This is a genomic window from Streptococcus sanguinis SK355, assembly GCF_000212855.1.
GTDB classification, from domain to species: Bacteria; Bacillota; Bacilli; order Lactobacillales; family Streptococcaceae; genus Streptococcus; species Streptococcus sanguinis_A.
Genome location: NZ_GL890993.1, coordinates 1,467,514 through 1,520,906 on the forward strand (window position 1 = coordinate 1,467,514; position 53,393 = coordinate 1,520,906).

The 53,393-nt window shown below is 44.2% G+C and carries 32 protein-coding genes and 1 pseudogene; 28 read left to right on the forward strand and 5 right to left on the reverse strand.

Annotated features, from left to right (window positions below; genetic code table 11):
• The 5 genes from tnpA to mgtE all read left to right on the forward strand — a co-directional run.
• Positions 1-238 (forward strand): IS200/IS605 family transposase (tnpA, locus tag HMPREF9389_RS04205; RefSeq protein WP_002930061.1); only part of this gene is annotated, 238 nt, incomplete at its 5' end.
• Positions 239-841: 603 nt separating this feature from the next.
• Positions 842-1,438: a hypothetical protein gene (locus HMPREF9389_RS04200; RefSeq protein WP_032906484.1), complete on the forward strand. Its 597-nt coding sequence runs from the start codon at positions 842-844 to the stop codon at positions 1,436-1,438.
• 1 nt (position 1,439) lies between these two features.
• On the forward strand, positions 1,440-1,700 hold the full coding sequence (locus HMPREF9389_RS04195; protein WP_002930064.1) for a hypothetical protein: 261 nt from the start codon (positions 1,440-1,442) through the stop codon (positions 1,698-1,700).
• Entirely contained in the window at positions 1,700-2,191 is a 492-nt protein-coding gene (locus HMPREF9389_RS04190) for a protein-export chaperone SecB (protein ID WP_002930066.1), read from the forward strand. The genes HMPREF9389_RS04195 and HMPREF9389_RS04190 overlap by 1 nt, the downstream gene beginning before the upstream one ends.
• Positions 2,192-2,729: 538 nt before the next feature.
• Positions 2,730-4,070, forward strand: coding sequence for a magnesium transporter (gene mgtE, locus HMPREF9389_RS04185; protein WP_002930067.1), 1,341 nt, complete (start codon positions 2,730-2,732; stop codon positions 4,068-4,070).
• 52 nt (positions 4,071-4,122) lie between these two features.
• On the opposite strand, the gene HMPREF9389_RS04180 is transcribed toward mgtE, so the two are convergent.
• Both HMPREF9389_RS04180 and HMPREF9389_RS04175 read right to left on the reverse strand, forming a co-directional pair.
• Positions 4,123-4,308 carry a hypothetical protein gene (locus HMPREF9389_RS04180; protein ID WP_002895857.1) on the reverse strand — a complete coding sequence of 62 codons (186 nt, stop codon included), beginning with the start codon at positions 4,306-4,308 and terminating at the stop codon, positions 4,123-4,125.
• 68 nt (positions 4,309-4,376) lie between these two features.
• A complete protein-coding gene (locus HMPREF9389_RS04175) occupies positions 4,377-5,387 on the reverse strand; it encodes a lactonase family protein (protein ID WP_002930068.1) in 1,011 nt (336 codons plus the stop codon).
• 242 nt (positions 5,388-5,629) lie between these two features.
• On the opposite strand from HMPREF9389_RS04175, the gene HMPREF9389_RS04170 reads away from it, so the two are divergent.
• From HMPREF9389_RS04170 to HMPREF9389_RS0111320, 13 genes are all read left to right on the forward strand, one after another.
• The gene (locus HMPREF9389_RS04170) at positions 5,630-5,902 is read left to right on the forward strand and encodes a hypothetical protein (RefSeq protein WP_002895853.1); all 273 of its coding nucleotides are present in this window, start codon (positions 5,630-5,632) and stop codon (positions 5,900-5,902) included.
• A 28-nt stretch (positions 5,903-5,930) separates the two neighbouring features.
• Positions 5,931-7,196: an efflux RND transporter periplasmic adaptor subunit gene (locus HMPREF9389_RS04165; RefSeq protein WP_002930069.1), complete on the forward strand. Its 1,266-nt coding sequence runs from the start codon at positions 5,931-5,933 to the stop codon at positions 7,194-7,196.
• On the forward strand, positions 7,183-7,857 hold the full coding sequence (locus HMPREF9389_RS04160) for an ABC transporter ATP-binding protein (protein WP_002895848.1): 675 nt from the start codon (positions 7,183-7,185) through the stop codon (positions 7,855-7,857). The genes HMPREF9389_RS04165 and HMPREF9389_RS04160 overlap by 14 nt, the downstream gene beginning before the upstream one ends.
• Before the next feature lie 75 nt (positions 7,858-7,932).
• Entirely contained in the window at positions 7,933-9,087 is a 1,155-nt protein-coding gene (locus HMPREF9389_RS04155; protein WP_376739369.1) for an ABC transporter permease, read from the forward strand.
• A gap of 21 nt (positions 9,088-9,108) precedes the next feature.
• Complete coding sequence (locus HMPREF9389_RS04150; protein ID WP_002897805.1) at positions 9,109-9,765, forward strand: response regulator transcription factor; 657 nt, start codon at positions 9,109-9,111, stop codon at positions 9,763-9,765.
• Entirely contained in the window at positions 9,762-11,135 is a 1,374-nt protein-coding gene (locus tag HMPREF9389_RS04145; RefSeq protein ID WP_002930078.1) for a sensor histidine kinase, read from the forward strand. The genes HMPREF9389_RS04150 and HMPREF9389_RS04145 overlap by 4 nt, the downstream gene beginning before the upstream one ends.
• Before the next feature lie 170 nt (positions 11,136-11,305).
• Entirely contained in the window at positions 11,306-12,484 is a 1,179-nt protein-coding gene (locus HMPREF9389_RS04140; protein ID WP_002930081.1) for an AI-2E family transporter, read from the forward strand.
• A complete protein-coding gene (locus HMPREF9389_RS04135; protein WP_002930083.1) occupies positions 12,471-13,700 on the forward strand; it encodes a tetratricopeptide repeat protein in 1,230 nt (409 codons plus the stop codon). Before HMPREF9389_RS04140 ends, HMPREF9389_RS04135 begins: the two co-directional genes overlap by 14 nt.
• A 141-nt stretch (positions 13,701-13,841) precedes the next feature.
• Positions 13,842-14,561 carry an acetolactate decarboxylase gene (budA, locus tag HMPREF9389_RS04130; protein WP_002930084.1) on the forward strand — a complete coding sequence of 240 codons (720 nt, stop codon included), beginning with the start codon at positions 13,842-13,844 and terminating at the stop codon, positions 14,559-14,561.
• A gap of 74 nt (positions 14,562-14,635) precedes the next feature.
• On the forward strand, positions 14,636-15,130 hold the full coding sequence (locus tag HMPREF9389_RS04125; RefSeq protein WP_002930085.1) for a flavodoxin family protein: 495 nt from the start codon (positions 14,636-14,638) through the stop codon (positions 15,128-15,130).
• Positions 15,131-15,302: 172 nt separating this feature from the next.
• On the forward strand, positions 15,303-25,166 hold the full coding sequence (locus HMPREF9389_RS04120; protein ID WP_002930086.1) for a CshA/CshB family fibrillar adhesin-related protein: 9,864 nt from the start codon (positions 15,303-15,305) through the stop codon (positions 25,164-25,166).
• 203 nt (positions 25,167-25,369) lie between these two features.
• A complete protein-coding gene (locus HMPREF9389_RS04115) occupies positions 25,370-31,270 on the forward strand; it encodes a CshA/CshB family fibrillar adhesin-related protein (protein ID WP_002930087.1) in 5,901 nt (1,966 codons plus the stop codon).
• Positions 31,271-31,614: 344 nt separating this feature from the next.
• Positions 31,615-39,189 carry a CshA/CshB family fibrillar adhesin-related protein gene (locus tag HMPREF9389_RS0111320; protein ID WP_032906487.1) on the forward strand — a complete coding sequence of 2,525 codons (7,575 nt, stop codon included), beginning with the start codon at positions 31,615-31,617 and terminating at the stop codon, positions 39,187-39,189.
• Between the two features lie 184 nt (positions 39,190-39,373).
• On the opposite strand, the pseudogene fbpA reads toward HMPREF9389_RS0111320, so the two are convergent.
• Positions 39,374-41,022 (reverse strand): annotated as a pseudogene (gene fbpA / locus HMPREF9389_RS04110) (Rqc2 family fibronectin-binding protein FbpA).
• A gap of 529 nt (positions 41,023-41,551) precedes the next feature.
• Here fbpA and trpX point away from each other — a divergent pair.
• The 9 genes from trpX (at position 41,552) to HMPREF9389_RS04065 (ending at position 50,761) form a co-directional block, all read left to right on the forward strand.
• Positions 41,552-42,559: a tryptophan ABC transporter substrate-binding protein gene (gene trpX, locus HMPREF9389_RS04105; protein WP_002930090.1), complete on the forward strand. Its 1,008-nt coding sequence runs from the start codon at positions 41,552-41,554 to the stop codon at positions 42,557-42,559.
• 110 nt (positions 42,560-42,669) lie between these two features.
• Positions 42,670-42,969 (forward strand): AbrB/MazE/SpoVT family DNA-binding domain-containing protein, encoded by a 300-nt coding sequence (locus tag HMPREF9389_RS04100; RefSeq protein WP_002930091.1) that lies wholly within the window; start codon positions 42,670-42,672, stop codon positions 42,967-42,969.
• 220 nt (positions 42,970-43,189) lie between these two features.
• Positions 43,190-43,939, forward strand: a complete 750-nt coding sequence (locus HMPREF9389_RS04095; RefSeq protein WP_002930092.1) for an ABC transporter ATP-binding protein — start codon at positions 43,190-43,192, stop codon at positions 43,937-43,939.
• Positions 43,936-44,670, forward strand: a complete 735-nt coding sequence (locus HMPREF9389_RS04090; RefSeq protein ID WP_002930093.1) for an ABC transporter permease — start codon at positions 43,936-43,938, stop codon at positions 44,668-44,670. The genes HMPREF9389_RS04095 and HMPREF9389_RS04090 overlap by 4 nt, the downstream gene beginning before the upstream one ends.
• A gap of 281 nt (positions 44,671-44,951) precedes the next feature.
• Positions 44,952-46,001 (forward strand): phenylalanine--tRNA ligase subunit alpha, encoded by a 1,050-nt coding sequence (gene pheS / locus HMPREF9389_RS04085; protein ID WP_002900605.1) that lies wholly within the window; start codon positions 44,952-44,954, stop codon positions 45,999-46,001.
• A 45-nt stretch (positions 46,002-46,046) separates the two neighbouring features.
• On the forward strand, positions 46,047-46,556 hold the full coding sequence (locus HMPREF9389_RS04080) for a GNAT family N-acetyltransferase (RefSeq protein WP_002930094.1): 510 nt from the start codon (positions 46,047-46,049) through the stop codon (positions 46,554-46,556).
• 245 nt (positions 46,557-46,801) lie between these two features.
• Positions 46,802-49,207 carry a phenylalanine--tRNA ligase subunit beta gene (gene pheT / locus HMPREF9389_RS04075; protein WP_002930095.1) on the forward strand — a complete coding sequence of 802 codons (2,406 nt, stop codon included), beginning with the start codon at positions 46,802-46,804 and terminating at the stop codon, positions 49,205-49,207.
• Positions 49,208-49,391: 184 nt separating this feature from the next.
• Complete coding sequence (locus HMPREF9389_RS04070; protein WP_002930101.1) at positions 49,392-49,784, forward strand: YbgA family protein; 393 nt, start codon at positions 49,392-49,394, stop codon at positions 49,782-49,784.
• Positions 49,785-49,933: 149 nt separating this feature from the next.
• Positions 49,934-50,761: an alpha/beta fold hydrolase gene (locus tag HMPREF9389_RS04065; protein WP_002930103.1), complete on the forward strand. Its 828-nt coding sequence runs from the start codon at positions 49,934-49,936 to the stop codon at positions 50,759-50,761.
• A 124-nt stretch (positions 50,762-50,885) separates the two neighbouring features.
• On the opposite strand, the gene HMPREF9389_RS04060 is transcribed toward HMPREF9389_RS04065, so the two are convergent.
• Complete coding sequence (locus tag HMPREF9389_RS04060; RefSeq protein ID WP_032906717.1) at positions 50,886-52,031, reverse strand: cobalamin-independent methionine synthase II family protein; 1,146 nt, start codon at positions 52,029-52,031, stop codon at positions 50,886-50,888.
• 131 nt (positions 52,032-52,162) lie between these two features.
• Positions 52,163-52,630: a GNAT family N-acetyltransferase gene (locus HMPREF9389_RS04055; RefSeq protein WP_032906488.1), complete on the reverse strand. Its 468-nt coding sequence runs from the start codon at positions 52,628-52,630 to the stop codon at positions 52,163-52,165.
• Between the two features lie 234 nt (positions 52,631-52,864).
• Between HMPREF9389_RS04055 and HMPREF9389_RS04050 the strand changes: the two genes are divergently transcribed.
• Positions 52,865-53,335, forward strand: a complete 471-nt coding sequence (locus HMPREF9389_RS04050) for an SP_0198 family lipoprotein (RefSeq protein WP_002930108.1) — start codon at positions 52,865-52,867, stop codon at positions 53,333-53,335.
• Positions 53,336-53,393: the final 58 nt, after the last annotated feature.

Sequence of the window (53,393 nt, forward strand, 5' to 3'; positions counted from 1 at the left end):
TAGTTTTATGGGGTATTTAAAAGGTAAAAGTGCTCTCATGATGTTTGATAAGCACGCCAATCTAAAATATAAGTTTGGGAACCGACATTTTTGGGCGGAAGGCTATTACGTGAGTACAGTAGGACTTAATGAAGCCACAATTAAGAAATATATCCAAGAGCAGGAAAAGCATGATATAGCGTTGGATAAATTGAGTGTAAAAGAATATGAGGATCCCTTTAGGGATAGTGGTAAGTAATGCAAACACCTCTTTGAGAGGTTTGTGACGAGTCAAGAGCAATGAGGCTTGAACAAAGTGAAAGCCAACGTCTTTAGGCGCTGGCTGGTGATGTGGGCTTATAGCCCTGGGACAAACCACCCGTTAGACGGGTGGTTATGATTGGAGCTTGTCAACGTATATTGTTTGTTAGTCAGTCGTCGGCCTATAACAAGCTTAATAAGTGGTTTGAAACTTACTCAGATTTGTATTTTAGCATTATTACATCACTAAATATGGAAGCATATCATGAATTGCTAGGTATGTAACTGATTGTATGATATAATGAACTAAAGTACAATGAGTAGTATATAGTGCTTGTGCCTTGATTGAGGAGATTCCGGTTCGAATCCAGGCTATTGTGCTAGCATCTAGGGAACTAGGTGCTTTTATGATTTTTCCAAATTAGTATATAAGGTAATGTAGAGGAAAGAAAAACATCTAAAAAATCCTCAAAAAGTAGGAAAAAACGTAGTGAATTTGATAAAAAGTACAAAAAAATGCTTTTTTGAACTACTTCTTTTTCATTTTATGGTACAATATAGTCATTAGAGGAAATAAGAGTACTGAATTTTGGAGGGAATTTTGGAGGGATATCATGGAACAACCCCTACTGCTGCACAAAATATACTAAGTACTTGTTCAATAGATGTTATTCCTTTTGTTATAACCAATGATGCAGGGATAGTGCTTGGACAGAATCTCCCAAATGATTTGGGACAAGGGTTGTATTTATTTATTGACGAAGAAAGTAAGGGGTTTTCTGGAAAACAATCTGCAAAGAATTACTCTAAAACATATAAGCACGAAGAAAATAAAATAAAGATTTTAAAGTTTGTTTTTGATGATCAAAATTTAACTGTATTAAATTTAAATAATACTTCAACTGTAAAGATGCTAAATGAATTGAAGAATCAATTATATGATAGAATCTATACTCAGTTGTCTTCTGCAATTAAAAATAATCCTAGAAAAAAGAGAGCGAATTTAGATGGAATTTTTCTTGAATTTCTGATTAAGTTTAGATTCTGTGACAGTATAGATTGTGTAATTTGTGATACATATACACCTGTGTACAATGTTGGGGGTGTAAGAACAATATCTAATTTGCCAAATGGTAGGGAAATTTGTCTTAGAAATTTATCCTTAATCAATTGGGAAAAAGTCGAGGAGTGTGAGTGATATGGCCTATAATGAAATTATATTGGATGGATCAATTCTTGATATTGATTCATGGTTACCAAAAGATGCGTTGGATGAATTAGTCAAGCTTGTCATTAAAAAAGAAATTTATGATTTTAAATTGGCTCAGAATAATCCTGCAAGCTATTGTAAGGTAGCAATTGGTGATGAGTTTTACGAAATAAATAAAAAAATGAACTACTCTAATAATGTTTACAGTGATTCAATATTTCAAATTGGAAAAGGAGTTGAAGCTGCATAATGGCAATTATTTCATTTGAAGATTATGCAATTGATAATGTAAGCTTTCTAACAAACACTATGTTTGAGGGAGCTGATGATTCGGGCAAATTACATACTGAGGTAAGTTTTTCAGCTGAGATTGGAATTAGCTATGAGAATGCACGGTCATATGTAATAATTAAAACCCAAATAGGAAATTGTAAGTCTGAAATAGATTCAACTGAAGTTAAACATGTTCCCTTCCAATTGGAAGTTGATATCAGAGGTATTTATTCGTTAAATTTTAGCGATTTTAAAAGTGTAGATAATTTAAAAGATATATTGAGTACAAATGCAATCGCTATACTTTATCCTTATTTAAGATCTTTTGTGTCAACTTTAACTGCTCAGGTCAATAGTTTTCCAGCCTATGTTTTGCCAGTTGTAAATTTCGCTGAAACATTAAGAGAGAACAATCTAGTTGAATATTGGGGGTTTGATGAATTGCCTCTTAATATTTTTAATAATTAAAAGACACTCTTCAAGATGCCTTTTTTCTTGCCTGCTGAACTCATAAATTTAATACCTTTTTAACTACTCCTTTAGTACACTGTACTTGTTTGTACTTCACATTTTAGAATGGAAAAAGTAAAAAGTGGGTTAATAATTTAGTGTATTTTATTGAACGGCTTGATATTGGTACAACTTGAAAAAATAATCTAATAAGATACAAAAGGAGCTAGGACTTAGTACTAGCTTTTTTGATGTGTAAAGATATAACAATGGATATTTTTTGATTTAGGATCAAGCCTAATTGATGAGAGGGAGATTTATCATCTTTTCCTAGAAAATTGCCTAGAAGTAGTGTGTAGGGCTGATCATGCTCTTTCCCTTGAAAAATTGGAGGACAAGATGACAGTTTTTCTTTCGGAAAATATAATCAAGAGATGCCTGCATTTTCTTGTGACTACATGGTTGAAAAAGTGAGTGATTTACTAAAGATTTTATAGCTTTCTTGTATAAAAATCAGTCTTTTATGGTATACTAGCAAAGTGGAAGGAGGAGCACAATGGAAGAATTATTAAATCAGGTCTTACTATCACAGGATAGGGAAGTTTTCAATCAGATATTTGAGGATTACTATCCCATTGATATTGCTCTTTCTTTGGAAGCCTTGGAGGATGAGGAAGGGAATCTCCTCAAAACCTTTACGGAAATGGCTAGTGATGATCAATTGGTAGAGATTTTAAAAGAAGCCGAGCCGGAGTTGCAACGACAGATTATCCAATCAATTTCTTTCAAACGTACCAGCACTCTTTTTTATCTTATGCCAGATGATGATGTGGTAGATATTTTGGGTTACTTGAGTGTGGACTTGCGTAAGCAATACTTAAGTATGATGAAAAATACCAGTCAAGAGAATTTGAAAGCTATGTTGGCTTACGATCCTCAGACAGCTGGTGGTCTGATGACGACAGAATTCATTACCTTAAATGAAAATCTGACCGTTTCAGCAACTCTCAATAAATTGAGGGAGATTTCGCCCAATACGGAAGTTATTGATACCTTATTTATTAGAAATGCTCATCATTCGCTAGTTGGCTGGATTGATATCCGTGATTTATTTATTCATGATGCGGAGATGAAACTCAGCGAATTTATGAACACTCAGTTAGTGACTGTGACGCCAGAGGTTGACCAAGAAGAGGTGGCTCAGCTTTCTGCCAAATATAATTTATCTGTTGTACCGGTCGTCAATCATCGGCAGGTATTGCTAGGAATTATCACAATTGACGATATCGTCGATGTTTTGCAAGAAGAATATCAAGAAGATATCTTGCGGATGGGTGGTGTCCAAGAAAGTGAAGAAATTGGAGGACCTTTCAAAGAATCACTCAAAAAACGCTTACCTTGGTTGATGATTAACCTAGTGACAGCCTTTCTGGCTTCTGCGACAGTAGCACTTTTTGATGATACGATTTCAAAAGTTGTAGCATTAGCAGCGATTAGTCCTATTATCACAGGAATGGGCGGAAATTCTGCCTCTCAGACACTTGCTTTGGTTATCCAGGGAATTGCCTTGGGCAAACTAGATCTGAAAGAAGATCGGTATTTAGTATTCAAAGAAATCGTGCTAGCTTTGGTTAATGGTTTCTTTACTGGCTTGATTGCAGCGATTGTCATGTTTGTCTTCTATCAAAATTTCTATCTGTCTGTTATTGTGGTATTGGCAATGATGATCAATCTAGCATGTGGTGCTCTATTTGGTTACTTTGTACCGCTGATTATCAAGACACTGAATCAGGATCCAGCTCTAGCTTCGACCATTTTTATTACCACGGCAACAGATGTATTGGGTTATCTAGCTTTTCTAGGCTTAGCACAGGTTTTCTTGCCATTGATTATATAAAAAAGAGAACACAAAAAACGCTTGATTTTTCAAGCGTTTTTGTTATGTTTACTTAGAACAAACCTTTAATTTTATCAATAGCGCCGCTGGCCATTTCATTTCCAGCTACTAATTTTTTAGCTTGATCAAGGTATTCTCCGAGTTTGTCCTTGTTTTCTTCGATAAACTTTTTAGCGCCATCAAAGTCTTTCTTTTCAATCATTTCTTTTACTTGGTTAAATAAATCTACGGGGTTCATGGTGGTTGCTCCTTAGTAATTTTTTATACTATTTAATCAAATTTCTAATAGAAAGACAAGAATTCTGCTTATTTAAAGGTCACACAAACAGCTTCGGGAATATAGAAATCATGGGAGATTTCTGTTAATTTTCCACTTTCAGCATCGCGTTTGAAGATGGTTGCATTGCCAGAGTCTTGATGGACAGCAATGATATGGTTTTGATCCGGTGTGATGTTGAAATCCCGTGGATTTTGGCCATTGGTAGGTACAATCTGGATTAAGTCCAAGCTGCCGTCAGCTAAGATTTCGTAAACGGCAAGAGAGTCATGGCCGCGGTTGGAACCGTAGAGAAACTTGCCATCAGCAGACAGGTGGATAGCAGCTGTTCTGTTGGCTCCTTCAAAGTCCTCTGGTAAGGTGGAGATAGTTTGCAGGTGTTCAAAATGGCCGACTCCATCGTAAATCAAGACTTCAATAGTAGAATTAAGCTCACAGATTAAATAGGCGATTTTATAATGATGGTGGAAAACGATATGGCGGGCACCAGCTCCAGCGGCACACTTGTAGGTGTTCAGAGGAGCGATTTTTCCATCTTCAGCAACATCATAAGTGGTGACTTCATCAGTTCCCAAGTCGCAGGTGATCAGGTATTGATCTGGTGTAAGGTCAGCATAGTGGACGTGAGCAGAGGCTTGATTTGCGTGTGGTCCTTGACCTTGATGGCTAGCTGAGTCAGCCAGTTCCAGTCTGCCATCAGCCAGTCGTCTGTAGATCAGAACTTGCCCTTTATGATAATTGGCACCGTAAACCAAGTCACGTTCTTCGTCAACTGCCACATAGCAGAGCGGAGCCCCCTCTTCAACGACATGGTTGAGGAGCTGACCTGCCTGGTCAAAGGCTGCAATCCCCCCCTGTCCGTCCTTTGCTCCAACAGAATAGAGATGTCCAGCCTTATCAAAGGCTAGGTAGGTTGGACTGGGCTCTTCAGCAACCAAGGTTAAGTTTTCTAAAGTTCCTTTATTAGAATTAAAATCTGCCTTGTAAATTCCCTTGGAATCTCTGCGAGTATAGGTTCCAAAGTAAACTGTTTGTGTCATTCCATTACCTCGTATGTATTTAGATTGATTGCTACTATTATATCATAAAAGCAGATGATAGGTCTTAGAGCGGAGGATTTGTCTGATTTTCAAAAGAATAGTATTGATTTGAAAAAACAGATAAAAAACAGATAGCGGGTAGGAAGGGGATAGATGGCTTTGTTAGAATAGAATTGTTCAAAAAAACAATTACTGTCAGGAAACAACAAAGTTCCTGCTTGCTAAAACAAAGGAGAAATCAAATGAACGTTAAAAAAATTGCTATGCTCGTTGCCCTTATCGGAATGTCAGGATTCTTTTTAGCCGCATGCGGAAATAAAGAAGCTGATAACTCAGAAATTAAGGATGGGAAACAAGTAGACTTCCAGAAGGATGCTGTTGATAAGAAGACCAAGACAGTTGATGGCAAAGAAGTGACAGAATACACAATGCCTGATGGAAATGTTATCCAAATCCCAGCAGATGGTGAGGAAATTCCAGAAGATGGATCAGGATCTAGCTCAGAAGCTGAATAAAGATTAAAACATATAGGTTGGAGGCAATATGTTTCGAAGAAAAAAAATGAATCGTAAGACCATTCTATTGGGCAGCACGGTCATTCTTGCTTGTGCTGGACTGGGAGGCTATCTGTATTTTAGACAGATCAATCAACAACAGGCCATGAAAATGGTAGATAAGACGATTGATTCGCTGACAGTCCAAGAAGCTGTCAATAACAGTAAAAAAACAAGCCTGGTTTTATCTGGGGAAGTAGTTGCCAACAATAGCAGTAAGGTCAAGATTGACCCTTCTAAGGGGGAAGTCAAGGAAGTATTTGTCAAAAATGGTGATACCGTTACACAAGGGCAGCCGCTCTTTTCCTATGTGACAGAGCAGCAATTGACAGCCCAGTCGGCTCAATATGATGCCCAGTCCAAGGCTAATGGCATCACAGCCGCTCAAAACAGCGCTGCGATTAAATGGGAAACTTATAATCGCAAGTTGGCCAGTCTCAATGCTCTCAAGGACAAATACAATTCCAGTCAGGATGAGTCACTGCTAGAGCAGATAAAGTCAGCTGAAGATGAGCTGGCTCAGGCGTTGAGCGATGCCAAGACGGCGGATAATGAAGTAACGACAGCTCAGATTGAGGCTGAAAAGGCTCAGGTGACAGCTCAGACAGAATCAGACCGGATGAAGTATGATACTGTGACTGCCGATACAGCAGGAACAATTACCTCTATGAATGAAGATTTGCCCAATCAGTCCAAGGCTAAAAAGGAAGAAGAAAACTTTATTGAGATTATGGACAAGTCCAAAACTCTGGTCAAAGGGACTGTCAGTGAATTTGACCGTGAAAAGCTGAGTGTCGGCCAGAAAGTGGAAGTGGTGGATCGCAAGGATCCTAAGAAGCGATGGAGTGGTACGGTAACTCAGGTCGGCAGTCTGACAGCAGAAAATACTTCCAATAATAATGGTGGGAATAAGCAACAGGAAAACCCTAACCAAGGTAAGTATCCTTATACTGTTGAGCTGGATCAAGGTGGTGAAATGCCACTGGTGGGCTCCCATTCCTATGTCAACATCGTGGAGAATGCTCCCGAGGCAGGAAAGGTAGTTGTCAATAAGGCCTATACCTTCAGTAAAAATGGCAAGACCTATGTCTGGAAAGTAGAGGGCAAGACTCTGAAAATGCAGGAAGTCAAGACCAAGAAAGTTTCTGACCGTTTGGTGGAGATTACGGAAGGTTTGACTATGCAGGATGCTATTTCAACCCCGAGAGCAGGTATGGAAGAAGGGATGGAGGTAGGACAGCATGTTAAAGCTTAAGGATATCCACAAATCTTATCAGCAAGGCAGTCAGGAATTTCCAATTTTAAAAGGAATTGATCTGCATGTGAAAGAGGGGGATTTTCTGGCTATCATGGGACCGTCTGGATCTGGCAAGTCCACTCTGATGAACATTATCGGCTGTCTGGATAAGGCAAGTTCAGGGACTTATCATATTGAAGGGACCGATGTGTCTGAGCTGTCTGACAATCAGCTGTCCGATTTGCGCAATCAGAAGATTGGCTTTGTTTTTCAAAATTTTAATCTTATGCCCAAGCTAACGGCCTGCCAAAATGTGGAACTGCCTCTGACTTACATGAAAATTCCTAAAAAAGAGAGACGGGAGCGGGCTCTGGAAATGTTGCGATTGGTCGGACTGGAAGAAAGAAGTGATTTCAAGCCTATGGAGCTGTCCGGTGGTCAAAAGCAGCGGGTAGCCATTGCGCGAGCCTTGGTAACCAATCCCAGCTTCATCCTTGGTGACGAACCAACGGGGGCCCTGGATACCAAGACCAGTGTGCAGATTATGGACCTTTTCAAGCAGTTTAATGATGAGGGAAAGACCATTGTCATCATTACCCATGAGCCGGAAGTAGCCCAACTCTGCAAGCAGACGGTTATCCTGCGGGATGGTAATATAGAGAGCAAAGCGATAGGATAGAAAGGAAGCTGTATGGAAGATATTTTTGTAGCTCTGAATTCAATCTTGTCGCATAAAATGCGCTCTATGCTGACCATGTTGGGGATTATCATCGGGATAGGCGCTATCATTGCAATCTTTTCTATCATTGAGGGAAATACGGAAAATACCAAGCGTCAGCTCATTGGCGGTAACAATAACACAATCAAGGTTGTCTATGACAAGAAAAGCGCCATCGATCCAACTATTCCAGAGAAATCTCAAGCCCAGAAGCCTTCTTATATTCCCTTTATGGGAGAGGATGTTTTGAGTAAGATTAAGGAAATCTCTGGGGTCAAGAATGCTCTGCTGACCTATGGTACAGATGAGAAGATTTACTACCTGAGCCAAAAGTCATCTGGGAAGATTCAGGCGGTTTCGCAGACAGCCGCTGACATCAAGCAGCAACGCCTGCTAGAAGGTGAAGGATTTGACTCAGAAGCCTTTAAAAATCAAGAGCAGGTGACCTATCTGGAAAAGTCCCTTTATGATAGTCTTTTTCCAAAGGGGGATGGTATCGGCAAGTATGTGGAAGTCTTAGGCAATCCCTTTAAGGTTATTGGAGTATTTGAGTCAACTGAACAGAGTGGCTTAACAGCTGGTGCAGAAAAGGTGGCCTATATTCCCCTGCAGCAGTGGCATCGGATTTTTGATACCATTAATGTCAGTCCTGAAGTGACTGTCCAAACCCACAAGGCCGATGATTTGAAGAAGGTGGCCAAGAAAGTCAGCGATTATCTCAATCAGCAGATGCCACCATCAGACTATATGTTTGGTGTGCTCAACCTGCAGGAATTTGAACGGCAACTGGACAATCTCAATAAGTCTAACTTCGTCTTGCTAGCAGGTATTGCCAGCATCTCCCTCTTAGTAGGAGGTATCGGTGTTATGAATATCATGCTGGTTTCAGTGACAGAGCGGACTCGTGAAATCGGAATTAAAAAGGCTCTAGGAGCTCGGCGGAAGATTATTCTCAAGCAGTTTCTGATTGAGGCAGTTATACTGACCCTGATGGGAGGAATTATTGGCGTGGTGGCTGGTATCGCCTCGGGCTTTGCCATCACTCAGTCTCTAGCCTATCCGTATATTTTATCCCTCTTTTCTGTCTTTGTAAGTTTGATCTTTTGTTGTATAATAGGAGTAGTATTTGGGCTCCTGCCAGCTGTGAAAGCATCCAAGCTGGATCCAATTGAAGCCCTGCGATTTGAATAGGTAAAGGAGAAAAATCTAAGTATGCACAAGATTCTAGTGGTGGAAGATGATACGACGATTAATCAAGTGATTTGCGAGTTTTTAAAGGAAAGTCAGTATGAGGTGAGGCCAGTATTTGACGGAGGCGATGCTTTGCAGGCTTTTGAAGAAGAACCCTTTGATCTGGTCATCTTAGATATGATGCTGCCGACCAAGAGCGGTCTGGAAGTGCTGAAGGAAATCCGCAAGACTTCTCAGATTCCGGTCATGATTTTGACCGCTCTGGATGACGAGTATACCCAGCTGGTCAGCTTTAATCACCTCATCAGTGATTATGTAACCAAGCCTTTTTCACCGCTAATCTTGGTCAAACGGATTGAGAATATTCTGCGCAGAAATACAGTTGCTTCAGAGATTGCTGTTGGCGACCTGACGGTTTCGATTGATGACTGCACAGTTTACTGGCAGGGCGAGAAAATGCCTCTGACCAAGAAAGAATATGAAATCTTGCAGACTCTGGCTAAGAGGAAGGGACACCTGGTGACCCGTGATCAGCTCATGAATACCATTTGGGGTTACAGTGAGCTGGATAGCAGGGTACTGGATAATCATATCAAGAACATCCGTAAAAAGATTCCGGGTGTGCCGCTGAAAACCATTACGGGTATGGGTTATCAGCTTGGAGGAGAAGACAAGTGAAAATTGTCAAAAAGAACTTTCTCTTGACCTCGTCCATCATTTTCGTGGTGGTGACTATCGTTCTAGCCAGTCTTTACTTTGCCATGCCGGTGTATTATCAGCAGGTTAAGAGCGGAGAAGCTCAGAGAGAATTTGACCAAGTTTCCAAGCAAGTCAAGGGAAAGTCCAGTCAGGAAATCGGCGAGCTCTTGAGTGATTATAGTAAAAAGAGCAATCTGATTTGGTTTACCTTGCTGGCGAAAGACAATACGATTCTCTATCCCTCACTCGAAGCTGGCGATGAAAGTTCTCTGCAGCTGACTATCGTCCCAACGATTGCCAACAGCGACTATGAGAGCAAGAGTTTATCAGAAAGTTTTCGGACTTCAGATGGTAAAGAAGTTGTCCTGAGAGGGGAATATTCCTTACAGCCTGTTTCTGATGCTAGTCGGATTTTGCTCAATCTCTATCCATTTGTCTTGCTTGTATCTCTGAGTCTAGGTGGTCTGGCTGCCTATCTCTATAGCCGGACTTCCAGTCAGCGGATCAAAGCCATCTCTAAGAGCACCCGTCAAATGACGAGTCTGGCTCCAGATGTGACCTGTCAGGTCAAGGGGCGTGATGAGATTGCTGAACTGGCCCAAGACATCAATCATCTCTATGCTAATCTACTGACCAGTATTGAGGCTCTGCGCCTAGAAAATGAAAAGGTAGCAGAAAGCGAGCGGGAAAAAGCTGAGTTTTTGCGGATGACATCGCATGAGCTCAAGACACCCATTACCAGCATGATGGGGATGGTCGATGGCATGATCTATGGAGTAGGAGAGTTCAAGGATCGAGACAAGTACTTGCAGAAGTGCCGAGAAATTCTAGAGGAGCAGTCGGAGTTAGTCCAGTCTATCTTAGCCATTTCTAAACTGGAGATGAAGACTGAAACTGAACAGGAAGTCTTTTCACTCAAGCAGGTCTTGGAGGAAAATCTGAGTACCTATCGAGTTTTAGCAGATGTCAGACACTACCATTTTCAAGTTGAGCTGACAGAAGCGAAGGTCAAGGGTAACCGCACCTATCTGCTCAAGGCTATCAAAAATCTTCTGGACAATGCCTTTCATTATACAGTAGAAGGTGGACAGATTCTACTTAGGCTGGAAGAGCGTAAGCTAGTCATCGAAAATGAAGCAGAACGAGTCTTAAACAAAGACCAAATCCAGCAGATTTTTCAGCCTTTCTATCGGCCAGACTACAGCCGCAATCGCAAGGATGGCGGGACTGGTCTGGGACTCTTTATCGTTCAGCAGATTTTGGACAAGCATGGTCTGCGATATCAGTTTGAAGCCGTTGATGGGCGGAAGATGCGCTTTAGCATTTCTCTGCCGGCTGTTGAAAAATAGCCTTGTATTCTAGCTGGCCCTGCAGAAGCCGAATAGAGAAGTCAGAAGCTGTATTTTGCGAAAAATACAAATCTTCTGGCTCCTCTTTTTTTTTGCTTTTCTCTATAGCTGAGCTGAGAATTTTTCTCTGAAAAATGTTACAATGAAATGACAAGTTAAAGGAGGAGAATATGGAGCATAAAGAAAAAGATTTTAGCCTATCTTGGTTTTTTAAATGGTTTTTAGATAACAAAGCTATTACAGTATTTCTAGTAACCCTTTTGATGGGACTGAATATTTTTATACTTAGTAAAATCAGTTTTATTTTTAGCCCAGTCATTGAATTTTTGGGAGTAATCATGCTGCCGGTTATTTTAGCTGGCCTGCTTTATTATCTGTTAAATCCCATCGTCGACTGGATGGAAAAGCACAAGATTAATCGACTGGTTGCTATTACCATTGTCTTTGTTTTAATTGCTTTTTTGATTATCTGGGGCTTGGCTGTTGCTATTCCTAGCTTGCAGCATCAGGTCATGGCCTTTGTCAGAAATGTTCCAGCTTATCTGAAGCAGGCTGACAAGTTCATCGACGATATTGTGACCAAGTATATTTCGGCAGATTTCAAGCCGCAGATTGAGGAATACACTAGCAATCTATCAAGCCAAATTACCGATTGGGCCAGCAATTTTTCATCTAGGGCAGTTAACTGGGCGGGGAACTTAATTAGTACAACTTCGCAGATCGTCGTGGCTATTATCATCATGCCGTTTATCCTTTTTTACCTGCTGAGAGACGGGAAAAATCTGAAGGGCTATGTGACCCAGTTTCTGCCGACTAAATTCCGCGCTTCCTTTGGTCAAGTGATGACGGATATCAACACCCAGCTGGCTAACTATGTGCGCGGTCAGGTGACGGTCGCTATCATTGTAGCTCTGATGTTTATCGTTTTCTTTAAGATTATTGGTCTGCGCTATGGTGTCACTCTTGGAGTCATTGCGGGCGTTCTCAATCTGGTGCCTTATCTGGGCAGCTTTTTGGCTATGCTTCCGGCTCTGGCAATCGGTTTGATTGCTGGCGGTCCAGTGATGCTGGCTAAAGTCATTGTTGTTTTCATTGTTGAACAGACTATCGAGGGGCGTTTTGTTTCTCCTCTGGTCTTGGGCAGTCAGCTCAGTATTCATCCGATTACGATTTTATTCGTATTATTGACTTCTGGTACCATGTTTGGCATTTGGGGCGTTTTCCTGGGAATTCCTGCCTATGCTTCAGCAAAGGTAGCCATTGCAGCCATCTTTAAGTGGTATCAGAAAGTAAGTGGCCTCTACGAAGCCGATTTTGAACAAGAAGGAGAAATCAGTGAGCAAGAGTGAACAAATGTTGGCAGCTTTACAGGAGCAGGACCTAGCTCTGGCTGACCGCTATTTCGAGCAAGCCCTGACTACAGACAGCGAAGAAGAATTATTGGATTTGGCCGATTACTTAGAAAGTATCGGCTTTTTCCCTCAGGCCAAGCGTATTTTTGAAAAGTTGGCTCCTGACTATCCAGCTTCTTATATTAGTCTGGCAGCTATTGCCAGTGACGATGGGGACTTGGAGCAGGCTTTTGCCTATCTGGAGGAGATTCAGCCGAACAGTGACTGGTATGTTGCTGCTCTCTTGGCTAAGGCTGACCTCTATCAGCTAGAGGGGCTGCCTGATGTAGCTCGAGAAAAATTGGCTCAGGCAGCAGAGCTGACTGATGAGCCTTTGGTAACCTTTGGTCTAGCTGAGATAGATTTGGAGCTGGGGGATTTTTCTCAGGCGATTAAGGAATACGCCCAGCTAGATAATCATTCAATCTTTGAGCAGACAGGCGTCTCAACCTATCAGCGGATTGGAGTCTGCTATGCCAGTCTTGGAAAACTTGCAGCGGCGATTGAGTTCTTAGAAAAGGCTGTTGAGCTGGAGTATGACGATGCTGCGGTTTATGAGCTGGCGACTATATTAGCGGATCAGGAAGAATACCAGAAGGCCAATCTTTATTTCAAGCAACTGGATACTCTGTCGCCGGATTTTGAAGGCTACGAATATGGCTATGCCCTATCTCTTCATGCGGAGCATCGAACAGCTGAAGCCCTGACTCTTGCCCAGCAGGGCTTGGCTAAGAATCCATTTGAGACTCGGCTCTTGCTTTTAGCCTCACAGCTTTCTTATGAACTTCATGATGAGGAAGCGGCTGAACATTATCTCTTGCAGGCTCAGGAAGATGCGGATGATTTGGAAGAGATTGCCTTGCGATTGACTACTCTTTATTTGGAGCAGGAACGCTATGAGGAGCTTTTAGAATTTGCAGATCAAGAAGTCGATAATGCCTTGACCCGCTGGAATCTGGCGCGTGCTTATCAGGCCTTGGAAAATCTGGAAAAAGCAGAGGAACTCTATGATCAACTGGCTCATGAACTGCAAGACAATCCAGAGTTTCTGGAGCAGTATGTCTATCTTTTGCGAGAACTAGGCAGATTCGAAGAAGCTAAAAGAGCTGCTGCTTCTTACCTGAGATTGGTACCTGATGATGCTAGTATGCAGGAACTCTATGAAAGTTTATAAGAGCACTCGCTCAGCCCTTTCCCGCGATTTATGGTATAATGATTGGCGGTAGAAATTCAGTAAGCACATGTAATAAGGATGAAAAAAGCTTAGCTGGATGGGCAATAATATTTTTAGGAAGAGAAAGATTAAGGAAAAATAATGGCAGAACCAATCAAATTATTTCAATATAATACTTTGGGAGCTTTGATGGCTGGTCTTTACGACGGCAGTATGACTGTTGGAGAGCTGCTGCAGTATGGAGATTTGGGTTTGGGAACGTTGGACTCTATTGATGGTGAGCTCATTATTCTCGATGGTAAGGCTTATCAGGCAAAGGGATCTGGAGAGGTGCCAGAAGTGGTTGAGGTGTCACCGGATATGACTGTGCCTTATGCGGCAGTAGTTCCTCACCAGGCGGAGGTCATTTTCCGTCAGCGCTTTGAGATGAACGACAAGGAACTGGAAAAGCGGATTGAGTCTTACTATGATGGGGAAAATCTTTTCCGCTCTATCAAGATTCATGGTGATTTCGCCCGCATGCATGTTCGGATGATTCCCAAGTCTACGACAGAACGGAAGTTTGCGGAAGTAGCGGTTAATCAGCCTGAGTACTGTAAGGAAAATATCACTGGAACCATCGTTGGTATCTGGACACCTGAGATTTTCCACGGGGTCAGTCTAGCAGGCTATCATCTGCATTTTGTATCGGATGATCTGACTTTTGGCGGTCATGTCATGGACTTTGTCATCAAGGAAGGTGTCATCGAGTTGGGGGCTGTAGACCAGCTGGATCAGCGTTTCCCAGTACAAGATCGCAAGTATCTCTTTGCTAAGTTTAACATGGATGAGATGAAAGAAGATATGGAAAAGTCGGAATAAATAGCAGGGGCTAGCATTGTTTGCTGCCCTCTTTTTTGATATAATTGGAAAAAGAATAGAGGAGAAGTGAAGCTATGATTTATTTGGTAAACGCCAGCCCAAATAGGAATGGCAATAGTTTTAAGCTGGGGCACTTTTTTCTGAGAGATAGAGATTATGAGGCTCTTCAATTAGTGGACTACCATATTGAGCAATATGGCCAGTCAGCAGAAAACGATCAGTTCTTTCAAGTCTATGAGCAGCTGAGCCAAGCCGATGTACTGGTGTTTACCAGTCCTATTTATTGGTGGTCTTTTTCGGGTCTGCTAAAAACTCTGTTGGACCGAGTAGCTGATGTGCATGAGCCGCAAGAAGCACTCAAGGGCAAAAAGGTGTTCCTGCTCTTGCAAGGTTCTCAGCCCAGCAAAGAAATTGAAATGCTGGACTACGTAATGAGCCGCTTTTGCCAGAACTGCGGACTCAAATATGAGGGGCTGGCAGTAACCACTCATGAACTGAAAGAAATCGACGGTTGGGAATTAACGTCCCTGAAAGAAAAATTAGATAAGGTTTTATCATCAGAAGGTTAAAAGTGAGAAGATTCGTTTGCGGATCTTCTTTATTTTGCTCTAAAAATGGAGCCTTTTTTTCAGGTGTCTATTTTTGGACACTATGCCCCTCAACTACAGTCATATCCATGGCTAACTAAAATTAATTGGTGTATAATACCTATTGCTATTAAATATTAATATAGGAGATTCTATGGGAAAAGAATTATTTAACCCCCATTTAAACAAATTTTCGATTCGAAAATTAAATGTTGGAGTTTGCTCGGTATTATTATCTACCGTTTTCCTTTTAGGTACTGCGGCTACAGTAAATGCTGATGAAATTGCCAGCGGATCTGTAGATGATAATATTTCACTGCCAGAAAAGCCGACGGAGTCAGCTGTCAGTCAGCCTGCTCTTGAGAATACAGCAACATCTGCAGTTTCTGAAACAGCTAACTCAGAAGCAAGAGCGGATCAAAATCAGCTGGTAAGCCCAGCTGCAGCTCCAGAGCAAGCGACACCTGAAAAGCCACAAGAAACTAATCAGACAGCTGAGACCTCTAATGAAGCAAGACCTGCTGAAGCTAGTCGGACGCGCTCTTATTCAGTACAATATACGCCAAAACCAAGTTCTGCGGCTATGCCAAGGTCTGATCGTAATGGCCAGCCAATGGAGACAGGAACATCATTCCGTACTGCCAGTCCTGCTGGTCAAGCTAGCTCTGCTATACAAGATGCAACAGCTAATCCTACAGTTTCTAAACCAACACTGGAAGAATCAGTAAGGAAACGCTCTGATGAGTTGATGAAGCAGGTAAACTGGCTAGATTTTGGTGATACTAAATCACTGAGAAATCTAGATAAAGATGGCTCCTTTAAAGTTGGAACAGTATATGAAAAGGAAATTTCGCCGGGCTATGTGGTCAAACTGACCGTGACGGAATTGAAACCTTTCTATGCGACAGAGATCTATCGTGATCGAGTAAAGGGAACTGAGTACGAAAGCAGTTATGATCCCAATGCAAAAAATACTTGGCTTCAATATAACAATAGTAATAATTATGCTTATCAGTATTGGTATGGTGATGATTACCGTCCTAAAATTACTGGTGCAGCTCAGAATCAATATTCAGCTATTAAGTCAGAGGGAATTGATACTAAAGGGCGTAAAACCCAACTGCAGGTTCCTAAAGATGAAGCCAACTATGGCGTGAAGTTCAAAGTTGAAGCTAGGTATCGTGGGAAGCCAGTTAAAGCAACAGTTGTCATGGCTGATGGTGAAGAAGCTAATCCGGGTGAGTACGCTATCTTTACAACCAATGGTAAGGGCTGGGAACATTTGGCCGAGTGGAAGCGTACAGTCACAGACGCAAATGGTGTGACTACTGAGATTACAGAAACCTATAAGCCGATGAAGCCTACTACAGAAGGCCAATTTATTGGAACTGACGGTACTGGTGTTCATTGGCAGGCCTATGTCAGCCCTGACCAAAAGACTGGCGGACTGGGAAGCCAAGTATTTGGACCTAATCTTTCTAGAAATAATACAATTCCACTTGTAATGACACGTGGTGCATCAGAGGTTGGTATTTACATAGCCTCTTCTGGTCAGCAAGCTGCGATGATTGGTTTTATGGCAATCGATGAAGGTGATGCACCTGATTCCTATGGAAAAGCGATCCATGCTATTTCAAGATACAATGCAGAAACTGGCGGTCAAAATCCACAGCCATTCTTGGGCCGTGTTGCGGCTGATATTGATACCACATCTGGAAATAACTGGAAGCATGACGATCAGAATGATTTAGCCGATGAAGGTATTAATCAGCTCTTGTCTGATGATTTAGTCGGGAAAACCAATGGTCTTTTTCCAGTAAACCGTCTGCACGACGGAGATTATTCTCTCCGCATCCATGCTTCAGCTAACGGATACGAAAAAGCCTATGTCCGTGCCTGGATTGACTTCAATAACAATGGTGTCTTTGACGAAGACGAAGCCAGTGAATTTACCGAAGTAACAACTGCGGGAGATTATACTGTTAACTTTAAGAAGAACCCAGCCATGACCAATCCTGAACTTAGCAAGCTTGGAATGCGGGTTCGTATCGCCTTGAACAAGGGAGATATTGAAAAGCCTACTGGAACTGCATTTAGTGGTGAGGTGGAAGACCTAGAAGTCGAACTGACCTATCCACCAAAAGGAGAGAAGAAGGAAAGTACTGGAATCCGTGATCAGAGACAGACAGCCACTCTTCATTTCACTCCACAGGGGATTGCTCAAAATACTGAAAATCAGAAAGTAGCAATTGATACTACTAAAGCTCCGATTGTATTAGATGCGAGAGGAGAGCTTCTGACTGCTGATGCAGCAGGTTGGTACAACACTGCTGAAGGCCGTTATAAAGTAACAGCAAACGGTGCTGATGTAGATGTGGTATATGAGCCTAAGGCTGGCTTTATCGGCACAGCTCAGGGGATTAACATCCGTCGTTTTGATACTAACGGCGCAAGTACAGATTGGATTGCAAAAAATCAGGCTGAACCAGTCATCAATGACCAGCTCAACACCATGGATGGACGTTATGTACCAACCGTGCTCAATGTTCCTAAGTATGAAACAACAGATGCTCAAGGACTAACGCAAGAAAAGACACCTGTCTTTAATGATGGAGATGCTGGCAAAACTCCTGCAAGTCCAAGTACAGCAAATCCTGTAAAATTTGTGAAAGCGGATGGAACGACTACAGATGATACTAGAGTTCCAGCTTTATCAAATGGTCAGGAAGTTGGTCGTTTTGAAGTCGAGCCTTCAACAGGTAAGATTACCTTTACGCCAAATAAAAACTTTGTTGGTACAGTGGATCCAGTTTCCGTTCAGATGATTGATGGCAAAGGTATTCCGCATCAAGCTGTTTATCAGCCAAAGGTGACTCCTGTTAGACCATCTGCTCAAGGTGCTAGCAGTGAGGGCATTCAAGGTGCAGTTCAGACAGGACAGCTGACCTTCAATCCGGGCAATAATCGTGTACCTATTGATAGCAAGAAGTTGCCAACCTTTGATAATGGCAGCCAGACTAAAACAGTTGCTGGTGTTGGGACTTATCAGGTGGATAATCAAGGCCTAGTAACCTTTACTCCACTGGCGACTTATACTGGACGTCCAGCGGCAGAGACTGTCAAGCGAGTAGATGTCAATGGAACAGAAGTAACAGCTACCTATCAGGCTGATGTAAAAGCAGCAGCACCAAGTGCGACGAATGCTGAAACCAGTGGTATACAAGGCCAAGTTCAGCGAGGAAAAGTCAGCTTCACAGAAGGTTCTGCGCAAGTCAACGGTCAAACACAAACGATGGCCTTTCCAGCTGGCTCAACTCCACTCTTTGACAATGGTTCGACTGTTAAAGAAGTGCCTACTGTTGGTAAGTTTGAAGTGGATGAGGATGGAAATGTAACCTTTACTCCAGAGAAACAATTTAAAGGCCTTACGCCAGACATCAGGATTACTCGTACAGATACGAATGGCAGCACAGCTACAGCTATCTACAAGGCGACAGTCACTGCTGTAACTCCAACAGGGACAAACATCACCAGTACTGGTAAACAAGGCCGTCCACAGACAGGTAAGCCAAACTTTTTCAGTAGCAACCCAGATGTACCATTGGATGATGATACTCCAGCGACTTTCGATGATGGAAGCAAGCGCAAGGTGGTTCCAAATGTTGGTATCTTTGAGGTGGCACCAGATGGATCTGTCACTTTCACACCGGACAAGCAATATGTTGGGACACCAGACCCAGTTGTTGTTAAGCGTGTGGATAAGAATGGCACTCCTGTGACAGCCAAGTACACGCCTACTGTTGAGAAAGTGATTCCAAGAGCGACAGGTGTTCAGACAAAAGGCCCTCAAGGTCAAGTTCAAAAAGGCAAGGTTACTTTTGAACCAGGAAGTCCTCAAGTTGGTTTCCCAGAAAACAGCACCCCAGTCTTTGATACCGGCACGAATGTGAAAGACATTGCCAAAATCGGTAAGTTCGAAGTGGATGGAGAGGGTAATGTCACCTTTACTCCAGTCAAAACCTTTGTCGGTAAGACACCAGAAATCGAACTCAGCCGAGCAGATGTTAACGGAACAGTAGCCAAGGCTAAATATCGGGCGACTGTGACCGCTGTGACTCCGACAGGAACTGGAGATCAGACAGAAGGTCCGCAAGGCCAAGTTCAAAAAGGACGTGTAACTTTTAAAGCTGGCGATCCAAAAGTAGGATTCCCGGCCAACAGCACGCCAGTCTTTGACACGGGTACGAATGTCAAAGAAATTGCCAAAGTCGGTAAGTTTGAAGTAGACGCGGAGGGCAATGTCACCTTCACGCCAGACAAGCGCTTTGTAGGTGAAACGCCAGAAATTAGCATTTCTCGCAAAGATGCAAATGGTATTGCAGCAAAAGTCACTTATATCGCGACAGTTACATCAGTAACTCCAACAGGAACTAATGTGACTAGCATCGGTCCTCAGGGTATCCCGCAAACAGCTACCCCAACTTTCCAAGGTGGTAATCCACTGGTTCCGATTGATGAAGCAGTCGAGCCAACTTTCGAAGATGGCAGCAAGAAGAAGGCTATTCCAGGTCAGGGAACTTATACCATTGCACCAGATGGCGTAGTGACTTTCACGCCGGAGAAGCAGTTTGTAGGAAAGCCAGATTCAATCACTGTAAAACGTGTCGATAAGAATGGTACGCTGGTGACGGCAACTTACAACCCAGAGTTTACCAAAGTGACCCCAACAGGTACTAATGTGACTAGCACCGGTCCTCAGGGTATCCCGCAAACGGGCACTCCGACCTTTGCGGGCGGCGATCCACTGGTTCCGATTGATGAAGCAGTCGAGCCAACTTTCGAAGATGGCAGCAAGAAGAAAGCTATTCCAGGTCAGGGAACTTACACCATCACTCCAGATGGCGCAGTGACTTTCACCCCTGAAAAACAATATGTCGGTACCCCAGAGCCAGTGACGGTGAAACGTGTCGATAAGAATGGTACGCCAGCCACTGCGACTTACAGGCCAGAGTTCACCAAGGTGACTCCAACAGGAACTGGTGATAAGACAGAAGGATTGCAAGGTCAGGTTCAAGAAGGCCATGTTACCTTCACACCAGGTCATGCCTCTGTACCATTCCCGGCTGAAACAACTCCGCTCTTTGACAATGGTTTGACTGTTAAAGAGATTCCAACCGTTGGTAAATTTGAAGTGAATGCGAACGGTAAAGTTACTTTCACTCCAGACAAGCAGTTTAAGGGGATCACTCCTGAGCTGACATTGATTCGAGCAGATGTGAATGGCACTCCTGTTACAGTCAAATATCAAGCAGTAGTGAAAGAAGTGGTTCCAACGGGAACAAATATTACCAGCACTGGTAATCAAGGCCGCCCACAAACAGGCAAGCCAAACTTCGTAAGCGGCACTCCTGGAGTACCACTGGATAATGACACTCCAGCTACTTTCGACGACGGAAGCAAGCGCAAGGTTGTTCCAAATGTCGGTATCTTTGAAGTGGCACCAGATGGTTCTGTCACCTTTACCCCAGATAAGCAATATGTTGGTACCCCAGATCCAGTTGTTGTCAAGCGAGTGGACAAAAATGGCACTCCAGTGACAGCCAAGTATACGCCAACTGTTAAGAAAGTGACTCCAAGGGCCACAGGTGCTCAAACAGAGGGGCTTCAAGGCCAAGTTCAAAAAGGCAAGGTTACTTTTGAAGCTGGAAGTCCGCAAGTCGGCTTCCCAACCGACAGCACACCTGTCTTTGATACCGGCACGAATGTCAAAGAAATTGCCAAAGTTGGTAAGTTCGAGGTTGATGCGGAGGGGAATGTCACCTTCACACCAGTCAAATCGTTTGTCGGTAAGACACCAGAAGTTGAACTTAGCCGTACAGATGTCAACGGTACAGCAGCAAAAGCCAATTACCAAGCAACTGTGACAGCTGTTACCCCAACAGGTACTGGTGACAAGACAGAGGGCTTGCAAGGTCAGGTTCAAAAAGGTCATGTCACCTTCACGCCAGGCCATGAATTAGTTCCATTCCCAGCAGGTTCGACTCCGCTATTTGGTAACGGAAAGAATATTAAAGAAGTACCAAATATCGGTAAGTTCGAAGTGGATGTAGATGGCATTGTAACCTTTACTCCAGACAGACAGTTCAAGGGTGAAACACCAGAACTAGGAATTATTCGTGTGGATGCCAACGGCACCCCTGTTACAGTTAAGTACCAAGCGGTGGTGAAAGAAGTAACTCCGACAGGTACCACCGTTACGAGCACCGGTCCACAAGGTATCCCGCAGACAGGAACTCCAACCTTCAAAGCTGCGGATCCACTAGTTCCAATCGATGAAACAGTCGAGCCAACTTTTGACGATGGCAGTAAGAAGAAGGTTATTCCAGGTCAAGGAACGTACACCATCACTCCAGATGGCGTAGTGACTTTCACACCAGACAAGCAGTTTGTGGGTAAACCAGATCCAATCACAGTGAAGCGAGTGGATAAGAATGGTACACCAGTAACTGCGACTTACAGCCCAGAGTTCACGAAAGTAACTCCAATAGGTACCAATGCAACAAGCACAGGTCCTCAAGGTCTTCTGCAAACCGGCACATCAACCTTTGCGGGTGGCGATTCTCTGGTTCCAATTGATGACTCAGTCGAGCCAAGCTTCGACGATGGCAGCAAGGAAAAGACCATTCCAGGTCAGGGAACTTACACCATTACTCCAGATGGCGCAGTGACCTTTACTCCAGACAAGCAGTTTGTAGGCAAACCTGATCCAATCACTGTTAAACGTGTGGACAAGAACGGCACACCAGTGACTGCCACTTACAGTCCAGAGTTCACAAAAGTAACTCCGACTGGTACTGGAGTCAAGACAGAAGGTCTGCAAGGCCAGGTCCAAGAAGGCAAAGTGACCTTCACGCCTGGTCATGATTCAGTTCCATTCCCAGCTGGTTCGACTCCACTATTTGACAATGGTTCTTCTGTCAAAGAAGTACCGAATGTTGGTAAGTTCGAAGTGGATGCGGACGGTAAGGTAACCTTTACTCCAGATAAACAGTTCAAAGGTGAAACACCAGAACTCGAATTGACTCGCACTGATGTCAATGGCACCCCTGTTACAGTTAAGTACCAAGCGGTAGTGAAAGAAGTCACTCCGACAGGCACCACCGTGACGAGCACTGGCCCACAAGGCCGACCACAAACGGGTACACCAAGCTTTGTCGGTGGCGACCCGGATGTGCCACTGGATAATGACATTCCAGCGACTTTCGAAGATGGAAGCAAACGCAAGGAAGTTCCAAATGTCGGTACCTTTGAAGTGGCACCAGATGGTTCTGTCACTTTTACACCTGACAAGCAATTTGTAGGCACACCAGATCCAGTTGTTGTTAAACGAGTAGATAAGAATGGCACTCCTGTGACGGCTAAGTACACACCAACTGTTGAAAAAGTCACTCCGACGGCGAAAGGTGCTCAGACAGAGGGGCTTCAAGGCCAAGTTCAAAAAGGTAAGATTAATTTTGAAGCAGGAAGTCCACAAGTAGGTTTCCCTGAGAATAGCACGCCAGTCTTTGATACCGGTACTAATCTGAAAGAAATTGCCAAAGTCGGTAAGTTTGAAGTAGACGGAGAGGGTAATGTCACTTTTACTCCAGTTAAAACGTTTGTTGGTAAGACACCGGAAATCGAACTCAGCCGCACAGATGTAAATGGTACAGTAGCTAAGGCTAACTACCAAGCGACTGTGACTGCTGTTACTCCGACAGGTACCGGCACTAAGACAGAAGGTCTGCAAGGCCAAGTCCAAGAAGGGCAAGTCACCTTCACTCCAGGCCATGACTCAGTTCCATTCCCGGCTGGTTCGACTCCATTATTCGACAATGGTTCTGCAGTTAAAGAAGTACCGAATGTCGGTAAGTTCGAAGTGGATGCGGACGGCAAGGTTACTTTCACACCAGACAAACAGTTCAAGGGTGAAACACCAGAACTTGAATTGACTCGTGTGGATGCCAATGGCACCCCTGTTACCGTCAAGTACCAAGCGGTAGTGAAAGAGGTAGCTCCAACAGGTACAACCTCAACCAGCACTGGCCCACAAGGCCGTCCACAAACGGGTAAACCAAACTTTGTCGGTGGCGACCCGAATGTACCACTGGATGATGATGCTCCAGCGACTTTCGAAGATGGAAGCAAACGCAAGGAAGTTCCAAATGTCGGTACCTTTGAAGTGGCACCAGATGGATCTGTCACTTTCACACCTGACAAGCAATTTGTAGGTACACCAGATCCAGTTGTTGTTAAGCGAGTAGATAAGAATGGTACGCCAGTGACGGCTAAGTACACGCCTACTGTTGAAAAAGTCACTCCGACAGGCACTACTGCAACCAGCACTGGTCCTCAAGGCCTTCCTCAAACGGGTACTACAACCTTCACAGGTGGTGATCCATTAGTTCCAATTGATGACTCAGTCGAGCCAAGCTTCGAAGATGGAAGCAAGAAGAAGACCATTCCTGGTCAGGGAACTTACACCATTACTCCAGATGGTGCAGTGACCTTCACCCCAGACAAGCAGTTTGTAGGCAAACCTGATCCAATCACTGTAAAACGTGTGGATAAGAACGGCACGCCAGTGACTGCGACTTATAGTCCAGAGTTCACTAAAGTAACTCCGATAGGTACCGGCACTAAGACAGAAGGATTACAAGGCCAAGTCCAAGAAGGACAAGTTACCTTTACGCCTGGTCATGATTCAGTTCCATTCCCAGCTGGTTCGACTCCACTGTTTGGTAACGGAAAGAATATTAAAGAAGTGCCAAATGTTGGTAAGTTCGAAGTGGATGCGGATAACAAGGTAACCTTCACCCCAATAAAACAATTCAAAGGTGAAACATCAGAGCTGGGATTAATTCGTCTAGACGCTAACGGAACTCCTGTTATTGTCAAATATCAAGCAATAGTGAAAGCAGTAGTCCCAACCGGTAAAGATGCGACATCTACGAATATCAAGGGTCATGTTCAAACCGGCAAACCTGCCTTCGAAGCAGGTGAACCACTGGTGCCAATTGATGAGACAGTCGATCCAACCTTCGAAGATGGAAGCAAGGAAAAGACCATTCCAGGTCAGGGAACCTATACTATCGCGCCAGATGGGACAGTCACCTTCACTCCAGAAGCTGATTTCCTTGGTCAGGGTACTGGTGTGACCCTTGTCCGTCGTGATAAGAATGGTACCTCAGTGACGGCTCGCTATGTTCCGACTGTGGTTGCACCATCAACTAGCAAGGACAGTGTATCTAGCGGACGCAAGGGACAAGCTCAAACAGGCACGCCAACCTTTGAAGGGGCGATTGACCAGGCAGTAGCTCCGACCTTTGCGGATGGCAGCACCGAAAAGGTTGTCCCAGGAGAAGGAACTTATCGATTCAATATGCTGGGAGCAGTGACCTTTGTACCGGAAGCCGACTTTGTTGGAACCGCCAGCGGAGTTGTTGTGAAGCGTTCAGATATTTATGGCAATGCCGTGACGGCTACTTATACCCCAACTGTTTTGGGAAGTACTGATACAGAAGATACCAGCAGCACAGGTCTCAAAGGTCAGCCGCAGACAGGCAAGCCTCTCTTTGAAGGAGATGTGGACTCAACTGTTCCGCCAACTTTCGAGGATGGCAGCACCGAAAAGCTTGTTCCAGGCCAAGGAACTTACACGATTGCGCCAGATGGTACAGTGACCTTTGTACCGGAAGCTGGCTTTGTCGGTCAAGCGGATGGTGTTACTGTTGTTCGTAAAGACCGCAATGGTCAGACTATTTCAGCAGTCTACATTCCGACTGTGACAGAAGCTCCTGTTCAGCCAGAGCGCACGATTACGCCTGCACCGCCGTCTCTTTCCAAGAGCGAGAGTGCAAAAGCTCTTCCTAAGACTGGTACAGAAGAAACCTCATACTTGGCAGCAAGCTTACTTGCAGGAGTGTCAGGTTTAGGACTGATTGGCTTAGACAAGAGAAAGAAAAAGTCTGAAGACTAAAAATTAAGAATTTAGGTTTCAGATACCAATTAAAAGAGGAAAGATTCGTTTATGGATCTTTCTTTTTTTAAAAATAGACCATTTTTAAAAAAGTGTCTATTTCTCGATAAAAATTCCATAATTATAGTTATATATATAGCTAAGCAAAATAGAATAGTGTATAATAAAGCAGTTGTAATTAAATGATTATTTAGGAGATTATTATGGGAAAAGATTTGTTTAATCCACACCTGCGTAAGTTTTCGATTCGAAAACTAAACGTTGGTGTTTGTTCTGTGCTCTTATCGACCTTGCTTCTTTTGGGAGCAGCTGCGCAGGTTAGCGCTGATGAGACTGTTTCTTCTGGGCCTCAAAGCGAGGTTTCTCAAACAGGTATAGCTGATTCCTCAGTAAGTACTGCAGAACCGCTAAATTCACCAGCTGAGGAAAGTAATCCTGCCACTATTTCAGCTCAGGCAGAAGATGCATCTGCTGTAATGACAGCAAGGTCTGATTCAGATGGCAAGTCAACAAGTGAGCAGCCGGGGGCAGAAACTGCCTCTTCACAAGCAGGTGTTCCCACAGAAGTTAAGTCTGATGAGAATATCCAACCAGCTCCTGCTCAACCAGCAGCAGTCGCAGAGACTCCTCAGCCTAGTCGCTCTCGTCGGGTAAGACGGGATGCTGCACCTACTGGTCTGCGAGATGGTGATCCTAACAACACAATTGAGAAGCCTACTTTGGCTGATTCTGAAAAAAAGAACCCGACAGACTTGATGAAGCAGATCAACTGGCTGGATCTTGGTGATAGAAGCGCCATCAGTAACTTAGATACGGATGATTCCTTTAAAGTTGGTACTGTCTATGAAAAAGAAATTTCACCAGGTTATCGTATAAAACTGACAGTGACGGAATTAAAACCCTTCCACTCAACAGAGATTTATCGTGACCGCGTCAAGGGTACTGAGTATGAAAACAGCTATGATCCGAATGCGAAAAACACTTGGTTCAGATATGTAAATGAAGACTATAAAAAGCAAGAAGCCGAAGGTGATTCGGCTAGACCGAAAATTATAGGAGCGGAGCAGAATCAATGGACATCTGTCCGAGACCAAGGGATTAACACCAATGGCCGAAAGACTCAATTACAAGTTCCTAAAAATGGTGCTAGCTACGGAATAAAATTCAAGGTAGAAGCGACTTACCTTGGGAAACCTGTAAAAGCAACAGTTATCATGGCAGATGGAGAAGAGGCCAACCCAGGGGAGTATGCTATTTTCACGACCAACGGCCAAGGATGGGAACACTTGGCAGAATGGAAACGTGTTCGGCCAGATGGGTCTGTAATTACCGACACTTATGACCCAATGAACCCTAACAGATATGGTCAATATATAGGGGATAATGCGACTGTACCTGTCATTGACTGGACTGCTTTTACTAATCCAGATCAAAAAACAGGAGGCTTGGGCTCTCAGGTCTTTGGTCCTAATACTTCTAAAGATCACACAGTTCCGATTGTGATGACACGTGGCGCTTCAGAAGTTGGGATTTATATTGCTTCTTCTGGTCAGCAAGCTGCTATGATTGGTTTTATGGTAGTTGATGAGGGAGATGCACCGGCTTCTTATGGAAATGCTATTCATGCTATTTCTGGTTATGATGCCAATACAGGTGCAAGGACTCCTCAGCCATTCTTGGGACGAGTTGAAGCTGATATTGATACTACCTCTGGTAATGACTGGAGGCATGATGACGATACTGATCACGCAGACGAAGGGGTTGATCAGCTCTTGCCTTCAGATTTGACCGGTAAGACAAATAACCTCTTCCGAGTTAATCGTCTTCAAAATGGTGACTACTCAGTTCGTCTCCAAGCCTCTGCCAATGGCAATAGTAAGGCCTATGTCCGTGCTTGGATTGATTTCAATCAAAATGGTGTTTTTGATGAAAATGAGGCCAGCGAATTTACTGAAGTAACAACGGCTGGTGACTATACTGTTAATTTTAAGAATAATCCAGCGATGACCAATCCTGCAGTTAGCAAGTTGGGAATGCGGGTCCGTATTGCCCTGAATAAGGGAGATATTGAAAAACCTACAGGAACAGCCTTTAGTGGGGAAGTTGAAGACTTAGAAGTCATCTTGACCTATCCACCAAAGGGAGAAAAGAAGGAAAGTTCAGGAATAATCAGCCAGCGTCAGAAAGCTACTCTTCAGTTTACACCTCAAGGTATTGATCAAAATGATGAAAGCAAGAAAGCGGCTATTGATACAACTGTAGCACCTCTTGTTTTGGATAATGCTGGCAATACATTAACAGCAGATGGCGACGGTTGGTACAGTACTGTTGAGGGACGATATAAAGTAACAGCCAAGGGTGCAAATGTGGATGTGATATTTGAACCTAGCACTGGCTTTATCGGTACTACTCAAGGAATTAATATCCGCCGTGTTGATACTAATGGTGCAAGTACAGATTGGATTGCGAAGAATAATGGAGAACCTGTTATCAACGATAAGTTGAATAATATGGATGCCCGCTATATTCCGACTGTTTTGAATTTCACGGAACATCGTTCGACGGATGCACAAGGTTTGTCTCAAGTGCAAGATATTGTCTTTAATGATGGCAATCCTGCTAAGACTCCCGCTCAACCATCTGCAACGAATCCTGTCTTTTTCTTGGATGCTGATGGCAATCGTATTGTTGGAACAAGCGCGAAGGCAACATCGCAAGGCCAAGAAGTGGGAACCTTTGAATTAGATCCAGCTACTGGGCGTGTGACTTTCACTCCGAATAAGTCATTTGTGGGGACAGTTGACCCGGTTAACCTACAATTGCATGATACCGATGGAACAGAGCACCGTGCAACCTATCAACCAACAGTAACGCGTGTTGTTCCAACAGCACAAGGAGCAAGCTCTGAAGGTATTCAAGGTGCTGAACAATCTGGTAATTTGATCTTTATGCCAGGTGATAATCGTGTGCCAATTAATGAGGCAGTCGCTCCAACTTTTGATAACGGTCAAACAACTAAAGTTGTTACGAATGTTGGAACTTATATGGTTGATAGCGCAGGTCGTGTAACCTTCCAACCAGTTCCTAGTTATACTGGCCGTCCAAGTGCTGAATCTGTTAAACGTGTTGATATGAACGGGACTGAAGTAACCGCTGCTTATCAAGCTGAAGTTAAGGCCGCAGCCCCAACAGGTCAAGATACACAGTCTACCGGTTTACAAGGGAAACTTCAAACGAGTCACCTAAACTTTACTCCAGGTCAAGCAAGTATTAATGGACAGACTGCGACGGTGCCTTTAGCGCCAGAGGGACCACAATTTGTAGTTAATGGGCAAATTCAACAATCTAATAGTCTGTCTGTTTATGATGCAAGTGGCAAGCTACAAGGAACTTACACTGTTCAAGCTAATGGAGATATTAGTTTCCAACCTGCACCTGATTTCCATGGAACGCCTACTCCTGTACGTCTTCGTGTAAGGGATAAGAATGGATCTACAGCAGAAGCAGTTTACCAACCTACAGTGATTCAAGTAATTCCAAATAGCACCGATGCGACTAGCACTGGTCCTCAAGGTATCCCACAATCAGGTACACCTGCTTTCACTCCTGGCGACTCAGCTGTTCCAATTGACATGGATTCTCCAATGACCTTTGAAGACGGTCAGTCTAAGAAGATTGTTCAGGGAGTAGGGCAATACACTATCAACTCAGATGGTACTATTACCTTTACTCCTGAGAAACAGTATGTTGGCACACCAACACCAGTTACAGTAAAACGTGTTGATAAAAATGGCACGGAAGTGACTGCAACTTACACGCCAACTGTGACTAAGGTAACGCCAACCAGCACTAACGCGACTAGCACTGGCCCTCAAGGTCTTCCACAAACTGGCACCCCAATTTTTGCGGGTGGTGACCCACTAGTTCCAATCGATGAAACAGTTGAGCCAACTTTCGAAGGTGGAAGCAAGAAGAAATCCATTCCAGGTCAAGGAACGTACACCATCACTCCAGATGGCTCAGTGACTTTCACGCCAGAGAAGCAGTTTGTAGGCAAGCCAGATCCAATCACTGTGAAACGTGTTGATAAAAATGGAACCCTGGTAACGGCTACATACACTCCAACCGTTACCAAAGTGACACCAGTAGGTACTAATGCGACGAGCATTGGTCCTCAAGGTGTGCCTCAAACTGCCACCCCAACTTTCCAAGGTGGTGATCCATTGATTCCGATTGATGAAACAGTTGAGCCAAGCTTCAAAGATGGTAATAAGGAAAAAGTGATTCCAGGTCAAGGAACTTACACTATCACTCCAGATGGTAAAGTGACCTTCACCCCGGACAAGCAGTTTGTAGGGAAGCCAGATCCAGTCACAGTTAAACGTGTTGATAAGAACGGTACTCCAGTCACTGCCACTTACAGTCCAGAGTTCACTAAAGTAACTCCAACTGGTACTGGTGTCAAGACTGAAGGACTTCAAGGTCAAGTCCAAGAAGGAAAAGTGACCTTCACGCCAGGCCATGACTCAGTTCCGTTCCCTGTTGGTTCAACTCCGCTGTTTGACAATGGTGCTGCAGTTAAAGAAGTGACGAATATTGGTAAATTTGAAGTGGATGCCAATGGCAAGGTGACTTTCACTCCAGACAAGCAGTTTAAGGGTGAGACACCGGAACTCGAATTGACTCGCACTGATGTCAATGGCACCCCTGTTACAGTTAAGTACCAAGCGGTGGTGAAAGAAGTAATTCCAATCAGCACCGATGCGACTAGCACTGGTCCTCAGGGTGTACCTCAAACCGGTACCCCACTCTTCCAAGGTGGTGATCCGCTGGTTCCAATCGATGACACAGTCGAGCCAACTTTCGCAGATGGTAATAAGAAGAAGACCATCCCAGGTCAAGGAACTTATACCATAGCCCCAGACGGGTCAGTGACCTTCACACCAGACAAGCAATTTGTAGGAAAACCCGATCCAGTCACAGTAAAACGTGTTGATAAGAACGGTACGCCAGTCACTGCAACTTACAGTCCAGAGTTTGTCAAGGTAACTCCAACTGGTAAAGATACCACATCTACAAATATCAAGGGTCATGTTCAAACCGGCAAACCTGTATTTGAAGCAGGTGATCCTTTGGTTCCGATTGATGAGACGATTGCACCAATCTTCGAAGATGGAAGCAAGGAAAAGACCATTCCAGGTCAGGGAACATACACCATCGCACCAGATGGAACAATCACTTTCACTCCAGAAGCAGATTTCCTTGGTCAGGGTACTGGTGTGACCCTTGTCCGTCGTGATAAGAATGGTACCTCAGTGACGGCTCGCTATGTTCCGATCGTGGTTGCACCATCAACTAGCAAGGATAGTGTGTCTAGCGGTCGCAAGGGTCAAGCTCAAACGGGCACTCCAACCTTTGAAGGGGCGATTGACCAAGCCGTAGCACCAACCTTTGCGGATGGCAGCACCGAAAAGGTTGTTCCAGGTGAGGGAACATATAGGTTCAATATGCTGGGAGCAGTGACCTTCGTACCGGAAGCCGACTTTGTTGGAACTGCTAGCGGAGTTGTCGTGAAGCGTTCAGATATTTATGGCAATGCCGTGACAGCTACCTATACCCCAACTGTTTTGGGAAGTACTGCCACAGAAGATACCGGCAGCACAGGTCTTAAAGGCCAGCCTCAGACCGGCAAGCCTATCTTTGAAGGAGATGTGGATCCAACCGTTCCGCCAACTTTCGAGGATGGCAGCACCGAAAAGGCTGTTCCAGGTCAAGGTACTTACACGATTGCGCCAGATGGCACTGTGACCTTTGTACCGGAAACTGGCTTTGTCGGTCAAGCTGACGGCGTGACAGTGATTCGCAAAGACCGCAATGGTCAGACGATTTCAGCGGTTTACGTTCCGACTGTGACAGAACTTCCAGTTCAGCCAGAGCGGACGATTGCACCTGCACCGCCGTCTCTTTCCAAGAGCGAGAGTGCAAAAGCTCTTCCTAAGACTGGTACAGAAGAAACCTCATACTTGGCAGCAAGCTTACTTGCGGGAGTATCTGGTTTAGGACTGATTGGCTTAGACAAGAGAAAGAAAAAGTCTGAAGATTAAGAGGTGAGAACTTAGGTTCTAACCGCTAAATTAAAAGAGGAAAGATTCATTAGTGAATCTTTTTTCTTTATGTCCAAAGAGAAAAATTCTTAAAAACTTTATAATAATAGCAATTCTAAAATGTTAAACATTAAAGTAGAATCAGAAATATTCCCAGATTTATTTAATTTATAATGATTTTTCTATGGTTTATTTTTTCTGTTGTTTTTTAAAAATAGACTATAAGACGCTTTGTGTCTATTTTTTTGAAAAATTTATATAATTATAGTTATATATATAGCTAAGTAAAAAGGAATGTTGTATAATAAAACTATTGTAACTAGATGATAATTTAGGAGATTATTATGGGAAAAGATTTATTTAATCCGCACCTGCGTAAGTTTTCGATTCGGAAACTAAACGTCGGTGTTTGTTCTGTGCTCTTATCGACCTTGCTTCTTTTGGGAGCGGCTGCGCAGGTTAGCGCTGATGAAGCTAGCGTTTCTGGTACCCAAAATGAGATTACTCAAACGGACATAGCAGAACCACCAGTAATTTCTGCTGAAGCAGAAGCTTCTGAACATTTACAAAATACAGAAAGTACAGCATCTGCGTCTGTTACTGAGAACCCTCAATCAGATGATAATCCTAGTCCAAGAAGCTCAGAGTCTGAGAAAGTTGAAGAATCTACTGAATCTACAGCAACTAAACCAGTTGAGAATACTCAACCAATCACTGTTCAGACAGAAACATCTAACGCGGCTGAAAAGTCAGAAGCAACCGCAGATCTAGCTCAGCCTAATCGCTCTCGTCGCGTGAGACGAGATGCGGCAACTACTGGACAACAGAACAGCGTAACAACAGGAGTTCCGATAGGTACTGGACCAGCTGGGGCAGATGATGCTACCTCCACGCCACGAGTACCTAAACCAAGCTTGGAGGAATCTGTCAAGAAAGATAGTACCCAATTAGCCAAACAGATTAGTTGGCTTGATTTTTCAGATAGTGCAAGTTGGAAAAACTTGAATCAAAGCGGTGGCCTTAAGGTAGGGACCACTTTCACAAAAGAGATTTCACCTGGCTATGTGGTGACCTTAACGGTCAAAGAGCTCAAGCCTTTTAACTCGACTGAAATCTATAGAAAACGGGTCGCAGGTACTGCAACAGAGGGGACCTATAACCCCAACGCTGAGAATGGCTTCTTAAAATCTGCGCCAGATTATGGTAAAACACCTCCATCAGTTACAGGGGCAGCCCAGAACCAATGGACGACCATACGTGCCCAAGGCTTCAATACTCAGAATCGAAAGACCCAATTGGTTTATCCAAAAAACTCTACCAACTGGGGGGTAAAATTCGATATTGAGGCTACCTATCTTGGTAAGCGGGTGGCCCCTACGGTGGTTATGGCCGATGGTGAAGATGCCAATCCAGGTGAATTCGCAATCTTTACCACTAACGGTACGGGTTGGGAATACATGGGTGAATGGAAGTTGAAGAGCCCGGCCAAAGAAGCCTATACGGTTATCACCAAAAAAATGTTGGATGATGAGGACGTTAAGTTAAGGGGTCTTTTAATCTTAAAAGATAAGAGCGTAGACTGGTATAAATATCTCAGTCCAGATACTGTGACAGGAGGTCTGGGTACTCAGGTCTTCGGACCAAATCGTTCTAACGAACGGACGGTTCCTGTCGTGATGACGCGTGGGGCCTCTGAAGTAGGATTCTATGTAGCTTCATCTGGGCAACAAGCCATGATGATGGGCTTCCTCGTGGTAGATGGGAGTGATGGGCCTGAGAGTTATGGCGAAGCCTTCCATACCATTTCGGGACGTGACTCGGTGACCAACGCCCTTATTAAGCAACCTTATTTAGGGACAACGCCAGCTGATATAGATGTTGAGTCATCCAATGACTGGGTTCTGGACGATAAAAAGGAGCATAAGGACGAGGGAGCCAACCAATTACTAGCAGACGATCAATTAAGTACTTCTAATGATTTGCTAGATTTAGATAAAGCCAAAAATGGAACTTACACAATTAAAATCAAAGCTAATCCAAATGGTAATGCTAAATCCTATGTCAAGGCCTGGATAGACTTCAATAATGATGGAGTCTTCAGTGAAAGCGAAGGTAGCAATCTACAAGAGGTTACAACTGCTGGTGACTATACCTTGACCTTCAATGCCAACCAAAATATTAGTGGCGGACAAGTAAATGAATTGGGTATGCGTTTCCGTATTGCCACAAATGCAGGCGATATTGAGAAGCCAACAGGTATTGCCTTTAGTGGTGAAGTAGAAGATATGCTCTTGCATCGTATTTATCCTCCTAAGGGGGAGAAGCAGACTACGGATGGCTTTACAGGCGAGACTCAAACTGCTGTCCTTCACTTCACACCTAAAGGAACGGATCGCTCAGACGACAGTGTCAATGCAGTTATGAGCACCCAAGCGCCTCAAGTCTTAGACAATCAGGGCAATGTTTTACAGTCAGCGGATGGCACGACTTATATTCGTCCAGAAGGGACCTATGTAGTGACCAACAATGGCAATGACGTGCAAGTAGCCTTCACACCAAATGCGGACTTTTCTGGAACTGCTGACGGAGTTAACATCCGTTGGACTGACAGCAATGGTACATCAACTGGATGGACTTCGACGGATGCTTCTGACCCTAATAAAAATGAACAATTGACTAGTATGGACGGCCGTTATGTGCCGACAGTTCGTAAGATTCCAAACTACGAATCAAGTGGTCTTCAGGGACTGGAACAAAATAAAACGCTAGTCTTTAACGATGATGATGCGAATACAACCCCTGTCACGCCAGATGCTACTCATCCTGCCAGCTTTGTGGATGCTAACGGTCAGCCGGCAGCAGGCAACACGGTGCCTGCCATGGCCAATGGCCAGCAAGTGGGAACCTATGAATTGGATCCAAATACCGGCCAAGTGACCTTCAAGCCTATCAAGACTTTTTATGGCACGCCAGACCCAGTGGTAGTGCAAGTCAGCGATGCCGATGGTAAAGCACACCGAGCACGTTATCAACCTAAGGTAACCCAAGTAACACCAAGAAGTACCAATGCCGAATCGACTGGTCTCCAAGGTCAAGCACAAAGTGGTAAGCCAACTTTCACTGCAGGTGACCAACAAATCCCAATTGACATGAGCAAAGCCATGACTTTTGAAAATGGCACGAACACCTTGGAAGTGGCGAATGAAGGAACTTATACTATCAATTCAGATGATACCATTTCCTTCAAGCCACTTAAGCAATTCACTGGCAAGGCGACACCAGTTACGGTTAAACGCGTCGATGCCAACGGCACAGAAGTGACTGCTACCTATACACCGAACGTGACCAAGGTTACACCAACCAGCACACCTGCTACTTCATCAGGTCCTCAAGGTCTTCCACAAACAGGGACGCCAGTCTTCGAGGAAGGTGATTCAGCGGTCCCAATTGACTATAACAAGCAAATGACCTTTGATAATGATCAACCTAAGAAAATTGTTTCGGGCGTGGGAGAATACACCATTAATTCAGATGGTTCTATTACCTTTACTCCAGATAAGAAATATGTGGGTACCCCAGCCGCGGTGACGGTCAAACGAGTTGATGAAAATGGCACAGAAGTAAGAGCAACCTATACGCCAACTATTACCAAGGTAACTCCGGCTGGTACTGGTGATAAGACAGAAGGATTGCAAGGTCAGGTTCAAGAAGGTCATGTTACCTTCACCCCAGGTCATGCCTCTGTACCATTCCCAGCTGAAACAACTCCGCTCTTTGACAATGGTTTGACTGTTAAAGAGGTCCTAAACGTTGGTAAATTTGAAGTGGATGCCAATGGTAAGGTTACTTTCACTCCAGACAAGCAGTTTAAGGGGACAACTCCTGAGCTGACATTGATTCGAGCAGATGTGAATGGCACACCAGTTACCGTCAAATACCAGGCAGTGGTGAAAGAAGTGGTTCCAACAGGTACCAATGCGACTAGCACTGGTCTTCAAGGTCTACCACAATCAGGTACACCTACTTTCACTGCGGGTGACAAAGCTGTGCCGATTGATATAGCCCAACCAATGACCTTTGAAGATAATCAAACAACTAAGAAGGTAGACAAGGTCGGTACTTATGTCATTGAGTCAGATGGCTCGATTACTTTCACTCCAGAAAAGCAATATGTTGGTACACCAACACCAGTTACAGTTAAACGTGTAGATACGAATGGCACTGAAGTTACTGCTACTTACACGCCAACGGTAACACGGGTCACACCAAGAAGCACCAATGCTGAGTCAACAGGCTTGCAAGGACAACCACAAAGCGGCAAGCCGACCTTTACCCCAGGTGACCAAGCAGTTCCAATCGACATGACTAAGCCAATGACCTTTGAAAATGGTACGGACACGTTAGTAGTATCTGATCAAGGAACTTATACCATTAATTCAGATGGTTCCATTACCTTTAAGCCGGAGAAGAAATTTACTGGCAAGGCGACCCCAGTGACGGTCAAACGTGTAGATGCGAATGGAACCGAAGTGACAGCTAAATATACTCCTACTGTTGAAGAAGTTATTCCAAACGCAACTGGCGATCGGACTGAAGGTCCACAAGGATTGGTTCAGAATGGTAAGATTACTTTTGAAGCTGGAAGACCAGAAGTAGGCTTTTCAGCAGATAATCCGCCAGTTTTTGACACTGGTACCAATGTGAAAGAAATTGAAAATGTTGGCAAGTTTGGAGTGGATATTGATGGTAATATTACCTTTACACCGGTTAAGACATTCGTAGGTAAAACGCCAGAAATTGAAGTCAGTCGTGCAGATGTCAACGGTACCCTTGCTAAGGCAAAATATCAAGCAACAGTAACGGCTGTAAAGCCAACTGGTGTTGGAAACAAGACAGAAGGCTTGCAAGGTCAAGTTCAAGAAGGTAAAGTGACCTTCACGCCAGACAAGCAGTTTAAGGGTGAGACACCGGAACTTGAATTGACTCGCACCGATGCCAATGGCACTCCTGTTACAGTCAAATACCAAGCAGTGGTGAAAGAAGTGGTTCCAAGAGGCACCGATGCGACTAGCACAGGTCCTCAGGGTGTTCCGCAAACAGGTAGCCCAAGCTTCCAAGGTGGTGATCCACTTGTTCCGATTGAGATGGATTCTCCAATGACATTTGAAGATGGTCAACCTAAGAAGACGGTTCAAGGAGTAGGGGAATATACCATCAACTCAGATGGTACTATCACCTTTACCCCAGACAAACAGTATGTGGGTACCCCAGCTTCAGTTACTGTTAAGCGTGTAGATAAAAACGGAACAGAAGTAACTGCTACCTATACGCCAACGGTAACACGGGTAATGCCTACTAGCACCAATGCTGAATCAACCGGCCTTCAAGGTCAACCGCAAAGTGGCAAGCCAACTTTCAGTCCAGGTGACCAAGCGGTTCCAATCGATATGACCAAGCCAATGACCTTTGAAAATGGGACTGATACTTTGGTAGTGGCTAATCAAGGAACTTATACCATTAATTCAGATGGTTCCATTACCTTCACTCCAGATAAGCAATTCACTGGCAAGGCGACACCTATTAGGGTTAAACGAGTCGATGCTAACGGCACAGAAATAACTGCTACTTATACCCCAGAAGTGACCAAAGTAACCCCAACTGGCACCAATGCTGAATCAACTGGCATTCAAGGTCAACCACAAAAGGGGACGCCTACTTTCACTCCTGGCGACTCAGCTGTTCCAATTGATATGGATTCTCCAATGACCTTCGAAGACGGTCAGTCTAAGAAGATTGTTCAGGGAGTAGGGGAATACACTATCAACTCAGATGGTTCTGTCACCTTTACTCCAGAGAAACAGTATATTGGTACACCAACACCAGTCACTGTGAAACGTGTGGATAAGAATGGTACTGAAGTAACTGCTACTTATACACCGACCGTTACCAAGGTAACTCCAATCAGCACCAATGCGACTAGCACAGGTCCTCAAGGTGTCCCTCAAACTGGCATTCCAACCTTTGCGGGTGGTGATCCACTAGTTCCAATTGATGAAACAGTTGAGCCAACTTTCGGAGATGGAAGTAAGGAGAAGACTATTCCGGGTCAAGGAACATACACGATTGCTCCAGATGGCGCAGTGACTTTCACGCCAGACAAGCAATTTGTAGGTAAACCGAATCCAATCTCTGTAAAACGCGTCGATAAGAATGGCACGCCAGTAACTGCAACATACAGTCCAGAGTTCACTAAAGTGATTCCTACAGGAACTGGTGAGAAGACAGAAGGCCTGCAGGGTCAGGTTCAAGAAGGAAAAGTCACCTTCACCCCAGGCCATGACTCTGTTCCATTCCCGGCTGGTTCGACTCCGTTATTTGACAATGGTTCTTCTGTCAAAGAAGTACCGAATGTCGGTAAGTTCGAAGTGGATGCGGACGGCAAGGTTACTTTCACTCCAGACAAACAATTCAAGGGTGAAACACCAGAACTCGAATTGACTCGTACGGATGCCAATGGCACCGCTGTTACCGTCAAGTACCAAGCGGTAGTGAAAGAAGTGATTCCTACAGCTACCAATGCGACCAGCACTGGCCCACAAGGTCTTCCGCAAACAGGCACTCCAACCTTCAAAGGTGCGGACCCACTAGTTCCAATTGATGAGACTGTTGAGCCAACCTTCGAAGATGGAAGCAAAAAGAAGACCATTTCAGGTCAGGGAACTTACACCATTGCTCCAGATGGGGCAGTGACCTTCACACCAGACAAGCAGTTTGTAGGTAAACCAGATCCAATCACTGTAAAACGTGTCGATAAGAACGGCACATCTGTGACTGCGACTTACAGTCCAGAGTTTGTCAAGGTAACTCCAACTGGTAAAGATGCGACCTCTACGAATATCAAAGGTCATGTTCAAACTGGCAAACCTGTCTTTGAAGCAGGTGATCCACTTGTGCCAATTGATGAGACGATTGCACCAAGCTTCGAAGATGGAAGCAAGGAAAAGACCATTCCAGGTCAGGGAACCTATACTATCGCACCAGACGGTACAGTCACCTTCACTCCAGAAGCTGATTTCCTTGGTCAGGGAAGCGGTGTGACTCTTGTCCGTCGTGATAAGAATGGCACCTCAGTGACGGCTCGCTATGTTCCGACTGTGGTTGCACCATCAACTAGCAAGGACAGTGTATCTAGCGGACGCAAGGGACAAGCTCAAACTGGCACGCCAACCTTTGAAGGGGCGATTGACCAGGCAGTAGCTCCGACCTTTGCGGATGGCACCACAGAAATGGTTGTTCCAGGTGAGGGAACGTATAGGTTTACCGTTCTGGGAGCAGTGACCTTTGTGCCGGAAGCAGACTTTGTCGGAACTGCTCGCGGAGTTGTCGTGAAGCGTTCAGACATTTATGGTAATGCCGTGACAGCTACTTATACCCCAACTGTTTTGGGAAGTACTGATACAGAAGATACCAGTAGCACAGGTCTTAAAGGCCAGCCTCAGACTGGTAAACCTATCTTTGAAGGAGACGTGGATCCAACCGTTCCGCCAACTTTCGAGGATGGCAGCACCGAAAAGCTTGTTCCAGGCCAAGGAACTTACACGATTGCGCCAGATGGTACAGTGACCTTTGTACCGGAAGCTGGCTTTGTCGGTCAAGCGGATGGTGTTACTGTTGTTCGTAAAGACCGCAATGGTCAGACTATTTCAGCAGTCTACATTCCGACTGTGACAGAAGCTCCTGTTCAGCCAGAGCGGACGATTACACCTGCACCGCCATCACTTTCTAAGAGTGAGGGGGCAAAAGTTCTTCCTAAGACCGGTACAGAAGAAACCTCCTACTTGGCAGCAAGCTTACTTGCAGGAGTGTCAGGTTTAGGACTGATTGGCTTAGAGAAGAGAAAGAAAAAGTCTGAAGACTAAGGCAAGCTTGAAGAAATTTCCTTATTGAACAAGAGAATTTCACGAGAACGCAAAAAGAGGTAGAACGTAAGTTTTACCTCTTTATTAGTATCACATAATTAGCGTGATAGAGAGAAACAGAATGTTTCCGTTTACTAATGCCTGGCTCGCTGCCAAGAATGACCTATTTTCAAAAAAGACAAGTCTACATCTTCATGCCTTTAATCTTTTCTTCATCTGGTGTGACACGCAGGGTTTTCTGGCCCGTATAGGTGACAAATCCTGGCTTTCCACCGGTTGGTTTGTTGAGTTTTCTAGTCTCAATCATATCTACTTGAACCAGATTAGAGAGTCTGGCCTTGGAAAAGTAGGCCGCTAGCTCGGCAGCGTCAGTCTTGACTTCATCGCTGGGCTGAAGATTACCTGTGATGACCACATGACTGCCTGGAATATCTTTGGCGTGAAACCAAAGCTCGTCTTTCTTGGCTATCTTAAAAGTCAGCTCATCATTTTGTAAATTGTTGCGGCCGACTAGGATAATGGTTTGGCCATCTGTTGCCAAATATTTCTCTGGTTTCTGTCTTTTCTGGATTTTCTCTCTCTGGCGTCGTCGGATAAAGCCAGTCTGGATTAGTTCTTCTCTGATTTCTGCAATTTCAGTCAGGCTGGCCTGAGCAAGGGCTGTTTCTACGCTCTCTAGGTAAAGAATTGTAGTCCGTGTCTCCTCAATTAAGCTGGTCAGGTGTTTGACAGCTTCCTTGAGCTTCTGGTAACGTTTGAAATAGCGCTGGGCATTTTGGTTGGGGGTTAGGGCCTTGTCAAGCGAGATGATAATCTTCTCACCTGTGTAGTAATTGTCCAGCTCTACCTGGTCCTGATTATTGGGCACCTGATGGAGAAAGGTGGTCAAGAGTTCCCCTTTTTGCCGGAATTCTTCTGCATTCTCCGTTGCTAGGAGCTCTTCCTCTTGCTTGCCCAGCTTTTTCCGGTTCTTTTCCAACTCATTTTCTACTCGGCGGATAAGCTCGCTGGCCTGCTGGTTGACCCGGTCGCGCTCCGCCTTGTCCTTATAGAAAGTGTCTAAAAGCTCGGATAACGTGGACATTTGGGTCTTGCTGTCGGAAAATAGCAGAGCAGAGAAGGATTTTTCGGTCAGGCTTGGCTGAGTCGGACTGGCAAAGAAGGCTCGGAAAGTTTTGAGCTTGTCAGCTGTCAGACGGCCACTGAGTTCGGTAGCTGTATCCCGACCCAATCCCTGAAAAATTTGCTGCAGGCGTTTGGGCTCTATTTCCTCAGTCTGCAGGATTTCAAAAAGTTTTTCATCGCCTACAGTGAAAGGGTTGAGACTGCTTGGCTGAGGCGGTGCGACATAAGTTGAGCCCGGCAGGATAGTTCGGTAGCTATTTTGTGAAAAACCAACATGTTTGATGGCTTCAATAATCTTACCGCTAGCCTTGTCCAAGAGGATGATATTGCTGTGCTTGCCCATGATTTCGATGACCAGAGTCACAGCCACGCTATCGCCGATTTCGTTCTTATTGGAGACGCTAATTTCCAAAATCCGGTCATTCTCCACTTGCTGGATTGCTTCAATGACAGCGCCCTGCAGGTATTTACGCATAACCATGATAAAGGTATTTGGAACAGCTGGATTTTCAAAAGTAGTCTCAGTCAGCTGGACGCGCCCAAAGACCGAGTGGGCAGATAGGAGCAGCTTGTGGCTTTGGCGGTTGCTGCGAATCTGTAAAACCAGCTCCTGTTCAAAGGGCTGATTAATCTTCTGAATGCGGCCGCCCACTAATTCGCGGCGGAGCTCCTCAGTCATGTGGTGTAAAAAAATCCGTCGAAAGACATGCTTTTCTCCTTGAAACTTGCTATAGAAAATTATAACAAAAAACCAAGCTAAAAGCTTCTAAAGTCTCGCCAAAAAGCAATTTAATTTTTGCCTATAACTGCCTCGATAAATCAAATCCGAACATTTTATAAAAATTTTCAAAAAGGTCTTGACATCCTTTCAGGAAAAACTTAAAATATAGGAAATTAGAAAAGTAGTAGATGCATTTGTTTTTAGCGAGCTTGTGGTTGGTGGAAATGAGCAGCAAATCTTTACGAAATTGGGCTAATTGATAAAATGAATTTGAAACAATAAGAATTCGGTAGGCACACCTTACAGTGCAGCTTGTTTGATGACAAGACAGAGATATGGGGAATATTAGCTATTTTCCATAATTGAGGTGGCACCGCGATTTTCGCCCTCACACAGAATACCTGTGTGAGGATTTTTTGTTGCTTATTATAAAAAACAAGGAGAATTGCCTATGTTTAAACGATGGCGTCCCTAGGGATTGATAGAAAATATAAAACATAGAAATGGAGAAAGAACATGAAAAACAAACGATTAGTAACTATCTTAGGCCTTTTGGCCGTTTTGGCAATCGGTGGGATTGTCTATTCCAGCTTGAACAGCAAAGGCAACACTACTAAGACTAGTAGTGACAGTCAGACAGTCAAGGTAGGCGTGCTGCAGTATGTCAGCCACCCTTCGCTGGATTTGATTTACAAGGGGATTCAGGATGGTCTGGCTGAGGAAGGCTATAAGGGAGGCAAGATTAAGATTGACTTTATGAATGCTGAGGGCGATCAGAGTAAGGTCTCTACTATGAGCAAGCAGCTGGTATCCAATGACAACGATGTGCTGATTGGGATTGCGACTCCGTCTGCACAAGGACTGGCAGCAGCTACTAAGGACAAGCCTATCGTCATGGGAGCTATCACAGATCCGGTCGGAGCAAACCTAGTGAAAAATCTTGACAAGCCAGGTGGCAATATCACTGGTGTCTCTGACCGCAATCCAGCTAAGCAACAGCTAGAGCTGATTAAAAAATTGACTCCAGATGTCAAAACTATCGGTGCGCTATACTCTAGCAGCGAAGATAACTCCAAAGCTCAGGTAGAAGAGTTCAAAAAATTGGCTGAAGAGGCAGGCTTCAAGGTAGAGGAATACTCTGTTCCTTCGACCAATGAAATTGCATCAACCATGAATGTCATGACTAGCAAGGTTGATGCTATCTGGATTCCAATTGACAATACCGTTGCGTCAGCTTTTGCTACAGTTGTGTCCAGCAATAAAGAAGCTAAGAAACCAATTTATCCAAGTGCGACAGCCATGGTAGAAGAAGGAGGTCTTGCCTCTGTCGTTGTAGACCAGTATGACCTAGGTGTTGCGACTGGTAAAATGGCAGCTAAAGTCCTTAAAGGTGCTAAACCTGCTGATACTGCAGTAGATATTTTTGATACAGGTAAATCTGTTATCAATACCAAAAATGCCAAAGAACTTGGCATTACTGTACCAGAAGATGTTCTGAAAGAAGCAGGTCAGGTTATTAAATAGAAAGAAGGAAGTCTGTTGCTTGACAGGCTTCTTTTTCTCGATAGTCTCTTCTTGTAAAACCTTTCTCGCAGTTGTATAATAGAATTGGCTCAAGTGAATGGGAAGAGCAAATGAAGTACAGTTTGCTCCAGTGGATTTTACGAAGAGATAGAAGCGGAAAGGGAGTTAGTCAAGAAAGAATGGAAGAAGATATTCAAAAAAACCGCTATATGGGATCGGTCAAGGTTGGCCCCAAGGGGCAGATTGTCATTCCAAAAGAAGTGAGAGATATGTTTGAAATTCGACCTGGGGATGCTCTGGTCCTCTTTGCAGATGCCCAGCAAGGTATTGCCATCCAGCGTTACGAGCTCTATGAAGATCTATTTAATCAGACCTTCAATGGAGACAAAAGTTCAAAAAGTGATTTATAAAATCGGAATCTGCTCAAGCAGATTTTTTCTTTTGCTTTTATTTGCTACTACTAATGAATAGGTGTATAATAAGTATAAGAAGTTATACAACTTATACCAAACTCTTTCGAGATTGAGTTAAAATAGCTTAGTTTTTAGCTAAATGAGTAAGTTGTGACTAACTTTAGATGTCAAAGTCATATCTTTAAATTACATTTCGTTTTTTAGTTCCTCATATCTGATGAAAGGAGATGTCCTTATGTATGCAGTTGAGATGCAGGATTTGACCAAACAATACGGCTCAAAAACGGTTGTTGATGGTTTGAATCTAAAAATTGAAGAGGGTGAATTCTTTGCTATGTTGGGCTCTAATGGTGCGGGGAAGACAACAACGATTAAGATGCTGTCTTGTCTAGTTGAGCCGACAGCAGGAGATGCCCTGATGCTAGGTCATAGCGTTCGCAAGGAGGAAGGTGCTGTCAAAGAAATGATTAATGTTTCACCTCAGGAAACAGCTGTTGCTCCCAAGCTGACAGTCAAGGAAAATCTGGAGATGATTGCTCGTCTATATGGATTCTCTAAGGAAGATGCGGCGCGAAAGACAGAGCATCTGATGGAGACATTTGACCTGACGGATAGGCAGCATGATCAGGCCAAGTCCCTGTCAGGTGGCTGGCAGCGCAAGCTCAGTATTGCAATGGCTCTAATCAGTCAGCCCAAGATTCTGTTTCTGGACGAGCCGACCTTGGGGCTAGATGTACGGGCTAGAAGGGAGTTATGGAAGAATATTGAGCAACTAAAGGGAAAAGTTACAGTGATTCTGACCACCCATTATCTAGAAGAAGCCGAGGCTTTGGCCGACCGACTCTGCATTATGGATAAGGGAGTGGTGCAGATCTTGGGGACAGCAGAGGAAATTATACAAGCTTCCGGTAAGAAGGATTTTGAAGAGGCCTTTTTGGCCTATACGGAAGGAGGGGAATTAGCATGAGAGCCTTCATTTTTGCAAAGCGCAATTTCAAAGAAATCATGCGTGATTATGTCAGCAGTCTGATGGGAATTGGTTTTCCTGTCTTTCTGATTATCGCCCTGTCCCTTATGAAACAGAGCCTCAAAGGGATGCCAGCTATATTTTCCATTGAAAATTTTGCTCCAAGTATGATGGTGTTTGGTGCTTCCTGGCTAACTATTTTTGTTGGCAGTTTAATGGCCACGGATCGCAATTGCTCTTTTCTCATGCGTCTCCTATCTACACCGCTTAGAAGTGTGGATTATATCTTAGGGTATTCGATTCCAGTTCTGCCTCTGGCTCTTTTACAGGGCATAGCTAGTTTTGCAACTGCAATGATTTTTGGCTTATCCTTAAATCTGGGAACTTTGTACGTCCTCTTGGTCTTGATCCCAGTAGCTCTGCTCTTTATTTCCTTGGGACTGCTGCTAGGCTCAGCTTTCTCTAGCAGTAATGCAGTCAGTGGTTTTGGAACTATTCTTGTCAATGCCACGGTTTTTCTAAGTGGAGCAGTGCTTCCGATTGAGATGATAGGAGGTGGTTTTGAAGCATTTTGCAATGCCTTGCCATTTGCCCATGCAGCAAAGGCTGTTCAGTTGGCATTGGCTCAAGATTTGAATTCGCTTTTGCCTCATCTTTTTTGGGTTCTGCTCTATGCTTTCCTATTCTTTATCCCTTCTGTCTGGATTTTCAAAAAGAGGATGAAAGGGTAGAGGTTTAGTTCAATGTAGAAATCAGCTGGATTAACTTGCGAAATGTTTAGAAATCTGTTAGAATGAAATGTAACTAAATAGCAATCCGCAAGACCAGTAACCTAGGGGAAGTTTAACAGGGAGGAGAGCCATCGACTGAAAGCTCTCTAGATGAAAGCTAGGCGAATTCACTTGCTCTAGGATTGATAAGTAAGGTCTGGCTTGCCAGATAAAAAACGGATGGTACCGCGTGTCAACGCTCCGCTTATGGAGATTGACGCGCTTTTTATTTTGGAGGGAAAATGACGAAAACGATTGAAGAACAACTAAAAAGCCTGCGTGAAGAGACTCTAGCTTCTCTCAAGCAGCTCAAGGCTGAGAATCAAAAGGAACTGCAGGACTTGCGTGTAGCAGTCTTGGGTAAGAAGGGTTCGCTAACTGAAGTCCTGAAAGGGATGAAGGATATTTCAGCTGAAATGCGGCCGATTATCGGGAAGCACGTCAATGAAGCGCGTGATATTCTGACAGCAGCCTTTGAAAAAACTGCTCAAGAGATGGAAGAACAATTAGTAGCTCTGAAACTAGCTGAGGAATCCTTGGATGTGACCCTGCCAGGCCGTCAAATTCCGGTTGGGAACCGTCATATTCTTAGCCAAACTAGTGAAGAAATTGAAGATATCTTCATCGGAATGGGCTATCAGGTCGTGGACGGCTTTGAAGTGGAGAAGGACTATTACAACTTTGAGCGGATGAATCTGCCTAAGGATCATCCAGCACGGGATATGCAGGACACTTTCTATATTACAGAGGAGATCCTGCTCAGAACCCACACCAGTCCAGTGCAGGCGCGAGCTATGGATGCCCATGACTTTTCTAAGGGACCTCTCAAGATGATTTCACCGGGGCGCGTTTTCCGCCGGGATACCGATGATGCGACTCACTCCCACCAGTTCCATCAGATTGAAGGCTTGGTGGTTGGAGAAAATATTTCCATGGCAAACTTGCAAGGAACGCTGCAGCTGATTGTCCAGAAGATGTTCGGCGAAGATCGCAGTATCCGTCTGCGTCCATCTTACTTCCCATTCACAGAGCCGTCTGTTGAAGTTGATGTTTCCTGCTTTAAGTGTGGCGGTGCCGGCTGTAATGTCTGCAAGAAGACCGGCTGGATTGAGATTATGGGAGCTGGTATGGTGCATCCGCGCGTGTTGGAAATGAGTGGTATTGATGCAGAGAAGTACTCTGGGTTTGCCTTTGGTCTCGGTCAAGAGCGGGTAGCTATGCTCCGCTACGGTATCAACGATATTCGTGGATTCTACCAAGGAGATATTCGTTTTTCTCAGCAGTTTAAGTAGAAACCTGTATTCATAGATGCAGCTTTTCTGAGAAAGGAGTGCAGTATGCTAGTCAGAGTCAAGAAAGAAGAAGCGAACATCCTGCGAGAGTTGGAAGTCGCAACCTATCAAGAAACCTTTGGCCCATTTATCAAGGAAGCTGATATGGCTCATTATTTTGACAATGAGCTGTCGCTTGCAACTATCGAAAAGGAACTGGCAGACCCTGAGTCAGAGACTTATTTTGTTGTCAAAGGCGGTGAAATTGCTGGTTTTCTCAAGGTAAACTGGGGACAGGCTCAAACAGAGCAAGAACTGCCACAGGCCTTTGAGGTTCAGCGAATTTACGTTTTGAAAGCCTATCATGGTCAGGGATTAGGCAAGGAAATGTTTGAATTTGCCTTGGAAGAAGCCAAAAAACGAGGTTTTGACTGGGTCTGGCTGGGCGTCTGGGAGAAGAATTTTAGAGCTCAAGATTTTTACTTCAAATACGGCTTTGAAAAATTCAGCCAGCACGACTATATCACTGGTGAGACAGTAGACACAGACTGGCTGCTGCGCAAGAAATTGAAATAAACAAGAAAATTTAAAGAGAGGAAATGATACGACCTAAAAGCTTTAAATTTAGATGATTTGTTTCTGAAATCAGGATTTCAGACAAATCTCTAAAATTTGGTCGGTCAAGTTCCTTAGCGATAGAATAGAGAAAGGAATTGAACCCGGGCTAAAAACTCGAAAAAAGATAGATTTGCGATCATTCGTCGAATGCTTAGTTAATCTCCTGTTTTTCAGTCGTTTTTGACGCCCTTGGTATCTTAAATATGCTAGTAAGTTATAAGTGGTTAAAAGAGTTAGTAGACATTGATGTGGCGAGCGCTGAGCTGGCTGAGAAAATGTCAACAACAGGAATTGAAGTAGAAGGTGTGACTTCACCAGCTGCTGGCCTGTCAAAAATTGTCGTTGGCGAGGTGGTATCGTGTGAGGATGTTCCTGATACCCACCTGCATGTTTGTCAAGTCAATGTCGGAGAAGAGGAGAACCGTCAGATTGTCTGTGGTGCTCCGAATGTCTGTGAAGGCATCAAGGTCATGGTAGCTTTGCCAGGTGCTCGCATTGCGGACAATTATAAGATTAAAAAAGGAAAAATCCGTGGATTGGAGTCACTGGGTATGATCTGCTCTCTGGGTGAGCTAGGTATTTCTGATTCTGTCGTGCCAAAGGAATTTGCGGATGGCATTCAAATCCTGCCTGAAGAAGCAGTGCCGGGTGAGGAAGTCTTCTCTTATCTGGACTTGGACGATGAGATTATCGAGCTTTCCATCACGCCAAACCGGGCAGATGCTTTGTCTATGCGTGGGGTGGCTCATGAGGTGGCTGCGATTTATGACAAGTCTGTACGTTTCAAAGACTTCCCACTGGTGGAGAATGAAAAGCAGGCAGCTGACAGTCTTTCAGTAGCCCTTGAGACAGAGAAAGCCCCTTATTACGCAGCTCGTATCTTGGAAAATGTCACCATTGCGCCAAGTCCTCAGTGGCTGCAAAATCTTCTCATGAACGAAGGAATCCGTCCGATTAACAATGTAGTGGACGTGACTAACTACATCCTGCTCTACTTTGGTCAGCCCATGCATGCTTTTGATCTGGATACTTTTGAGGGTGACCAGATTGTCGTGCGGGAAGCGCGTGCTGGTGAAAAACTGGTGACACTGGACGGCGAAGAGCGCGAGCTGGAAGTCAGCGACCTAGTCATTACTGTGGCGGATAAGCCAGTTGCTCTGGCTGGTGTCATGGGCGGAGCAGCGACTGAAATCTCTGGCCAGTCAACTCGTGTTGTTCTGGAGGCGGCTAATTTTGATGGTAAATTGATCCGCAAGACCAGCGGTCGCCTTAACCTTCGTTCTGAATCATCTTCCCGCTTTGAAAAAGGCATCAATGTAGCAACTGTCAATGAAGCTTTGGACGCGGCAGCAAGTATGATTGCGGATTTGGCAGGTGCAACTGTTCAGGCTGGTATCGTATCTGCTGGTAGCTTAGACACTAGTGATGTAGAAGTGGTGTCCAGTCTCGCGGATGTCAACCGAGTTTTGGGAACAGATTTACTTTATACAGATATTGTGGATGTCTTCCGCAGACTTGGCTTTGGCTTGTCAGGAAATGCTGAACAGTTCACTGTCAGTGTCCCTCGCCGTCGCTGGGATATTTCAATTGAAGCGGATCTCTATGAAGAAATTGCCCGCATTTACGGCTATGACAAATTACCAGCTAGCCTGCCAAAAGATGACGGGACAGCTGGTGAATTGACTGCAACGCAACAACTGCGCCGTCAAGTACGGACCTTAGCAGAGGGAGCTGGACTGACAGAAATCATCACCTACGCTTTGACGACGCCAGAAAAGGCGATTGAGTTCACTCTCAATCCTAGTAACTTGACTGAACTTATGTGGCCAATGACAGTGGAGCGTTCTGTTCTTCGTCAGAACATGGTTTCTGGCATTTTGGACTCCCTAGCCTACAATGTAGCTCGTAAAAATAAGAATCTAGCTCTCTATGAGATTGGAAAAGTCTTTGAGCAGACCGGCAATCCTAAGGAAGAACTGCCAAATGAAATCAATAGCTTTGCCTTTGCTTTGACAGGTCTAGTTAATGAAAAAGACTTCCAGACCAAGCCAGTTGCTGTAGACTTCTTCTATGCTAAGGGTGTAGTGGAATCACTCTTTGATAAGTTGGGCTTGACAGCTGAATACGTGGCTAGCAATCAGATTAAGAGTTTGCATCCTGGTCGGACTGCTTTGATCTCTATCAATGGTCGGCCTGTCGGCTTTGTCGGCCAAGTCCATCCTGCGGCAGCCAAGGCTTACGATATTCCTGAAACTTATGTGGCTGAGCTCAATCTGTCTGCTATCGAAGAGCAGCTCCAGCCAGCACAGCCATTTACAGAAATCACTAAATTCCCAGCTGTCAGCCGGGATGTGGCCATCTTGCTCAAGGCTGAAATCACTCACCAAGAGGTCCTTGATGCAATCCAAGCAGCTGGTATCAAGCGCTTGACCGATATTAAGCTCTTTGATATCTTCTCTGGTGATAAACTGGGTGTCGGCCTCAAATCCATGGCCTACAGCCTGACTTTCCAAAATCCAGAAGCTAGCTTGACTGACGAAGAAGTGGCTAAATATATGGAAAAAATCGAAAAATCTCTTACCGAAAAACTCGGTGCAGAAGTTCGCTAATGAACTATTCCCCAGTCATGTGATTGGGGATTTTGATTGATACTCTTCGAAATCCTATTCAAATCATAGTTGATTTGCAGTTTCGCTTGGCTTTCTATCTGGGCAAGCTTATTACTAGGATGCGAGCAAAGATGTAGACGAAACGAGAAATATTCGAAATTGAAAATCAGTAGGGAAAGTAATCATGGAAAATTCAAACCAAATCTCCCAATGTCAGACTCTTTGGGCTAGAAATAAATATCTGGTTCTCAGTCATTCCAGTAAGATCTATCTGGAAATCCGTCAGTATCTAAAAAGTGACTCGGTGGAAGTAGAGCATGTTCAAGACTTGATTGACCAGGCGGTGGCCCTTTCAGAAAATCGCGGTCAGGTCAGCAATGCCTTTCAGCACGTTTGGGGCTATTTTAAGAAAAAAGCGAGCCCGTCGGAAAAAGAAGATTTTATGCTGCTTTTGCTTCGTTACCAATCCGGTCAGGCTGAGCAAAAAGACTTGGTAAGAGCTGTAAAGGGCCTGCTAGTCAAGTATCCCAATCCTTATCTGCAAAAATCGACTTTGTTATTTGGGGATGAAGCATGAGGAACTGAAATTAAGGGGAAAGAATAAGCTTGCTCGTCCAGTAGTTTTGAGGGGGGAGATGATAAGAATAATTTGTTGGGCTCATAAACAATATTATTTTGACTGATTTCGATAAAGGCTTCACCTCGAGCAAAACGTGTCTTTAAGGTATGATTGGAGAAAAAATGTTTTTTACTTATCAGGGAAATAAATTATATTATAAAGTGATTGGTCAAGGAAAACCAGTCTTGGCAATTCATGGTTTGGGCTGTTCATCTGAATTGATGGAAGGATGTTTGGAACCTATTTTTGAGAAACATGCTGGCTATAAAAGAATTTATTTAGATCTGCCTGGCATGGGTAGGTCTGATGTCAATCCTGCTTTTGCAAGTGCGGATGCGATTTTAGAGATGCTCCTGAACTTTATAGAAACTGTAATCGGCGGACACAGCTTTCTCTTAGCTGGAGAGTCTTATGGTGGTTATCTTGCTCGAGGAATTTTGGCTAAGAAAAATTCTCAGATTGATGGTTTGCTGCTTATTTGTCCAGTAGTTGTACCCAATCCGAAAGAAAGAATTTTGCCTAAAGATACTCTGCTAATTAGAGAGGTTGGGTTTGATATAGCAGGCAAAAGCGAAGATTTCGTTGATTTAGCGATTTTACAGACTAAAGAAACTTATCAACGGTTTGAAAAAGAAATCCTAATTGGGCTTCAGATGATGAATGCTCCCTTTGTCCAAAAGCTGCAAGAAAACTATGCTTTTTCGTTTGAAGTGGATCAAGAGATACAGAAAAAGGGCTACGATAAGCCCAGCCTTTTTATAGCAGGAAAGCAGGACCAAGTCGTGGGCTTCCAGCAGTTAGCGCAACTGTCTCACTATTATCCAAGGGCAACTCATGCTGTAATGGATCTTGCTGGCCACAATGCACAGATAGATCAAGAGGCTCTCTTTACGGCCTTGGTTGAAAATTGGCTCAAGCGAATTGAACTTTCCTGATACTAAAAGATTTAATATGTTGAACAGATGCAGATGAAACTGGAGTTCATCAAAGAAATCTAATTCAGCCCCAAATTGATTTTAAAAGCATTGAAAAAAGCGGTATAACCGCTTTTTTTGCTTATTATCCCCAGAATTTCTGGGCGATTTCTTGGCCTTGTTTGATTTTGGCCCATTGTTGCTCAATGGTGAGTTCGTTTCCAGAGTCACAAGAGGCGAAGCCGCATTGGTGGGATAGCAAGAGTCGTTCTTTTGGTAGAACGGTTGCTGCTTTCTCGAGGAGGTCTAGGACGCGTTTTTCGTCATCCAAGCCTGTTGTCTTACTGGAGAGAAGTCCTAAAACGACTTCTGCATCCTTGTCTTTCAAAGCTGCTAGAGCTGATACATCACCAGCTACATCGCTGTCCCACTCTAGGAAGTAGCGATCATAGTGTTGGTCGCGCAGGAATTTTTCCGCGATAGCCTCGTAGGTACCTTCAGCAGCAGAGCGGCTTTCGTAGTTGCCACGGCAGTTGTGGGTCCAGACAGTCAGTCCTAGCTCATGGGCGTAGTCTACGACTTCATTATTAATAGCGACAAACTCGTCTGCCAGGTCAGCCAGACTAGCATTGCCCTCTGTATAGAAGCTAGCAGGATTGGACTCGTCAAAAAGCTCCCAGAGGCAGTCGTCAAACTGGATAATCTGTCCGCCAGCAGCCTTATAGTCGTCCAAAAATTCCTTATAAGCTTGAATCAAACCTTTTTTCAAGTCTTCATTGGTCTCATAAACTTGTCCTAGTCCCGCCAAGCGGTCAAAGACAGCTAACTCAGTATAAGCATGGGCAGGTCCCCAGACAGTCAGCTTGGTATCTTCACCAGCAGCCTCTTCCTTGACTAGCTTATAAATCTCGATAAAGTGATGGTTTTTACCAGAGAGTGGTGCTGTGATACGGATACCAATGTCCTTACGGGTCTCGTATTGCCCGCCGTCGTGGTCCTTGAAGGTGTAGCCGTGGTCAGCAATGTAGCGCTCGATTCCCTTAAGTCCCCAGACAAAGTCCAGATGCCACATGGACTTGGAGTATTCTCCATCCGTCAGGATGTCAATTCCCTTTGCCTTTTGCTCAGCAACAATCTCCTTGATGTCAGCTGTCTCCGTCTCATGGTAGCCTGGGAAACTGTCGTAGAAGGGGTATTGAATATCATCGCGGTGCTCGATTTCTGTTTTATACTGGCGGAGATTTTCTGGGCGCAGAAGTGATCCAACCAGTTGAAATTTTGATTTTGTCATAAGATTTCTCACTTTCATTAGGGATTATGGTCCATTGTATCGAAAATTCCTCGGCAAATAAAATAGTTAATTATACTGGTAGGGTATAGCCGAAAACTATTGCTCGCGCTTCCTGAAATTTTTCTCTCAAATCAAAGTATCTTCTCCATCACAGTTTCCTGAGCCTGAAGTCCTAATTGCTCATAGAAACGCAGGGCTCCGACATTGTCGTTCCAAACATTGAGAGTCAGATTATAGCAGCCGATTTTCCGAGCATAGTCTTCCGCAAAGCGGTAAAGCTTCTCGCCAACCTTTTGCCCTCTGGCTTTCTCATCTACACATAAATCCTCAATAAAAAGTGTCTTGATGGGATTGAGTACAGGACTGACAGGCTGCTTGATGGAGCAGAAGAGGTGACCGAGGATTTCTCTGGATTCACTTTCAAAGACGAAAATAGGAGTGGACTCTTGTCCCAGAATCTTCTCTAGCTCTTCATTGTTAAATTTGCTTCCCTGGTCTTTAAAAATATCTGGCCGAGCTTGATGATGAACCAGCAGGACTTGCTGGAGGAGTTCTTGTAGTGCAAGAATATCACTGACTTGAGCTTTTCTGATTGGCATAATTTTCTCCATTCATCTTTTATAGAATCATTATACGACAGGGAACTATTTTGTCAAGCGAGCTCGGAAAGATTAACAGAACAAGTAGCGTCTGAATAGCAAAGTTCAGTCAGAGTGATTCATTTCCTTTAGATGTATTTTCCTTATAATAAAAACTGCTTTTTCTTGACAAATGAAACAGACAAGTGTAGAATATAACTATAAACTACAAATGTAGAAAAAGGAGAAAGCGATATGACTATTACAAAAAAAGCCTTTATCGGAATTCTATCTCTGACAGCAGCAGTCCTATTGGCTGCCTGCTCAGGCAATACCAACCAAGGAGGGAATACTAGTTCATCACAGAATACGCAAGGCCAGACATCACAATCTGCACAAAATCAGATTTCGCAGTCATCAGCTGCATCTTCCTCTAATCAGCCTTCGTCATCATCAAATGCAGAGCAGGCTACGAATCTAGACGGGCGCTACCAAGCAACCGACCATGATGGCGACCAGCATGTCCTGGAAATCAATGGTACGACTGGTACTTGGACTGAGACCGAAGTCGATGGCAGTAAGGAAATCAAGCAGGTACAAGTAGATGCTGCTAATCAAAGACTGATTGTCGGTGATGATGTCAAAAGTTACCGCCAAAATGGCAATCAGCTGATTGTGGACGAATTGGATGATGATCCAGACACTCTGACCTTTACCAAGCAGTAAAGCGCATCTCAATTTGCTCAGGACAACAGGATGAGCAGTGAGGAAATCAAACTAGAGG

What these genes read in the sequence shown, in the direction of transcription:
- HMPREF9389_RS04195 (WP_002930064.1), top strand. Translation starts at nt 1,440, where the DNA reads ATGGCCTATAATGAAATTATATTGGATGGATCAATTCTTGATATTGAT.
- HMPREF9389_RS04190 (WP_002930066.1), top strand. Translation starts at nt 1,700, where the DNA reads ATGGCAATTATTTCATTTGAAGATTATGCAATTGATAATGTAAGCTTT.
- mgtE (WP_002930067.1), top strand. Translation starts at nt 2,730, where the DNA reads ATGGAAGAATTATTAAATCAGGTCTTACTATCACAGGATAGGGAAGTT.
- HMPREF9389_RS04180 (WP_002895857.1), bottom strand. Translation starts at nt 4,308, where the DNA reads ATGAACCCCGTAGATTTATTTAACCAAGTAAAAGAAATGATTGAAAAG.
- HMPREF9389_RS04175 (WP_002930068.1), bottom strand. Translation starts at nt 5,387, where the DNA reads ATGACACAAACAGTTTACTTTGGAACCTATACTCGCAGAGATTCCAAG.
- HMPREF9389_RS04170 (WP_002895853.1), top strand. Translation starts at nt 5,630, where the DNA reads ATGAACGTTAAAAAAATTGCTATGCTCGTTGCCCTTATCGGAATGTCA.
- HMPREF9389_RS04165 (WP_002930069.1), top strand. Translation starts at nt 5,931, where the DNA reads ATGTTTCGAAGAAAAAAAATGAATCGTAAGACCATTCTATTGGGCAGC.
- HMPREF9389_RS04160 (WP_002895848.1), top strand. Translation starts at nt 7,183, where the DNA reads ATGTTAAAGCTTAAGGATATCCACAAATCTTATCAGCAAGGCAGTCAG.
- HMPREF9389_RS04155 (WP_376739369.1), top strand. Translation starts at nt 7,933, where the DNA reads ATGTTGGGGATTATCATCGGGATAGGCGCTATCATTGCAATCTTTTCT.
- HMPREF9389_RS04150 (WP_002897805.1), top strand. Translation starts at nt 9,109, where the DNA reads ATGCACAAGATTCTAGTGGTGGAAGATGATACGACGATTAATCAAGTG.
- HMPREF9389_RS04140 (WP_002930081.1), top strand. Translation starts at nt 11,306, where the DNA reads ATGGAGCATAAAGAAAAAGATTTTAGCCTATCTTGGTTTTTTAAATGG.
- budA (WP_002930084.1), top strand. Translation starts at nt 13,842, where the DNA reads ATGGCAGAACCAATCAAATTATTTCAATATAATACTTTGGGAGCTTTG.
- HMPREF9389_RS04125 (WP_002930085.1), top strand. Translation starts at nt 14,636, where the DNA reads ATGATTTATTTGGTAAACGCCAGCCCAAATAGGAATGGCAATAGTTTT.
- HMPREF9389_RS04120 (WP_002930086.1), top strand. Translation starts at nt 15,303, where the DNA reads ATGGGAAAAGAATTATTTAACCCCCATTTAAACAAATTTTCGATTCGA.
- HMPREF9389_RS04115 (WP_002930087.1), top strand. Translation starts at nt 25,370, where the DNA reads ATGGGAAAAGATTTGTTTAATCCACACCTGCGTAAGTTTTCGATTCGA.
- HMPREF9389_RS0111320 (WP_032906487.1), top strand. Translation starts at nt 31,615, where the DNA reads ATGGGAAAAGATTTATTTAATCCGCACCTGCGTAAGTTTTCGATTCGG.
- trpX (WP_002930090.1), top strand. Translation starts at nt 41,552, where the DNA reads ATGAAAAACAAACGATTAGTAACTATCTTAGGCCTTTTGGCCGTTTTG.
- HMPREF9389_RS04100 (WP_002930091.1), top strand. Translation starts at nt 42,670, where the DNA reads ATGAAGTACAGTTTGCTCCAGTGGATTTTACGAAGAGATAGAAGCGGA.
- HMPREF9389_RS04095 (WP_002930092.1), top strand. Translation starts at nt 43,190, where the DNA reads ATGAAAGGAGATGTCCTTATGTATGCAGTTGAGATGCAGGATTTGACC.
- HMPREF9389_RS04090 (WP_002930093.1), top strand. Translation starts at nt 43,936, where the DNA reads ATGAGAGCCTTCATTTTTGCAAAGCGCAATTTCAAAGAAATCATGCGT.
- pheS (WP_002900605.1), top strand. Translation starts at nt 44,952, where the DNA reads ATGACGAAAACGATTGAAGAACAACTAAAAAGCCTGCGTGAAGAGACT.
- HMPREF9389_RS04080 (WP_002930094.1), top strand. Translation starts at nt 46,047, where the DNA reads ATGCTAGTCAGAGTCAAGAAAGAAGAAGCGAACATCCTGCGAGAGTTG.
- pheT (WP_002930095.1), top strand. Translation starts at nt 46,802, where the DNA reads ATGCTAGTAAGTTATAAGTGGTTAAAAGAGTTAGTAGACATTGATGTG.
- HMPREF9389_RS04070 (WP_002930101.1), top strand. Translation starts at nt 49,392, where the DNA reads ATGGAAAATTCAAACCAAATCTCCCAATGTCAGACTCTTTGGGCTAGA.
- HMPREF9389_RS04065 (WP_002930103.1), top strand. Translation starts at nt 49,934, where the DNA reads ATGATTGGAGAAAAAATGTTTTTTACTTATCAGGGAAATAAATTATAT.
- HMPREF9389_RS04060 (WP_032906717.1), bottom strand. Translation starts at nt 52,031, where the DNA reads ATGACAAAATCAAAATTTCAACTGGTTGGATCACTTCTGCGCCCAGAA.
- HMPREF9389_RS04055 (WP_032906488.1), bottom strand. Translation starts at nt 52,630, where the DNA reads ATGCCAATCAGAAAAGCTCAAGTCAGTGATATTCTTGCACTACAAGAA.
- HMPREF9389_RS04050 (WP_002930108.1), top strand. Translation starts at nt 52,865, where the DNA reads ATGACTATTACAAAAAAAGCCTTTATCGGAATTCTATCTCTGACAGCA.